The organism is Citrobacter sp. CRE-46 (assembly GCF_059615875.1).
This window is the reverse complement of the sequence record NZ_CM184341.1, coordinates 288079-344791: the sequence shown is the minus strand read 5'-3', so window position 1 is coordinate 344791 and position 56713 is coordinate 288079. Positions and strand designations below refer to the sequence as shown.

Below are 56713 nucleotides of genomic sequence, written 5' to 3'. Positions count from 1 at the left end.
TGCAGGAAAATACCGCTTTGCGGATCGCGCTCGCCGCGCAACCACACGTAGCCCATCAGCGCATATACCACGCCAGACAGCCCGCCAAACCACGGGCCGCTAAATTTCTGCTGAACATAACCGCTCAGCAAGGCGCTGATCACAGTAATGACAATCAGCTTTCCGCTGCCCAGGCGCTTTTCAACCGCGCCGCCGAGATACCACCACCACAGCAGGTTGAACAAAATGTGCATGAGCGAGAAATGCATAAACGCGTGGGTGAAATAACGCCAAAACTCAAATTTCAGCGAAGGATCGAACGGCCAGGCCAGCCAGAGCATTACCGCCTGGTCGCCCAGCACATTCATCGCGATAAACACCAACACACACGCCGCCATTACCGCCCAGGTCACCGGGCCGGCACGTTCGCGCAATGTGGCCAGAAACGGATAACGTTGATAGCGCAGACCGCTGTCGGTATGACCTGACTGCCAACTGGCCGCGAGGTAACGCGGATCGCCCGGGTTATCGAGAAATCGCGCCAGTTCAGCACGCACGCGTTCAGCCTGGGAGTCATCCGCCAGCCAGACATCCGTTTGCTGATGTTGTTGAATCGTCAGGATAACGCCCTGCGTCGCCATATAATCAACAAATGCCTGCGCCACGCGGGGGTTAGCAAAAGAGGTAATCATCAACATTATTGCTGTCGCTTATTCCACACAAAAGAGGACAGTATATATATCCTGTCCGTTTCAGGCTGCATCTTTGTTAGCTTACGAACCGTATGTCACTTCTGCAGGAAAATGTCGATGCCAGGCGTCGAAGCCGCCGTCAACGCTGTAAACCGCATCATAGCCCTGCTGAAGAAGATACTGCGCCGCGCCTTTACTGCTGTTGCCGTGGTAACACATCACCATCACGGCAGTATCAAAATCATGCTCACGCATAAACGTCCCCAACGTGTCGTTCGTCAAATGAAAGGCCTGCGGCGCGTGGCCCATCGCATAGCTTTGCGGATCGCGGATGTCCACCAGCACCGCCATTCCGTGCAGGAGTTTCTGATGGGCTTCTTCGACATTAATACACTCAAACTGATCCATGGCGTTCTCTTGTTAAGTTCTACTTATATTCTGGCAGGTAACCAATATTACCCTCCAGTGTACGTTGCCTGCGCAGGTAAACGCCATAATGTTATATGTATCACTGTAAATTGTTTATCCAATGTTACCAATGGCGCAATTCTTTGCTATTATGCTCGATAACGAACATTAATGAGCTATAACGAAAGTGCGAGAGGCCAGCATGGAAACCAAAGATCTGATTGTGATAGGTGGAGGCATCAACGGTGCCGGTATCGCGGCAGATGCCGCTGGACGCGGTTTATCCGTGCTGATGCTGGAGGCACAGGATTTAGCCTGCGCCACCTCCTCCGCCAGCTCCAAACTCATCCACGGTGGCCTGCGCTACCTGGAACACTACGAATTCCGCCTGGTGAGCGAGGCGCTGGCAGAACGTGAAGTGCTGTTGAAAATGGCGCCGCATATCGCCTTCCCGATGCGCTTTCGTCTGCCCCATCGCCCGCATCTGCGTCCGGCATGGATGATCCGTATTGGTTTGTTTATGTACGATCATCTGGGCAAACGCACCAGTTTGCCGGGTTCTACTGGTTTGCGTTTTGGCGCGGATTCCGTGATGAAACCTGAGATTGTGCGCGGTTTCGAATATTCTGACTGCTGGGTAGACGATGCGCGTCTGGTTTTGGCAAACGCCCAAATGGTCGTGCGCAAAGGCGGAGAAGTATTAACCCGCACCCGCGCCACCTCCGCTCGCCGTGAAAACGGCCTGTGGATCGTTGAAGCCGAAGATATCGATACCGGCAAAAAACACACCTGGCAGGCGCGCGGTCTGGTCAATGCCACCGGTCCGTGGGTGAAAGAGTTCTTTGATGACGGCATGCATCTGCCTTCGCCGTACGGTATTCGTCTGATTAAAGGTAGCCACATCGTGGTGCCGCGCGTACATACCCAGAAGCAAGCGTATATTCTGCAAAATGAAGATAAACGTATTGTGTTTGTTATCCCATGGATGGACGAATTCTCGATCATCGGGACGACTGACGTCGAATACAAAGGCGACCCGAAAGCAGTGAAAATTGATGAAAGCGAAATCAATTACCTGCTGAAGGTCTACAACGCGCACTTTAAGAAACAGCTTAGCCGTGACGATATCGTCTGGACTTACTCGGGCGTGCGTCCGCTATGCGATGACGAGTCCGACTCGCCGCAGGCTATTACCCGTGATTACACGCTGGATATCCACGACGAAAACGGCAAAGCGCCGCTGCTGTCGGTCTTTGGCGGTAAGCTGACAACCTACCGTAAGCTGGCCGAGCACGCGATGGAAAAACTGTCGTCATACTATCAGGGCATTGGCCCCGCATGGACCAAAGAGTGCATCCTGCCTGGCGGTGATATTGGCGGCGATCGCGAAGATTACGCGGCAAAACTGCGCCGTCGCTATCCATTCCTGACCGAATCGCTGGCACGCCATTATTCGCGTACCTATGGCAGCAATACTGAATGGATTATCGGCGACGCCACGTCAATCGCCGAGTTAGGCGAAGACTTCGGCCATGAGTTCTATGAGGCCGAGCTGAAGTATCTGGTTGAGCATGAGTGGGTGCGTCGCGCAGAAGATGCGCTGTGGCGTCGTACGAAAGAAGGCATGTGGCTGAATGCCGAACAGCAGTCCCGCATGACCCAATGGCTGACGGAGTATATCGAGAAGCACCAGCTGTCGCTGGCCTCCTGATAAAAATGCCGGATGGCGGCTAACGCCTTATCCGGCCTACAAGAGTGCATAAACATAGGCCGGGCAAGCGAAACGCCCCCGGCCTCGGATGTTACAACCGCACCGAATCAATATGCCAGATGTTCTCGGCATACTCTTTGATCGTCCTGTCCGAAGAGAAGTACCCCATATTGGCGATGTTTATCATCGACTTCGTGGTCCACTCTTCCGGATGGCGATACAGCTCATCAACCTTATCCTGGCAATCGACATAGCTGCGATAATCCGCCAGCACCTGATAGTGGTCGCCAAAGTTAATCAGCGAATCGACCAGATCACGATAACGTCCAGGCTCCTCAGGGCTGAATACGCCGCTGCCGATCTGCGTCAGCACCTGATGCAACTCTTCATCTTTCTCGTAATACTCACGCGGCTTGTAGCCCTGAACGCGTAAAGCCTCAACCTCTTCCGCCGTATTACCAAAGATAAAGATATTCTCCGCACCCACATGTTCCAGCATCTCAACGTTGGCGCCATCCAGCGTCCCGATGGTCAGCGCGCCGTTGAGCGCAAATTTCATATTACTGGTCCCGGAGGCTTCGGTCCCGGCCAGCGAAATCTGCTCAGACAAGTCGGCAGCAGGAATAATCACCTGCGCCAGACTGACGCTGTAGTTGGGGATAAACACGACCTTCAATTTATCGCCAATCTGCGGATCGTTGTTGATCACCTTCGCGACATCGTTGATCAAATGAATGATGTGCTTCGCCATGTAATAGGCTGAAGCCGCTTTACCCGCGAAGATATTCACGCGCGGCACCCACTCGGCGTCTGGATCGGCCTTGATGCGGTTGTAGCGGGTGATCACATGCAGCACATTCATTAGCTGACGTTTGTACTCGTGAATACGCTTGATCTGCACATCAAACAGCGATTTCGGGTTCACTACCACGTTCAACTGCTGGGCGATGAGCGTTGCCAGTCGCTTTTTGTTCTCCAGCTTCGCACGACGCACAGCCTGATTCACTAACGGGAAATCACAGTGCTGCTCAAGCTCGCTGAGCTGGCTGAGATCGGTACGCCAGGTGCGGCCAATGTTCTCATCCAGTACGTCAGAAAGCGATGGGTTCGCCAGCGCCAGCCAGCGACGCGGCGTCACACCGTTGGTCACGTTGCAGAAGCGGGTCGGGAAAATCTTCGCAAAGTCAGCAAACAGCGACTGCACCATCAGGTTGGAGTGCAGTTCAGACACACCATTCACCTTGTGGCTCACCACCACCGCCAGCCATGCCATACGCACACGACGACCGTTAGATTCATCGATAATCGACGTCCGTCCCAGCAGAGCGGTATCGTTCGGATACTGCTCCTGCAGCGTCTTCAGGAAGTAGTCGTTAATCTCAAAAATGATTTGCAAATGGCGCGGCAGGATTTTGCCCAGCATATCCACCGGCCAGGTCTCCAGCGCTTCGCTCATCAAGGTGTGGTTGGTATACGAGAAGACCTGACAGCACACCTCAAACGCGTCGTCCCAACTGAACTTGTGTTCATCGATCAGCAGACGCATCAGCTCAGGGATCGACAGCACCGGGTGGGTGTCGTTAAGGTGAATGGCGATTTTATCGGCCAGGTTGTCGTAGGTTTTATGCAGTTGATAATGGCGGTTCAGGATGTCCTGCACCGTTGAGGAGACGAGGAAATACTCCTGGCGCAACCGCAGCTCGCGTCCCGAATAGGTAGAGTCATCCGGATACAGTACGCGGGAGACGTTCTCGGAGTGGTTTTTATCTTCCACCGCCGCAAAGTAGTCGCCCTGGTTAAATTTACCGAGGTTGATTTCGCTACTGGCCTGGGCATTCCACAGGCGCAGCGTGTTGGTGGCGTCAGTGTCATAACCGGGGATAATCTGGTCGTAGGCCACTGCGAGGATCTCTTCGGTCTCAATCCAACGCGTTTTCTTGCCTTCCATCTGCACGCGGCCGCCGAAGCGCACTTTGTAGCGCGTGTTGTGGCGTTTGAATTCCCACGGGTTACCGTATTCCAGCCAATAGTCCGGGGACTCTTTTTGTCGACCATCGACAATGTTCTGTTTAAACATGCCATAGTCATAACGGATACCGTAGCCACGTCCGGGCAGACCCAGCGTTGCCAGTGAGTCGAGGAAGCAGGCTGCCAGGCGTCCGAGGCCACCGTTACCGAGACCGGGGTCATTCTCTTCGTCGATCAGATCTTCCAGATCTAATCCCATACCTTCCAGCGCACTTTTAACATCGTCGTAAATCCCCAACGATAACAGCGCATTGGAAAGCGTGCGCCCAATCAGAAACTCCATTGACAGATAATAAACCTGACGGGTTTCCTGGGATAATTGCGCACGGTTAGAACGCAGCCAGCGCTCCACGAGACGATCGCGCACCGCGAATAACGTGGCGTTCAGCCACTCATGTTTGTTGGCAATGACCGGGTCCTTACCAATCGTGAACATCAGTTTGTAGGCAATAGAATGCTTAAGTGCCTCGACGCTGAGTGTGGGCGATGCATAAGTAAATGGAGCGTTCATATAGGTGATTCCTGGATATCTATTTCAAGCGGTAGTAAAGCTCGCGGTAAGACTTCGCCGCGACTTGCCAGCTAAAATCCATGGTCATGGCCTGGCGTTGTACAAACCGCCAAAGCGAAGGCCGGGACCACAATACGAAAGCACGCCGGATCGCGCGTAGCAGCGACCAGGCATTACTGTCTTCAAAGACAAACCCACTGGCGATACCGTCCGCCAAGTTTTCCAGCGAACTGTCAGAGACCGTATCCGCCAGCCCACCGGTACGCCGCACCAGCGGCAGCGTGCCATACTTCAGCCCATACAACTGCGTTAAGCCGCACGGTTCAAAACGGCTGGGTACCAGAATGACGTCGGCCCCGCCCATGATGCGGTGCGAGAAGGCTTCGTGATAACCAATTTGCACCCCTACCTGTCCGGGATGTTCCGCCGCAGCGGCCAGGAAGCCTTCCTGTAATACTGGATCGCCCGCGCCAAGCAGCGCCAGTTGCCCCCCCTGCTCTAACAGACCCGGCAGAGCCTCCAACACCAGATCCAGCCCTTTCTGACTGGTCAGACGGCTCACGACAGCAAACAGCGGCACTTTATCGTTAACCTTAAGTCCCATCGCAATTTGTAGCTGACGTTTGTTCTCCGCCTTCTCATCCAGCGTGTCGCGTGTATAACGCGAGGCCAGTAGCAGATCGGTTTCCGGGCTCCATATTTTTTCATCCACGCCGTTCAGCACGCCGGAAAGTCGCCCTTCCCGATGACGCTGTTGCAACAGACCTTCCATGCCGTAGGCAAACTGCGGCTCGGTAATCTCCCGCGCGTAGGTCGGACTCACCGCCGTGATGTGGTCGGCGTAGTACAACCCGGCCTTCAGGAACGAAATCTGCCCGTTAAACTCCAGCCCGTGCACATTAAAGAACGACCATGGCAATTGGATGTCATCCATATGCTTTGCATAAAACATGCCTTGATACGCCAGGTTGTGTACGGTGAACACCGATTTCGCCGGATGGCCGCGGGCCGCCAGATACGCCGGGGCCAGACCGGCATGCCAGTCGTGCGCATGCACCACATCCGGGCGCCAGAATGGGTCAAGCCCGCAGGCCATTTCACATCCGGCCCAGCCGAGCAACGCAAAACGCAGGACGTTATCGGTATAAGCGAACAGGTTGGTGTCGTGATACGGACTACCCGGACGGTCATAGAGATGCGGCGCGTCCACGAGGTAAATGCCGACGCCGTTGTAATGCCCGAACAGCAGCGTAATTCTGCCTGCAAAAGTATCGCGACGCGTCACCACCTGAGCATCAGGAATGCCGCGACGGATATCCGGAAACGCCGGGAGCAGCACGCGGGCATCTACACCGTCCGCAATTTGCGCGGCCGGTAACGCCCCAAGAACATCCGCCAGTCCCCCGGTTTTTAGCAGGGGGAACATCTCTGAACATACGTGTAAAACCTGCATTATCGCTCCTGTTTGATTTGCAGTTTGCGCAGCATTTCACGCGTGACCAGCACAATGCCTTCTTCTGAGCGGTAGAAGCGACGAGCATCCTCTTCCGCATTTTCACCAATCACCATGCCTTCAGGGATAACGCAGGCACGGTCAATGATGCAACGACGTAACCGGCATGAACGTCCTACCCATACTTCAGGCAACAACACTGCCGAATCAATGTTACAGAATGAATTCACCCGCACTCGCGGGAACAGAACGGACTGCACCACCACCGAACCAGAAATAATACAGCCGCCGGAGACCAGCGAGTTCAGCGTCATTCCGTGGCTACCGGAACGATCCTGCACAAATTTCGCCGGCGGCAGAGATTCCATATGCGTACGGATTGGCCAGTCCTGGTCGTACATATCCAGTTCAGGCGTCACCGAGGCCAGATCGAGGTTGGCCTTCCAGTAAGCTTCCAGCGTTCCCACATCGCGCCAGTACGGCTCGGATTCCGGGTCAGACTGTACGCAGGACAACGGGAAGGGATGTGCATACGCCATGCCAGCTTCGGTGATTTTTGGGATGATGTCTTTACCGAAATCGTGACTGGAGTTTTCATCGAGGTCATCTTCCGCCAGTAACTCATACAGGTAATCGGCGTTAAAAACGTAGATCCCCATGCTGGCAAGAGATTTGGTCGGGTCACCCGGCATGGCTGGCGGGTTGGCAGGTTTTTCAACGAACTCGATAATTTTGTCGCTGTCGTCCACGTCCATCACACCAAACGCGCTGGCCTCTTCGATAGGCACCGGCATACAGGCCACGGTGCAACGCGCCCCCTTCTCGACGTGGTCGATCAGCATACGCGAGTAGTCCTGCTTATAAATATGATCGCCTGCAAGGATCACTACATATTCCGCTTTGTAGCGGCGAATGATGTCCAGGTTTTGGGTTACCGCATCCGCCGTGCCGCGATACCAGTTTTCACCCTGCATTCTCTGCTGCGCAGGCAGCAGATCGACAAACTCGTTCATCTCTTCGCTAAAGAACGACCAGCCGCGCTGAATATGCTGTACCAGCGTGTGCGACTGGTATTGCGTGATCACGCCGATACGGCGGATGCCGGAGTTAATACAGTTGGATAAAGCAAAATCGATAATGCGGAATTTACCGCCAAAGTGCACGGCCGGCTTGGCACGTTTATTGGTCAAATCTTTCAGGCGGGTACCGCGGCCACCGGCCAGGATCAGGGCAACAGATTTTAATGGCAGCTGGCGCGCCAACATAACACGATCGTTCTTCTCTAAACTCACCATGACTAACTCCTTTTTTATCCTCTATGGAACACACACAGTCCGTGCGCAGGTCCCTGCCAGACAGCCGTAAGCACCGGATTGTCCTCTCCGGCAAATGGGGGAATAGCTCGCCATTCCCCTTCAGGTAAAACGATATCTGTCACCTCAAGCGTGGCGTTTATTGCAATCAGGAAACGGTCGGAAAGCAGGATTTGCATCTGCCTCGGGCCGTTTTGCCACTCATCCGCACTTAAGGGTTGTGCGTACTTATTCAGCCAATGAACATTGCCATCGCCCTCTTCCCACCAGCAATCGCCCGTTAATGCGGGGATTTGCTGGCGAAGATGAATCAACGCGGCGGTAAAGGTGGTTAGCCCACCGTTTGCCTGCTGCCAGTCCAGCCAGGTTAAGGCGTTATCCTGACAGTAAGCGTTATTGTTGCCGTGCTGGCTATGGCCATGCTCGTCACCGGCCAGCAGCATCGGCGTCCCTTGAGAAAGCAACAGCGTGCTCAACAGCGCATGAATGCTGTCGCGCCGCCGTTCAATCAGGTCCAGCGTGCCGCCTAACCCTTCTTTACCATGATTATCACTGTAGTTATTGCTAGTGCCGTCGCGATTTTCCTCACCATTCGCTTCATTGTGCTTATTTGTGAAGCACACACAGTCACGTAGGGTAAAACCATCGTGCGCGGTCACCAGATTGACCGTGGCGCTGGGTTTGCGGCCATTGCGTTTAAACACGTCGCTGGAGGCGGCAAAACGCCCGGCGAATTCTCCCAAAGAGAGATTACGCTGGAGCCAGAAACGTCGCGTCGCATCGCGAAAATGGTCATTCCACTCGGCAAACGGCGGTGGAAAGTTCCCCACCTGATACCCGCCTTCACCGATATCCCACGGTTCCGCAATCAGTTTGACGCGTGAGAGCAGCGGACAGTTTTGGATTGCAGTGAACAACGGCGCATCCTGACGAAACGTAGGCGTACGTCCCATAACCGACGCTAAATCAAAACGAAAACCATCCACGTGGCAAGTTTCAACCCAGTAACGCAGGCATTCACACGCATACTCGACGACGCCGGGATGGCTCAGATTGAGGGTGTTCCCACAACCGGTCCAGTTGTAGTAATCGCCATCATCCCTGATCCAATAATAGCTACGGTTATCGATTCCGCGCAGTGAGAAGACGGGCCCTTCGAGATCCAGCTCGGCGCTGTGGTTCAAAACGATGTCGAGAATGACCTCAATCCCCGCTTTGTGCAGCGCTTTTACCGCATCACGGAACTCATCCAACGCGCTCTCCGGCGAGCAGGCGTAAGCCGGATGCAACGCGAACATAGCGACCGGGTTGTAGCCCCAGTAGTTCGACAAGCCCAGCCGCTGCAGACGCGGTTCGCTGGCGAAATGCGCCACCGGTAGCAGCTCAAGCGCAGTAATGCCCAGGCGTTTGAAATAGTTGATCATCACCGGATGACCCAGCGCTTTATAGGTTCCGCTAAGCTCTTCCGGCAGCTCAGGATGCAGATACGTCAGTCCTTTCACATGCGCTTCGTAAATCACGGTATTGCCCCACGGCGTGCGCGGCGGGGCATCGTCTTCCCAGTCATAATGGTCGGACACCACCACGCCCTTCAGCGCGATGGCGGCATTATCATGATGATCAGGTTCATTTAGCCCGCCGTGCAGCAGCGGGTTATCTTTTAACTCGCCATCCACCCGGCGCGCATAAGGATCGAGCAACAGTTTCGCCGGGTTAAACCGGTGGCCTTGCTCTGGTTGCCACGGACCATGTACGCGATAGCCATAGCGCAGGCCCGGACGGGCGTTGGCCAGATAACCGTGCCAAATATCGCCGCTACGCCCCGGCAGGTCATAGCGGAGTTCACAGCCTTGCTCATCGAAAACGCATAATTCAACGCGTTCGGCGTGGGCCGAGAAAAGCGTGAAATTGACGCCATGGCCGTCATACGTTGCACCATGCGGGGTGGCGTTGCCGGTTGCCAGATGCGTCATTCCCCCTCCCGAACCAGCCAGATCGTCGCCAACGGCGGCAACGTCAGGCTCAGTGAGTGCTGGCGGCCATGACTGGCGATTTCATCGCTATGCACCGCGCCGCCGTTACCGGTATTGCTACCGTGGTAATGCATCGAATCGGTATTGAGGATTTCACGCCATTTGCCCGGCTGATTGATACCGAAGCGATAGCCGTGGCGAGGTACTGGCGTAAAATTGCTGATAACGATAATTTCGTTGCCGGCCTTGTCACGACGAACAAAAATCAGCACCGAACGTTCTTTATCGTCAACCACCAGCCATTCAAAACCATAGCTGTCAAAGTCGAGTTCATGCAGCGCCTTGTGATGGCGATAAGTATGGTTCAGGTCACGCACCAGACGTTGCACCCCGTGGTGCCAGTTATCGCCGCCTTCCAGTAAGTGCCAGTCCAGACTGACGTCGTGATTCCATTCACGTCCCTGAGCAAACTCGTTGCCCATAAACAGCAGTTTCTTACCCGGGAAGGCCCACATCCAGCCGTAGTAAGCGCGCAGGTTGGCAAACTTCTGCCATGCGTCTCCCGGCATGCGGTCGAGAATGGATTTTTTACCGTGCACCACTTCATCGTGCGACAGCGGCAGAACAAAGTTTTCGGTGTAGTTGTACAGCATGCCGAAGGTCAGCTTGTCGTGATGATACTGACGATAAACCGGATCCAGTTTCATGTAGTCCAGCGTGTCGTGCATCCAGCCGAGGTTCCACTTATACCAGAACCCTAAACCGCCCATGTCCTGCGGTCTTGATACGCCGGCAAAGTCGGTTGACTCTTCCGCCATGCTTACGGCGCCGGGCACCTGCTCGCCAAGAATACGGTTGGTATTGCGTAAAAATTCAATCGCTTCGAGGTTCTCACGACCACCAAATTCATTCGGGACCCATTCCCCTTCTTTGCGGCTGTAGTCGCGATAAATCATCGATGCCACGGCATCCACGCGCAGCGCGTCAATCCCAAAACGTTCAATCCAGTACAGGGCGTTACCCACCAGATAGTTGCTGACCTCACGGCGGCCGTAGTTGTAGATCAGCGTATTCCAGTCCTGGTGATACCCTTCACGCGGGTCACTGTGCTCATACAACCTGGTGCCATCAAACTCTGCCAGACCAAAATCATCCGACGGGAAATGGCCCGGAACCCAGTCCAGAATGACGTTCAGCCCCGCCTGATGCGCGGCATTCACAAAATAGCGGAAATCATCACGCGTCCCGAAACGACGGGTCGGCGCATACATGCCGGTTGGCTGGTAGCCCCAACTGCCGTCGAACGGATGCTCGTTAATCGGCAACAGCTCGAGATGAGTAAAGCCCATCCACTTGGCGTAAGGAATCAGTTGATCCGCCAGTTCGCGGTAGCTCAGCCAGAAGTTGTTATCAGTATGACGACGCCATGACCCCAGATGCACCTCGTAGATAGAGATCGGCGCATCAAACTGGTTGGCTTTTTTGCGCTCCTCGCTTTGCACCACTTTTTCGGGCAGGCCGCAGATAAGCGACGCGGTCTCCGGGCGCATCTGCGCTTCGAAGGCGTAAGGGTCAGCTTTAATGCGCAACTTACCGTTAGCATCGATCATCTCGTACTTATACAGCTGACCATGCTGTGCGCCGGGGATAAACAGCTCCCAGATACCGCTCTCTTTACGCAGACGCATCGGGTGGCGACGGCCATCCCAGTAGTTGAACTGCCCGACCACCGAAACACGTTGGGCGTTGGGCGCCCAGACTGAGAAACGCGTGCCGGTTACGCCATCCATGGTATCCGCATGCGCGCCCAGCGTTTCGTAAGGACGCAGGTGCGTACCTTCAGATAGCAGCCAGGCATCCATATCCTGGATTAGCGGACCAAAACGATAAGGGTCATCAATAAGATTCTGCTGGCCATGCCAGACAACGGCTAACTGATAACGAAAGAAATTTTTACGGCGGGGAAGTACAGCACAGAAAAAACCGCGAGAGTCGAGGCAGTCCAGCTTGCCGACTTTACGTCCGGTTTTGGGTTCGATCACCCACACTTCTGTGGCGTCTGGAAGTAAGGCGCGGACTTCAAGTCCCGCGTCAGTTTGATGCATACCGAGTACGGAAAAAGGATCCGCAAAATGGCCTGCAATTAGCGCATTAATCACGTCTCTATCGATACGAACGGACATGGTTGTCATCCTGTTTTATGGTGTCACGCCTTCCAACTGATTTTCGACATCAGGTAGTGACACTTTTTTTGACCTGAACGGCGCAGCACAATTGTGCATCCTCTCTGCGTCGTCCCACCTTCAGGCAACAACTTAATACCTCCGGTACTAAGTCCCCCTTAAAGAATAGCCAATGCTTTATCTTACTCCTGGTAAAAAATGAAACATCTGCGCTTACTCCTGTATTACGCAAAAAAAGGGGTGATTCCTCACCCCTTGATCGTTAACAAATTATTACGCCAACTGGCGCAGCATACGGCGCAATGGCTCCGCAGCACCCCACAGCAACTGATCGCCCACGGTAAAGGCTGACAGGAACTCCGGTCCCATATTCAGCTTACGCAGACGGCCTACTGGCGTGGTCAGCGTACCGGTAACGGCCGCCGGGGTTAACTCACGCATGGTGATCTCCCGATCGTTTGGCACTACTTTGGCCCACGGATTGTGCGCCGCCAGCAGCTCTTCCACGGTCGGAATAGACACATCTTTTTTCAGTTTAATGGTGAACGCCTGGCTGTGGCAGCGCAGTGCGCCGACGCGCACACACAGACCATCAACCGGGATCACGGCAGAGGTGTTGAGAATTTTGTTGGTTTCCGCCTGTCCCTTCCACTCTTCACGGCTCTGACCGTTATCGAGCTGTTTGTCGATCCACGGAATCAGGCTCCCGGCCAGCGGTACGCCAAAGTTATCAACCGGCAGTTCGCCGCTGCGGGACAGGGTCGTCACTTTACGTTCGATATCGAGAATAGCAGAAGAAGGGGTCGCCAGTTCATCGGCCACATGGCCATACAGATGGCCCATCTGGGACAGCAGTTCACGCATGTGGCGCGCGCCGCCGCCGGAAGCCGCCTGATAGGTCGCCACGGAAACCCAGTCGACCAGGTCATTGGCAAACAGGCCGCCGAGGGACATCAGCATCAGGCTAACGGTACAGTTACCGCCGACAAAAGTCTTAATACCTTTGTTCAGACCGTCGGTAATCACATCCTGGTTAACCGGATCGAGAATGATGATGGCATCGTCTTTCATGCGCAGCGAGGAGGCCGCGTCAATCCAGTAACCCTGCCAACCGCTTTCACGAAGCTTTGGATAGATTTCGTTGGTATAATCGCCGCCCTGACAGGTCACGATGATATCGAGCGCCTTCAGCGCGTCCAGATCAAAAGCGTCCTGAAGCGTGCCGGTCGCGGTTCCACCGAACGTCGGTGCCGCCTGCCCGAGCTGGGAAGTAGAAAAGAAAACAGGGCGAATGGCGTCGAAGTCACGCTCCTCAACCATGCGTTGCATGAGAACAGAGCCGACCATACCGCGCCAGCCGATAAAACCAACATTTTTCATAGCGTTTTTTTCCTGCGAAGATGTGTGCTGTGTATGTATGCCAGTGTCCTGGTGGCATATCCTTCACCATACAAAATGCAGCCAAAGTCGCAAGTGAAATTAATCAATGATAGCGAAGCCATCAGTAATGCGACTTATCCCGCTGCGCAAGCAAGCAGAAAGTCCGCGGTAATTATCAGGGAATTTGAGTTATGAATGAAATCATTTCAGCGGCAGTTTTATTGATCCTGATTATGGATCCGCTCGGAAATCTGCCCATTTTCATGTCCGTATTGAAACATACCGAACCAAAACGCCGCCGCGCGATTATGATTCGCGAGCTGTTTATTGCGCTGTTGGTGATGCTGATATTCCTGTTTGCGGGCGAGAAAATTCTGGCATTTCTTAACCTGCGTGCAGAAACCGTCTCGATCTCCGGGGGCATCATTTTGTTCCTGATCGCCATTAAGATGATTTTCCCCAGCGCCACCGGGAACAGCACCGGCCTTCCGGCAGGCGAAGAGCCATTTATCGTACCGCTGGCAATCCCGCTGGTGGCCGGGCCGACAATCCTGGCCTCGTTGATGCTGTTATCACATCAGTACCCAAATCAGATGGGGCATCTGGTGATTGCGCTGCTGATCGCCTGGGGCGGGACATTTGTGATTTTGCTGCAGTCGTCGCTGTTTTTACGCCTGCTGGGCGAGAAAGGGGTGAATGCGCTGGAGCGTCTGATGGGATTGATTCTGGTGATGATGGCGACCCAGATGTTCCTCGATGGCGTACGGATGTGGATGAAGGGGTGACCGTTTTGAAGCTGGAGAGCATGGCATTTCAGAGAACGATTCCGTTCACGTTATGTTCATTGCTTCTCTGTGATCTCGTCACCAGTGAACGTGTTAAGGGGGCTACGCAGCCCCCTTAACAATCCCGGCTCCCGGCAGGAAAATTGCCACTTCGTGGTTCCCTCCACTTATTCCTCCAGGCTTCCGGGCCGGGCGCGAGGCAGCGTCCATGCAAAACGCGCCCTGAACCCGCATCCCTGCGGGTTCTCCCGGCCTTACGGAAACGCGTCGGCAATTTTCAGCCGGACCAGCCCACACCTGACCACCTGAGCTTTTACTTGAATACCTCTGAACAGCAAAACGGATATAGCTGAAAGCCAGAGCGCTGAAGCGACACCCTGGTCCGGCTGAAAATCGATGAGGTGTTGACGGCTGACCGGGTCTGCCCGCAGGGATGCGGGCAGAGGGGACGGCCTGCATGAATGCAGGCTCGGCCCCGACCCGACAGGCAGACGGAATAAGACGAATAACTCGCGCAGCGACGGTTTTCCCGCCGGGAGCCTGGGTTGCAAGGGAGGCGGCGGTGAGCCTCCCTTGCACGTTCACGGGCATCAGCGCTTCAGAGAAATGACACCACTGAGGTGAACGGAACCCTGAGCAATAATCACATGTTCACCCTACATGCTTAACTGAACGGCATTGCACTGTAATACCAGGTATTCCTTATGCTTTTAAACCGCTGAGAAAACGTATTTTCATTTCTGCGAAGCGCCTTCCGGAATACCCTCTTGTCAGCATCGCGGATAAGCATTATCTTCTCGCTGCACCTGCAAAATCAGGTGCCAGGATTGGTCCCCTGATTACCTCATTCGCGATAAAATTCACTTTTGTCGTGCGACCAGCTACACCTCAATGGTGGGCTGGACGGTGGCGTCACAAGACGCACCGGTATCCAATGAGGCCGGTAGGACCAACTCCGTTCAGCCCGCCACCCAAAGGTTGGTCCCTTCGGTGGTGGTAAATTTCACTCATTGGAGGCTGCCCTATGGCGACTACCCCTCTCTTTTCACACTCTTTATTTACCCTGCCCTTTAGCCATGCCACGGACTTCACCGAACTGGCGGATAACTGCGAGCGTTTTGTCGAAGGGCTGGTTGAATGTCATGACCCGGTTGAAAAACTGGCGATTTGTGCACGTCTGTCGGCCTGTCTCGCGTTATTGCAACCGACCTTAACGGAGCCTGTACCGCAGCATCTACAGGCCAGTCTGACGGTAGAAACATTCCCGACCCGTTTTCCCCTTTTCGAGCCTGAGCCAGATCAGATGGGGCGTTACTGCCAGCTTTTAACGCATTTGCTGATGAGCAAAACGCTTTCTGATGATATGGAGCGGGTGGCGGGTGATTTGCTGCAGGATTTGGTGGGGTATTTCGCCGACACACTGAAAGCGCCGCGTTGGTTGAAAACCGAGGATGGTGTGATGGTGCTGTAAAAAAGCCGGGTGGCGGCTTCGCCTGACCCGGCCTACGATGTGGATATGTGCTCGTTTCCAGGCCCGGTAAGCGCAGCGCCACCGGGCAACAAGACTCAGCTCAACAGCTGGAAGGCAATCATACCAACAATCGCGCCGACCGTACCGAGGATGGTTTCCATCATCGTCCAGGTCTTCAGCGTTTGCGCTTCGGTCGCGCCGGTGAATTTCCCGAACAGCCAGAAACCAGCGTCGTTAACGTGGCTGACGACGATTGAGCCGCCTGCGATACAGATAGACAGCGCCGCCATCTGCGCGCCGGAGTAGTTCAGTTGCTCAATCACCGGCATGACCAGACCGACCGCCGTTAAGCAGGCCACGGTCGCGGACCCCTGAATGATACGTACCGCCGCCGCCAGCACGAAGCAGGTAATGGCAATAGGCAGCCCCATACCGGTTAACGCTTCACCCAGGGCCGGGCCAACGCCGGAATCAACCAGCACCTGCTTGAACACGCCGCCCGCACCAATCACCAGCAGAATAATCCCCGCCGGTTGCAGCGCGTGACCACAAATCTCCATCACCCGATCTTTTGCCATGCCCTGGCGCACTGCCAGGCCGTAAATCGCCACCAGACAGGCAACCAGAATCGCGGTAAACGGGTGACCGATAAACTCGAACCATTCATAGGTTGAAGAACCGACCGGCACAAAGCGCGCGGCGATGGTTTTCAGGCCAACCAGTACTAACGGCAGCAGGATCAGCGCCAGACTGAAGCCAAAGGAGGGCATTTTGCCTTCGCCCAGATGCGGCTCGGTAATGTCTTCTGGCACATGCAGTTCAACGTAACGGCTGATGAAATTGCCCCACAGCGGCCCGGCAATAATCATGCCCGGAATGGCTGCGCACAGGCCAATCAGGATCATCCAGCCAAAGTCAGCGTGCATTTGGGATGCCAGCAGCATCGGCGCAGGTCCCGGCAGCAGGAACGCCGCAGCGGCCGCCACCCCCGCAAACAGCGGAATAACCAGCTTCACCAGGTTCGTTCCGGTGTGACGCGCCATTGAGAACGCCACGCTTATCAGCAGCACAATCGCCACTTCAAAGAACAGCGGTAGCGCGCAAATCAGGCCGGCCAGGCCAATCGCATAATGCGCGCGGCTGTGACCGAAAGATTTCAGCATCTTGACGGCAATCTGATCGACCGCGCCGGTCTCGTGCAAAATCTTGCCAAACATCGCTCCCAGCGCCACCACAATCGCCAGGAAGCCGAGCGTGCCTCCCATCCCTTTTTCCATGGTCGCCGCGATTTTATCAAGCGGCATACCGGAAAAGAGACCTGCACCAATAGACACCACCATCAAAGCAACAAAGGCATGCATACGCGCCTTCATCACCAAAAACAGCAGTAATAAAACAGACCCTACTGCTGTTAAAACAAGCGTTAATGTAGTCACTACTTACTGCCCTGGTTAATCACTTCAATGGTGCTAGCTACCACACCGTCCAGCGGCTGATCGATATCAACCACCAGAACATCTTTTTCATTCGCATCCGGTTCTTCCAGCGCTTCGAACTGGGTTACCAGCATTTGCGTTTTGAAGAAGTGCCCTTTACGTGCCTTCAGGCGACTTTCGATTACGTCAAAATCGCCCTTCAGGTAAATGAATGAGAGGCTCGGGTTACCGTCACGCAGCTGATCGCGATAGACTTTTTTTAGCGCAGAACAGACGATCAGCGACACCTTATTGGTACGCTGCATCGCAAAAGCGGCGTCATTCAGCGCCTGTAACCACGGTTTACGGTCGTCATCGTTGAGTGGCTCACCGGAAGCCATTTTCATGATGTTGCTGCGCGGATGGAGAAAATCGCCATCAAGAAACGCGGCCTGCAGTTGATGCGCCACTTCACTTGCGACAGCAGATTTACCGCTGCCTGATACGCCCATCAGAACGTAAACGTGGTGATCATGATTAGTCGTGCTCAAAGCGTTGCCCCCACTGGTACAAGAATCAGGAAATTGTTACGGGTAACTGTTATCGGTAACATTGTCCAGCCGGATAAATAGAGAAGCAATATCCATTCGTGCCCGAAGTGAATAAGTGTGAGCTACTTCAAAGTTGTTGGCTTAAATAGATCCACCCGGTGACAAGGTGAAACCTAAATCTAACATTTTAGGTGTGACTGCTTCACCTCGGATGCGCGCCAGCAGGCGTTCTGCGCCAATGCTGCCCATTCGTTCACGCGGCGTGAGCACACTCGCCAGACGCGGCTCCATTACCTGACCGATATCATGGCCGTGGAAACCGGCAATCGCCATATCGTCAGGGATTCTCAGCCCTAAACGCTGACATTCAAAGGCCGCCCCTACCGCCAGGTCATCGTTGGTACAGAACACACCATCCAGTTGCGGATATTCACGCCGCGCCTGACGGATAAGTTCAATACCGGATGAGTAAGATGAAGACTGCTCCACCATCACGCTGTACGGCACCAGATTGGCATCGCGCATAGCCTGTTCGTAGCCCCTCTGTTTGATGATAGTACGTTCATCAAGACGCGCGCCAAGATAAGCAACATGACGGTGCCCACGGGCGATGATAGCGGCGGTCATCTGACGTGCGGCCTCGAAGTTATCAAAACCGACGGCGATATCCAGACACGGGGACTGACTGTCCATCAGCTCGACGACCGGGATACCCGCGACTTCGATCATTTTCAGCGTACGGGGTGTATGGCTACGTTCAGTGAGGATCAGACCATCGATATTCCACGACAGCATCGACTCCAGACGCTCTTGCTCCATTTCGGGCTTATAGCCGTAGTGCGCCAGCATGGTTTGATAACCATGCGCGTCGGTGACGGCCTCAATGCCGCGTAACACTTCTGCAAAAACCTGGTTGGTGAGAGAAGGTAACAGCACGCCGATAGCGCGACTGGTGGCGTTAGACAGGATATCAGGTGCGCGATTGGGAATATAACCCAGCTCATCAAGTGCAGCGGCAATTTTGCCCCGCAGCGCCACGGAGACCTGCTCCGGGTTACGCAAAAAGCGACTGACCGTCATTTTGGTCACGCCCACGCGGTCGGCTACATCCTGAAGTACGGGTCTTTTCTTTTTCATCGTCCTGAAGCGTTAAAAAGGGATAGATTTGCCCAGTTTACCACGGACGCACGGAATTAATGACAAACGATGAAAAGCCGGATGGCAACGCTTTCGCGTCTTATCCGGCCTACATCAGGTTACAGCACGTTATACCGGTGGCAGGTCAAACAGTAACACTTCGCTGTCGCTATCGGCATGAATCGAAATTGCCTGCTCATCCCAGATTGCCAGACCATCGCTGGTGGTGGCTTTAGTTCCGTTAATGGTGACATTGCCTTTTACCACCTGGATCCAGACGCGGCGCTCGGCGGCAATCTGATGCACCGACTGCTCATCTTTGAGCAGCGCCCAGCGGTACAACTCCATATCCTGGTACACTTTCAGCGAACCATCGCGGGCATCCGGCGACAGCACCAGTTGTTTGCCCTGCACCGCATCGAAACGGCGCTGTTCATAGCGTGGCGTAATCCCGTTTTCCTGCGGCATGATCCAGATTTGATACAGGTGCAGTTTCTCAGTATTGCTCGGGTTGTACTCCGAGTGTCGGATCCCCGTCCCGGCGCTCATAATCTGGAATTCACCGGCCGGAACCTGCTCTTTGTTGCCCATGCTGTCCTGATGCTCCACCACGCCTTCCAGTACGTAGGTCAGGATTTCCATGTCTTTATGGGGGTGAGTGCCAAAGCCCTGACCTGCGTCGATCACGTCATCGTTAATCACGCGCAGTGCCGAGAACCCCATAAAGTTCGGGTCATAGTAGTTAGCAAAAGAAAAGGTATGCCAGGAATCGAGCCAGCCATGATTCGCATGACCACGGTCGTTCGCTTTGCGTAAATAGATCATTATGTTCACCCCCAGATGTTTTCGATGGAGTAAGTGTGGACCCAATCCGTCTGGGATCATAGAGGGTGAAAATTGACTCCTCTGTTCAAAAAATATGAACAACCTCAGAGGAGTCGGTAAGGGCTATTTGGCGAGGGTTATCGTCGCGGGAGACGCCTGTTCAAAGGCCCGTTCGAGGATTTCCAGGTTGGTAAGAACTTCAGATTCCTTGACGTAATTAGGCGTACCGACGGTCAGCGTCTGGTACAGCGCATCATAGACGCGACCGTAGTCCCCCACTTCCGGTTTCACCTCTTCTTTCACCGTAACGCCATCATCATTGACATACTCCAGCACACCAACAGAATCGTCAGCGGCGAAACCGGGTTCGCCGGGCATAATATTGGCCTTCAGGCTGGTTTCCTGCTGGTCGATACCGTACTTCACAAACGAGCCTTTGGTGCCGTGAACAATAAACTTCGGATAGTCGATTTTCACCAGATGGCTGGTTTTCACAATGGCTTTCAGGTCACCGTAGAACAACTGCGCTTCAAAGGTATCATCCGGGTTCGCCTTGTTGCGCAGACTGCGAATGTCATAGGCTACATGGTCGGGACGCCCGAACAGCGAGATAATCTGATCCATGGTGTGTACGCCCAAACCATAGAATGCGCCGTCCTGCGGCAGGCCCGGTTTGGTTTCTGCCACGGGTCGGTAGTAGTCAAAATGGCTTTCAACTTCCACTATTTCGCCCAGTTTGCCGCTCTCGATCGCTTTTTTAGCAGTGAGAAAACAGGAGTCAAAACGACGATTCTGATACGGCGTGACGGTCAGTCCTTTGCTTCGCGCCAGTTCGAACAACACTTTTGCTTCCGCCAGCGTCGGCGTGAACGGTTTCTCAACCAGCACGTTTTTACCCGCTTCCAGCGCGCGTTTGGCGTATTCAAAATGGCTATCAGCATGTGTACAGACGATCACCAGTTTTACCTGCGGATCGCCCAGCACCTCATCCAGATCGCTGGTGAAGTGAATGTGGGAATAGATCGGCGCCTGCTCTTCCGGTTTAGCGTGACGACGGAAAATATGCGCGACATGCCAGGTATCTTTACGATTCAGAACGTAAGGGAGATGGTAACGGGTGGTGCTTTTACCGAATCCAATAAATGCGCAGTGTAAGGTCATGAGACGATCCTTTTGAAGGTGATTGTTTACACCATAGCGCAAAGCGTGAGGAGACTGAATGTTGGATTCTTTGCCGGGGACAAAATGGCAAGTAAGCCAGGCTGAAACAAAACCCAAAAAAAAAGCCAGCAAAAGCTGGCTAAAATAATACTGGAAGCAATGTGAGCAATGTCGTGCTTTCAGGTTCTCCGTAGGGGTTCCCCTGAATGCAGAGCAATAATAATCATTCTCATTCGCACTTGTCTACTTCTTTTTGCAAAAAAATGCAGTTGACGGAATTTTCTTTCTCAGCGAGTGTAAATGCTCAATTAACCCTGCAGGAGATAAGGAATGAGTGAGATAGTGATACGCCACGCTGAACCGAAAGATTACGACGCCATTCGTCAGATTCACGCCCAGCCGGAGGTGTACCACAACACGCTACAGGTTCCTCATCCTTCCATGGAGATGTGGCAAACGCGACTCGCCGATCAACCGGGGATCAAACAGTTGGTGGCCTGCATCGATGATATCGTCGTGGGACATCTTTCCATTGCAGTTGCCCAGCGCCCGCGCCGCAGCCACGTCGCTGATTTCGGTATTTGCGTTGACGCTCGTTGGCAAAACCGCGGCGTCGCCAGCGCGCTGATCCGCACCATGATCGATATGTGCGACAACTGGCTGCGCGTTGACCGCATTGAGCTAACGGTATTTGTTGATAATGAGCCCGCCGTGGCGGTCTATAAGAAGTACGGCTTTGAAATCGAAGGCACCGGTAAGAGATACGGCCTGCGCAACGGTGAGTATGTTGATGCGTACTTTATGGCGCGCGTGAAATAAATTTAAGGGCGAGCCTTATCGCCCTGCTTATTGAAAGGACGCAATAGTGAAAAAGTACCTTCCCCTGGTGTTGCTGGCTACACTCCCACCAGCCTTCGCCGCTACCGTACAAAATCTCGATTCCGTACCCAGTGCCATTCAACATTCGGAAGGTAAACAGATTTTTGCTGAACAAATGGCGGGAGCAACACCTGCGAAAGGATTTGGCGAACTTCCGCAGGGATTATCCGAGAACCAGTGGATTGCCTGGGTTGCACCGAATGAGGATCCTGACAACCTGATCCTCACGGGTGCCAAAGCCTGGGGCAAGGACGGCAAATATATTGGCGTGGCCTGTTTCGCTGACAATCAGGCCGATGCCGGGCAGGCAAGGAAATATGCGGATAACAACTGTCCGGAAAACTATAGTAACGGGCGCGCCAATAAATTATATCTCGGTGTTTTTTCCTGGCAGAACCAACGGCTAGTGCCGATTGCCCGCTCGGAAAAACCGTTAAATCAACTCTCAGAGTGGAATAAAGCCGCCGAAAAAGAGAGCGATGATGAGTCCATCAGACCGCTGGCTTATTATACAAAATTGGACCTGGCACCGTACCGGATCGCACCCGAGACTCTGGCGTTCGGGGTTCGCGGCGGATACTCTGACGCATATTCCGGCGGTGGCGCATTTTATGAAGTGCTGGAGCTTTATGCGATCAAAGACAACAGAATGATCAACGTGTATTCCGACCTTGTTTATCAATATACGGACATCGCCGGAGACTGGAATAAAGACAGCACAAGGCAGCACGACATCAGCGAAAGCAAGTACATTCTCAAAATGCGCTCGGTAAAGACGCACGGATTTTATGATTTAGAGCGCGTTAACCTGCAGGATAAAAGCAGCCAAATATTCCGCTGGTCTGAATCACTGCAGCGATATGCGCCATAATTACCCCATCAGGCCTACACCGTTCAGAACGCTGTAGGCTATTGATATGGATAAAAAATATCGACCAATACTCCATCTATAACTCCAAATTATTGAATATATAAATTCTCATCTTACACATTATTTATATTCAGATTCCCCACAAAAAAACTCACTTAAAGTGAAAACTACCCGACAAGCCCTCTTCCATCGAAGAGGGCCGATCTGCTTAGTATCCCGCCGTTAAGTCATCCACGGAACGCGGGTCGGACGCGCCATACAGGGCGCCATCCGGCCCAACCATAATACTTTGCGTGCTGCCCATCGCCTCTTTCAGCGCCACTTTCTGTCCTTTTTGCTCCAGCAACTTGAGCGTGTCCGGGCTGAAGCCCTTCTCGACGCGAAGCTCATCCGGCAACCACTGATGATGGAAGCGCGGCGCGTTGGTCGCTTCGGCGACGTTCATTCCGAAATCAATGCTGTTCACTACCATTTGCAGCACAGTAGTGATGATTCGACTCCCGCCAGGGCTGCCGGTCACCAGCCAGGTTTTCCCGTCTTTTACCACGATAGTCGGCGACATCGACGACAGCGGACGCTTCTTCGGCCCGACCGCGTTGGCATCGCCGCCCACCAGTCCGTATACGTTCGGCACGCCCGGCTTGGCAGAGAAATCGTCCATTTCATTATTGAGCAGAATACCGGTATTACCCGCCACAATCCCGGTGCCGAAGGTTGTATTCAAGGTATAGGTCACCGCCACGGCATTGCCGTCTTTATCCACCACCGAGAAGTGGGTGGTCTGGTTGCTTTCATACGGGGCGAGCTTGCCCGGTTTTATCTGGCTGGAAGGTTTGGCCTTGTTGATATCAATTTGATCGGCCAGCGTTTTCGCATAGGCTTTGTTGGTCAGCGCCTGCCACGGCACTTTCACAAAGTCCGGGTCACCCAGATACTCTGAACGGTCGGCATAGGCGTATTTTTCCGCTTCCGCCATGATTTGCATGGCATCGGCGCTGCCAAAGCCGTACTTCTTCATGTCGAAGTTTTCAAGAATATTGAGAATTTGCACGATGTGAATACCGCCCGAGGATGGCGGCGGCATGGAGAAGACCTGATACCCGCGATAGTCACCACTGATGGGCGTACGCTCAACGGCTTTATAGCTGGCTAAATCCTCTTTGGTCATCAGACCGCCGTTCTTCTGCATTTCGCCGGCAATCTGGTCGGCAATCGCCCCATTATAAAACGCATCCGGGCCGTTTTCGGCAATCATTTCCAGGCTTTTCGCCAGATTCTTCTGGACCAGCTTATCGCCCTTCTTCAGCGGCTCGCCGTCTTTCCAGAAAATGGCTTTGCTGTTCTCATGATTAGGGATCACTTCGCTGCCGTAAGTTTTTAAGTCGTCGGCCAGCGCATCGTTAACCACAAAACCCTCTTCCGCCAGCTTCATCGCCGGACGCACTACTTTATTCAGCGGCATCGTGCCGTATTTCTCCAGCGCCAGCGAGAAACCCGCCACGGTACCCGGCGTACCGGATGCCAGATGCGACGTCAGCGACTTTTTCGCATCGGCGTTACCCTGATCGTCGAGGAACATATCACGGGTCGCGGCAGCAGGCGCCATTTCACGAAAATCAATCGCCGTAGTGTTACCATCTTTGGTGCGCAGCAGCATAAAACCACCGCCGCCCAGGTTCCCCGCCTGCGGATGCGTCACCGCCAGCGCGTAACCAACGGCGACTGCGGCATCAACGGCATTGCCCCCCTGTTTGAGGATATCCACCCCGACCTGGGTGGCTAACGCATCCACCGAGGCCACCATTCCCTGCTGCGCACGCACGGGATGGAACACATCTTCCTCGACACCGTAGGATACCGGCGGTGGTGCTGCCGGCGCGGCAGCAACGCTAAAACAACTTCCTGAGAGCAGAGCAGCAATGGCTACCCGGCGTAAAAACGTCGGTTTTATCATCGTTATTCTCCAGATGTATGGGGTCGGCCCCCACTAAGCCTGGTGCATAACTCTGAAATAATCATCGTAACGGCGAGAAAGGAGTAAACTTAAGCGATCCCCGAGAGGAGAAAAGCGATGAAACGACTCTTACTTTTAGCCATGCTATTGCCGTTTGCAGGCTTTGCACAGCCCATCAACACCATGAATAACCCGAATCAACCGGGTTACCAGATCCCGAGCCAGCAGCGTATGCAAACCCAAATGCAAACGCAGCAAATTCAGCAAAAAGGGATGCTCAACCAGCAGTTGCAAACGCAAACCCGCATGCAGCAACAGCATATGGAAAACCAAATCAACACCAATTCCCAGCGAGTCCTTCAGTCCCAGCCTGGAGAGTTGAATTCGGGTCAACAGCAGATGCTGCCCAACAGCAACGGTGGCATGTTGAACGGAACCCGCAACCCGGACAGTTCGCTGAATAAACAGCAACATATGCTGTCGGAGAAAAAGAACGGCGACATGCTGAAGCCCTCCAGCACGCCGCAGCCTAACGTTCCGTTAAAAACGATTGGGCCTTAATAGGGTTGAAAATCCGGTCCTATCGTATCAATAGCATCGGTACAGATGCAGTCCACTCCCCAGCGCAGCAGCTCTGCCGCGCGCTGGGGTCGGTTGACGGTATAAACCAAAATACGTAGCCCCGCGTCGCGCAACGCATCCACGCGCGCTTCATCCAGCAGCTTATGATTAAGATGAATCGAGACGCAGCCGAGCCGGGTAGTGAGTTCGCGCCAGTCGTCACGCCATTCATCAAGCAGTAAACCGCGCGGCAGTTCTGGAACCGCCTGCTGCGCCGCTTCAAGCGCGTCAATTTCAAAAGACGACAACAGCGGCGGCGTCATCCCCGCCCACAGTTCACGCGCGGCCAGCGCCACGACTTTGCCGGTTAGCGTTCCGGTGCCGGTTGTGGGTTTAATTTCAATATTCGCCATCATGCCGTGCTGACGGCAGCGCGCGGCCACTTGCGAGAGCAGCGGCAGCGGTTCGCCTTTAAACTCGACGCTAAACCAACCGCCTGCGTCCACGCGTAATAGATCCTGCCAGTTCTGTTCACCCGCCACGCCCCAGCCGTTACTGGTCCGTTCGAGATTGTCGTCGTGCAGCAAAAAGATCTCGCCGTCTTTCGACAACTTAGCGTCAAACTCAATCATGGTATGCCCGTATCGCGCCCCCACGTCGATCGCCGCCAGGGTGTTTTCCGGAGCCAGCTTACCGCCGCCGCGATGGGCGACAATGTGGGGATAATGCCAATTACTCATACGCGTTGTCCTGTTTCGCCATCAAAAAGATGCAAATGATTTTCTGGCAGATGCAGCCACAGCGTGCTGCCTGCCGTCGGGCGATGCTGATGCGCCAGTCGCACCACCAGCTTTTGCTCGCCCCAGCGCCCGTGCGCCAGGTTATCCGCGCCCAGCATTTCCAGCGTGTCGACAACCAACGGCACACCGCCATCGGCCTGCGAGCTTAACGCAATATGCTCCGGGCGGATACCCAGCGTCATGTTACGCCCAATACACTCCCGGACGCTCCTGGCGATGGGCAAAGTCATGCCGTCATCCAGTTCAAAATGCGTACCCGAAGCGCTAATACGCCCATCCAGCAGGTTCATCGCCGGGCTGCCGATAAAGCTCGCCACAAAGCGGCTGGCAGGTTTCTCGTACACTTCAACCGGCGTACCGATCTGCTCGGCAATGCCTTTGTTCATCACCATCACCCGCTGGGCGAGGGTCATCGCTTCAACCTGATCGTGCGTCACATACAGCGAGGTGGTTTTCAGTCGGCGATGCAGATGTTGTAACTCCAGACGCATCTGGACGCGCAGCTTGGCATCGAGGTTAGAAAGCGGCTCATCGAACAGGAATACCGCCGGATCGCGAACAATCGCCCGTCCCATCGCCACGCGCTGACGCTGGCCGCCGGAAAGTTCGCGTGGGCGACGTTTGAGCAGTTCACCCAGTTCGAGAATACGTGCCGCCTCTTTCACCCGCTCGGCAATATGCTCCTTACCCATTCCACGGATCTTCAGCCCCCAGGCCATGTTTTCTTCTACGCTCATATGCGGGTAGAGGGCATAGTTCTGGAACACCATCGCAATGCCGCGATCTTTCGGCTCCATCTCGGTGACGCGCTTATTATCGATCCAGATATCGCCGCCGCTGACCCGCTCCAGCCCAGCCACCATCCGCAGCAGCGTAGACTTGCCGCAGCCGGATGGCCCGACCATCACGATAAACTCACCGTCCGCAACGTCCAGCGTCAGCGGTTTAATCACCTGGGTTTTGCCATCCCAGCTTTTGGTTACTGCCTGTAGTTTTAAACCAGCCATTTTATTTCTCACTGTCCACTAAACCACGCACGAAGGCACGCTGCATGGCTAACACGATGATTACCGGAGGGATGAGCGTCAGCAGCATGGCTGCCATCACCTGATTCCATTGGGTGGTACCTTCGCCGGTGGCGATCATGCCTTTGATGCCCGCTACCGCAGTGCCCAGGTTGACATCGGTAATAATTAACAACGGCCACAAATACTGGTTCCAGCCGTAAATAAAGGTGATCACGAACAGCGCCGCCAGATTGGTTTTTGACAGCGGTAGCACGATATCGCGGAAAAAACGCATCGGTGACGCGCCGTCAATACGCGCCGCTTCAACCAGCTCATCCGGCAGGGTCATAAAGAACTGACGGAACAGGAAGGTCGCGGTAGCCGACGCCATCAGCGGCAGCGTCAGGCCCGCGTAGCTGTCGAGCATTTTCAGGTTGGCGATCACTTCTACCGTCGGGAAAATACGCACCTCAACCGGCAGCATCAGGGTGATGAAAATCATCCAGAAGAACAGATTGCGCAGCGGAAAGCGAAACCAGACGATGGCGAACGCGGAGAGCATAGAGACGGTGATTTTCCCCACCGTAATACTGAACGCCATGATGAAACTGTTGAGCATCATCAGCCAGAACGGCGCGCTGTTGACGCCCACGCCGTTGACCCAGATGTATTTCATGTTTTCCAGCAACTGCGTGCCGGGAATCAGCGTCATCGGCGTTTCAAATACCGCTTTGTTGTCCAGCGTCGCCGCGACAAACGCGACGTACAACGGGAACAGGATCACCATGATTCCCAGCATCAGCATGGTATGGCTGAATATTGTCAGCCCACGACGGTTCTCAATCATTGGTAACGCACCTTACTTTCCACATAGCGGAACTGCACCACCGTCAAAATAATGACCAGGAACATCAGCACCACCGACTGCGCGGCTGACGCAGAGAGATCCAGGCCGACAAAGCCTTCACGATAGATCTTATAAATCAACGTCGTGGTCGCCTGTACCGGCCCACCTGCCGTGGCGGCGTCGATCACCGGGAAGGTGTCAAAGAAGGCATACACCAGATTCACCACCAGCAAAAAGAAACTGACCGGCGCAATCAGCGGTAGCGCCAGTTTAAAGAAACGGCGAATCGGCCCTGCGCCATCAATCGCGGCGGCTTCGATCAACGACCGGGGAATAGATTGCAGTGCGGCAAAAAAGAACAGGAAGTTGTAACTAATCTGCTTCCAGACCGACGCGAACACCACCAGAAACATGGCCTGACCGCTGTTTTGCGCGTGATTCCAGTCATAGCCAAACTCAGCGAGCAAATGGGTGATCAGCCCGCGACCCGGGTTAAACAGGAAGATCCACAGTACGGCGGCAACGGCGGGCGCAACGGCGTAGGGCAACAGCATCAACGTCTGGTAAAAACGGCTACCGCGCACGACATAATTCACCAGCGCAGCAAAAAACAGCGACACCAGCAGGCCGCTTACCGTAACCAGCGTACTGAACTTTATCGTCGTCCAGAACGAATCAAGGTAGTACGGGTCATGGAACAGCGCGACAAAGTTTTCCAGTCCGACAAACTGGCTGGAAAGGCCAAAAGGATCAACGCTTTGTAGCGAGTACCACAGCGCTTCACCGGCGGGCCAGATAAAGAAAATAACGGTGATAACCAACTGCGGGGCCACCAGTAAATAGGGAAGCCAGCGCGAGCGAAACACCGGACGGGATGAGGACATTGAGGTTTGATTCCTGAACAGCGCCAGATGGCGCTACGCTTATCCGACCTACGCGCATTTGTAGGCCGGGTAAGGCGCAGCCGCCACCCGGCATTTCACATTACGATTTGGTCGATTGCTCAAAGCGGCGCAGTAACTGATTGCCACGCTCAACCGCGGCATCCAACGCCTGCTGTGGGGTTTTCTTTCCGGTCCACACGCTTTCCAGCTCTTCATCCACGATGGTACGGATCTGCGGCATGTTGCCCAGACGCAGCCCTTTAGTGAACGGTAACGGCGGTTTGTTCAGCATCTGACGGGTGGCGATATCGGCCCCGGGGTTCTTATCATAGAAGCCCTGCTCGCGAGTCAGATCGTACGCGGCGGTGGTGATCGGCAGATAGCCGGTTTTCTGGTGCCATTCGGCAGCAATCTCTGGTTTCGCGAGGAAGTTAAGGAATTGCGCCACGCCTTCGTAGGTGGCTTTGTCTTTGCCCTGCATCACCCACAGACTGGCTCCACCGATAATCGCGTTCTGCGGTGCGCCCTTCACATCGGCATCGTACGGCATCATGCCGACGCCATAGTTGAATTTGGCGTAGTGGCGGATGTCGGCCAGAGAACCTGAAGAAGCGGTGGTAATGGCGCAATCCCCGTTGTAGAACTTCTCGGTGGATTCATCTTTACGTCCAAAGTAGCTGAAGTCGCCCTTTTTATTCAGCTCTTCCAGTAGTGCAATGTGTTTCACCTGCTCCGGCTTATTGAACTCCAGCACCGCATCAGTGCCGTCAAAACCGTTGTTTTTGGTGGCGACCGGCAGGCCGTTCCAGGCGCTGAAGTTTTCAATCTGGATCCAGCCCTGCCAACCGCTGGCATAGCCACACTTCATACCTGCGGCTTTCAGCTTCGCGGTGTATTCCGCCAGATCCTGCCAGGTTTTTGGCGGTTGCTCAGGGTCTAAACCGGCTTTTTTGAAGGCGTCTTTGTTGTAATACAGCACCGGCGTGGAGCTGTTAAACGGCTGGGAGAGTAAATGTCCGCTTTTCGAGTCAGTGTAATAACCGGAAACCGTCGGCACGAACTGAGATTCATCAAAGTTAATACCGGCCTCTTTGAATACTTCATAGACCGGTTTAATGGCTTTCGAGGCCATCATCGTTGCCGTCCCCACTTCATAAACCTGCAGCAGCGCAGGCGCGTTTCCGGTACGGAAGGCGGCAATACCTGCGCTCAGGCTTTGCTCATAGTTGCCTTTATACTGTGGAACAATTTTGTAGTCGGGATTGGCGGCATTAAAACGTTGCGCCAGTGAATCAACTTCTTTACCCAGTTCGCCTTCCATTGAGTGCCAGAACGGGATGGTGGTGACTGCCAGCGCCTGACCTGCAAATGCCAGGCTAAGTGCCAGTCCTAAAGCTGTATGTCGTAACGATATCATCGGTTATCTCTCTTGTTGTGCCGGATGCGCGATATCACGCGTTTTATGCTCGCGGGGGTAACATGACATGCTCGAATGACAGAAAAATAACTTTTTTATTACAAAAAAAAGATAGTAAGGCGACAAACAGATGGCAAGGCGGTGAAAGCGGAGTGACAGGAAAATGCGGGGTGGAGCACAACAAAGCCGGGGAGGTGCCTTACCCGGCCCATAAAAAGATTTGCCGTACAGATGAGATCACTCAGGCTGTGCGAACGTAAACTCCAGCGCCAGTCCCAGGACCTGCATACCGTGGATATTATCTTCCGGCGATATCGCCGCCAGACTTTCCAGAAACTTGAGCCGTCGCGACTGGGCGTTAATGATGAGCTTTCCTCGTAACGCAGGAAGCTTCAGCGAAGTGATGGGATAAACCACACGGCCAACGACTTCAACCGGCAGCTTGCGTAAGTCGACCTGCTGCAGCACACCAACAGAAGAGTACAGCAATGCAACAGGCGTAACGGCAAGCAACGGCGCGCTACTGATACTCACGAAATCCAGAAGTAGCTCGGGGCGCAGATAGTGCAGTCCATTAAAAGAGACCGTGACACCGTCTATTGCGGGCATGGGCAGCACGTCAGTTTGACGCGGTAAATCATTCATTCAATTACCATTGACTCAAGATATACATCAAGCCGTTGATTATGCAGCAAATAACCAATACTTGCTGGGACAAGGCTCGCAATACCTGCAGATTTAGCTAGCGACGTTACCTGACACGCTGCCCATTGACTCCGGTAACGTTAATCCCGACGCCAGCGTCGCTCAAATTCATTCTGTAAACGCTGCTGTTCCCGCCGCTCACGTTCACGTTGGATATCTGATTTTTCATCTTCCCAGCCAGGGCATACCGAGCTGGTGAATACTTCGCAGGGCGAGCTGGATTGTGCCAACGGGTTGGCCGGTTTCTCTTCCCAGATAGATGGATCGCGCGGGTCGAACGTTTGCGGTTCCAGTGCCTGAACACCAGATGCAAACGCCAATAACAGAGTTCCAATCATCATGCAGGTACCTGAACGTATCATCCTTTCTCCATGTTCATGTTATTATTGATAACCATTCTCAATAATAACATAACGCGATAATAAAGGGGCCATCAGGCCCCTTAGCTCTTAAGAGAAATCTTAACCGCCCAGATAAGCGCTACGCACCGCTTCATTCGCCAGTAGCGCATCGCCGGTGTCTTCCAGTACCACATGACCGTTTTCCAGCACGTAGCCGCGGTCGGCGAGTTTCAGCGCCTGGTTGGCGTTCTGCTCGACGAGGAAGATGGTCATCCCCTGCTCGCGCAACTGCTCGATGGTATTAAAGATCTGCTGGATGATAATCGGCGCCAGACCCAGCGACGGCTCATCAAGTAACAATAGCCGGGGCTGGCTCATCAGCGCACGACCTATCGCCAGCATCTGCTGTTCACCGCCGGACATGGTACCCGCACGCTGAATGCGACGCTCATGCAGGCGCGGAAACAGGTCATACACCCATTTGATACGTTCCTGAAACTGGTCCTTCTCGGCAAAGAAACCGCCCATCGCCAGGTTCTCTTCCACCGTCATGCGCGAAAACACACGACGCCCTTCCGGGACGATCGCCACCGCTTCACGCATGATTTTAGCCGTTTGCCAGTCGGTAATGTCTTTACCATCAAAGACAATGCGTCCGCTGGTCGCGCGTGGGTCGCCGCATAACGTACCGAGCAGGGTGGTTTTCCCCGCGCCGTTGGCACCGATAAGCGTTACGATTTCACCCTGATTGATATACAGGCTCACCTCGTGCAGCGCCTGAATTTTGCCGTAGTGGGCACTGACTTTATCGAACGATAACATCGCCTTATCCATAGTATGCCTCGCCACCATTATGCTTCACCTAAATAGGCGCGGATCACGTCCGGGTTATTACGAATCTGTTCCGGCGTCCCGTTCGCCAGCGGCGTGCCCTGGTTTACCACGTAAATACGGTCGGAAATGCCCATCACCAGTTTCATATCGTGCTCAATCAACAGAATGGTGGTGTTGTGATGATTGCGCAGCTCGGCAATCAGCTCGTCCAGCTCTTTGGTCTCTTTCGGGTTGAGGCCAGCGGCAGGCTCGTCAAGCATCAGGATCTCCGGTTGCGTCACCATGCAGCGGGCGATCTCCAGACGACGCTGGTCACCGTAGGCGAGGTTACTGGCCTGGCGGTTGGCATGCTCCAGCAAACCAATACGCGCAAGCCAGGTAGCGGCGCGATCCAGGGCTTCACTTTGCGCGCGACGAAACGACGGCGTTTTTAACAGACCGGAAAAGACACCGGTTTTCAATTGCTGATGTTGCGCCACCAGCAAGTTTTCAATCACCGTCATTTCGCGAAACAGGCGTACGTGCTGGAAAGTACGCACCACGCCCATACGCGCAATTTGCTGACCCGGCAGCCCTTCCAGATGCTGGTCACGCAGCTTAATCGTCCCACCCGTCGGTTTATAAAAACCGGTCAGGCAGTTAAAGACCGTGGTTTTTCCCGCGCCGTTCGGCCCGATTAACGAGACGATTTCCTGCGGTCTCAGTTCCAGCTCAACGTTGTTCACCGCCAGCAGACCGCCGAAGCGCATCATCAGGCCGTTAACGGATAATAATGGCTGACTCATGCCTGCTCTCCTTTTGCGTCCCCGTTTTTCAGCTTCAACTGCGGACGGGTCATCGGTAACAAGCCCTGCGGACGCCAGATCATCATCAGTACCATCAAACCACCCAGCATTAACATGCTGTATTCATTGAAATCACGCATCAGTTCGCGTGACACCACCAGCAGGATAGCTGCGAGAATGACCGCAAACTGCGAGCCCATTCCACCCAGTACCACAATCGCCAATACAAAGGCCGACTCGGCAAAGGTGAACGATTCCGGGCTGACAAAACCCTGCCGCGCGGCAAACAGCGTGCCGGCAAAACCCGCGAACGCGGCGCTGATGGTAAAGGCGGTCAGCTTGATGCGTGTAGGATTTAAGCCCAGCGAACGGCAGGCGATTTCATCTTCACGCAGCGCTTCCCACGCACGTCCCAGCGGCATGCGCAGCAGACGGTTGATGACAAACAGCGAGAACACCACCAGCAGCAGCGCCACCAGATAGAGGAAAATCACGCGATCGGACGGGTCATACTTCACGTTAAAGAAGTTGCTGAAGGTATCCCAGCCGCCTTCACGCGCGCTGCGGCTGAACTCAAGACCGAAAAAGGTGGGTTTCGGGATCTGGCTAATACCGTTCGGGCCGCCGGTGATTTCGGTGTTGTTGAGCAGCAGGATACGGACGATTTCGCCGAAGCCTAAGGTCACAATCGCCAGATAATCACCGCGCAGGCGCAGAACCGGGAAGCCGAGCAGGAATCCCGCAGCGGCAGAAACCAGCCCCGCCAGCGGCAGACAGGTCCAGAAACCGAGGCCGTAATAGTGGTTCAGCAGCGCAAAGGTGTAAGCGCCGATGGCATAGAAGCCGCCGTAGCCCAGCACCAGCAGACCGGAAAGCCCCACCACCACGTTTAAGCCGAGGCCGAGGATGATATAAATCATCGTCAGCGTGGCGATATCGACCGTACCGCGCGAGACCATAAACGGCCATGCCACGGCAATCACCAGCAGCGCCACCAGAAACAGTTTCTGTTTAACAGTGGAGCCGTCAATCGCTGGCAGAATAAACTTCGGCCCGGAGACGCTCTTCAGACCTTTCTGGAACGCCGGACGCAACAGTTGGAAAAGAAACACGACGCCAGTGCCGATAAACACCCACTGCCAGCGGATATCCGCAGCGGTGTCCACCACCAGTTTGGTGCCGTCCAGCTCTAACTGGACGCCCATGAAGACGCCCGCCAGGATGAAGAACATGGCGGCAGAGAGCAGCGCCATTGCAAAATGCATCGGTTTCATACTTTCTCTACCTCCGGACGACCCAGAATACCGGTCGGCATCACCAGCAGTACCAGAATCAGCAACGCGAACGACACCACGTCTTTGTATTCCGTACTCAGATAAGCAGAGGAAAGCGCTTCGGCAACGCCCAAAATCAGGCCGCCAATCATCGCGCCAGGAATACTGCCAATGCCGCCCAGTACCGCCGCGGTAAAGGCTTTCATCCCGGCCATAAAGCCGATGTAAGGGTTAATTACGCCATAGAACTGACCGAGCAGCACGCCCGCAACCGCCGCCATTGCCGCACCGATCACAAAGGTCAGCGCAATCACACGGTCGGTGTTAATGCCGAGCAGGCTGGCCATTTTCAGATCTTCCGCACAGGCGCGGCAGGCACGTCCCATACGCGAATAGCGGATAAACAGCGTCAGTGCCAGCATCGCGAGGAAGGTTACAATCCAGATAACCAACTGCATAGTGGTGATAGATGCAGAGAAGTTATCACTACTGCCGACAGTCCACTGGCCGTTAAACAGGCTGGGCAGCGCCACGTCGCGTGAACCTTCCGTCAGGCTGACGTAGTTTTGCAGGAAGATGGACATCCCGATAGCGGAAATCAGCGCGATCAAGCGCTTGGAGCTGCGCACGGGCCGATACGCCACCCGTTCAATACTCCAGCCGTAGGCGCTGGCAATCACAATCGCGCCGACGAAACCCGCCGCGACCAGTAGCCAACTGGAATCAATCCCCATCATCATTAGCGCAGCGATGATCATGAAGGAGACATAGCTGCCGATCATATACACTTCGCCATGGGCGAAGTTGATCATGCCAATAATGCCGTACACCATCGTATAACCGATGGCGATCAGCGCGTAGGTGCTTCCCAGCGTGACGCCGTTAAACATCTGCTGCAAGAAATAGAGGAACTGCTCGGACATAAGGTAACCTTTCTTAACCCGCCCGTTTTGCACGGGCGGTGGGATAACTCGTCTTCAGGTATTACTTCGCAACGGTTGATGAACCATCTGCGTGCCACTGGAAGACACCAAACTCAAATCCCTTCAAATCGCCTTTTTCGTCCCATTTCAGCGGCCCAATCACGGTATCAGCCCCGTGTGCTTTCAGATCTTTCACCAGATCCAGCGGCTCTTTGCTTCCGCTGCGATCCATTGCGCTCGCCAGTGACTGGACGGCTGCATACGTGATCCACACGTATGGTCCACTTGGATCTTTCTTGTCAGCTTTAAGCGCATCGACAATCGCTTTATTCGCCGGATCCTGGTCATAGCGTTTTGGCATCGTCACCAGCATGCCTTCTGCGGCATCACCGGCGATGTTAGACAGAGAGGCATTACCCACACCCTCTGGCCCCATAAACTGCGTTTTCAGGCCAACGGATCGCGCCTGGCGCAGCATTTGCCCCATTTCCGGGTAGTAGCCGCCGTAATAGACGAAGTCGATATTTTCTTTCTTCAGACGGGCAATCAGCGCAGAGAAATCTTTTTCCCCGGCGGTGATGCCATCAAAGAAGACGATGTTGGCTTTGCCCGCTTTCAGGCTGTCCTGTACCGAACGCGCCAGGCCTTCGCCGTATTGCTGTTTATCATGGATGATGGCGATGCGCTGCGGCTTCACCTTCTCCAGAATGTATTTCGCAGCGGTTGGTCCCTGAGAGGAGTCCAGACCCGCAGTACGCATAATGTGTGCGTAACCGCGCTGGGTCAGTTCCGGGTTAGTGGCGCCCGGGGAAATCATCAGGATCCCTTCGTCTTCATAGATGTCTGACGCTGGCTGAGTCGAAGATGAGCACAGGTGGCCAATAACATACTGAATACCGTCGTTGACGATTTTGTTTGCTACGGCAACGGCCTGTTTTGGATCGCAAGCATCGTCATATTCCACGGCCACCAGCTTGTCGCCTTTGATCCCGCCTTTGGCATTGATATCTTTAATGGCCTGACGTGCGCCATTAAATTCCATATCACCCCACTGCGCGACCGGACCCGACATCGCCCCGACAACAGCCACCTTGATATCTTCTGCCATGACAGCATGCGACATTGCCAGTGCTATCACCCCTGCGATGATTGTTTTCGCATTCCGTTTCATTAACTGAATCCCCATTCGTGACGTAATTAATATTTTGTATTTATGTGGTTAAAAAGCAGACTGTGCTTTTTTTGAACTGCACTATTTTTACCAGTCTCATTAATGGGTTAGCGCAGTTTTTTAAGCAAAATCAGACTAAAATCTCTATATTTCAGTCGATTAAGAAAAGATAATATTCTGCTTTTCACTATAGATAAACAAAAAAAAGCACGTTTGTCAGCATAAAATAACGGTACAAAGAGCGGAATAAAATGCTGCATTCCAGGGTATTATCCTGCCTGTTTTTCAATCTCTAATGTTTCAAACTGTCATTACCGTTGTCGCAAAACTATTAACCTGGTTAATCGCATAAAAAAGAGAAAGCATCCGGGCGAATTATTTCGGTACACTGATCTCATCTTTTGTGATTTGGACATGCTGCTAATGAAGCTGACCATCGTTCGTTTAAACAACTTTAGCGCCCAGGATCTGATTGATCTGGGCAAAATCTGGCCGGAATATTCCGCCTCATCATTAAGCGTAGATGAAACGCACCGGATCTACGCCGCGCGTTTTAACGAGCGTCTGTTAGGCGCAGTACGTGTCACCCTGAGCGGCACACAAGGTGCTCTGGATTCGTTGCGCGTACGTGAAATCACCCGTCGTCGCGGCGTCGGGCAGTATTTGATCGAAGAGGTGATCCGTGAAAACCCAAGTGTGAGTTCATGGTGGATGGCAGATGTAGGCGTTGAAGACCGCAGCGTGATGGCCGCGTTTATGCAGGCGTTAGGCTTTACAGCCCAGGCAGATGGCTGGGAAAAAAGATAAAAAAGCCGGATGGCGCTGACGCTTATCCGGCCTACATGCTGGGAGCAAAAAATAAAAAACCACCTCGCAATTTTCCAGGTATGTAGGCCGGGTAAGGCGAAGCCGCCACCCGGCACTCAATTACTTGGCGTCGGTCGCCGTCCCGTTTGCATGCCAGTCAAACACGCCGAATTCGAAGCCTTTCAGATCGCCCTTCTCGTCCCAGGACAGCGGCCCCATTACGGTTTCTACTGAGTTTGCTTTCAGGTACTTGGCAATTTCAGCCGGATCGTCAGACTGGTTCAGACCGGCCTGCAAGGATTGCAGCGCGGCGTAAGTGGTCCACACGAATGCGCCACTCGGATCCTGTTTCTTGGCCTTGATAGCATCCACAATCGGCTTGTTCGCTGGCACCTGGTCGTAGTTCTTCGGCTTGGTTACCAGTAAGCCTTCCGCAGACTCACCCGCGATGTTAGACAGCGACACGTTCGCTACCCCTTCCGGACCCATAAACTGGGTTTTCAGACCTGCGGCACGAGACTGACGCAGGATCTGCCCCATTTCCGGGTGATAACCACCGTAGTAAACGAAATCGATATTCTCTTTCTTCAGGCGCGCTACCAGCGTCGAGAAGTCTTTTTCACCGGCGGTAATCCCGTCAAAGAACACCACGTTAGCATTGCCTTTCTTCAGGCCGTCCTGCACCGCACGCGCCAGACCTTCACCGTACTGCTGCTTATCGTGAATGATGGCAATGCGTTGCGGCTTCACTTTTTCCAGAATGTATTTGGCGGCAGTTGGCCCCTGATCGGAATCCAGGCCGGTGGTACGCATCACCAGCTTATAACCACGCGCGGTCAGCTCCGGCGCCGTCGCTGCCGGGGTAATCATCAGAATGCCTTCATCTTCATAGATATCTGACGCGGGCTGGGTAGAAGATGAGCACAGATGGCCGATAACGTATTTAATCCCGTCGTTAACCACTTTGTTCGCGACCGCTACCGCTTGTTTCGGGTCACAGGCATCGTCATATTTCACCACGACCAGTTTGTCACCTTTCACCCCGCCCTTGGCGTTGATATCCGCAATCGCCTGCTCTGCGCCAGTAAACTCCTGATCGCCATACTGCGCTACCGGACCGGACATTGCGCCGACAACGGCCACTTTAATATCCTTAGCAAACGCCATGTTGCTCAAAGACAGGGCGATACATCCTGCCAATAACGCTTTACCCTTCATATTCATCCTGACAATCCCCATTATTGTGGTTATTACGTGTGTTGTGATGTTGTTGTTCAGCACTTTATTTCGATTATTGGATAGCCACCCGTGCTTTAGCAGCATACTCTGCTAAAACATACCCGATTTTTATTATTTTGGAATAGCTAAATTTACATCCAGATAACAAATTCGTGTCTGGGGAGAGGAGGAAAGGTCGTAGGCCCGATAAGCAAAGCGCCATCGGGCAAAGGTGTTGCCGGATGGCAGCGTAAACGCCTTATCCGGCCTACAAAAAACAAAACCCCCGAATTCACATTCGAGGGTTCATTGGCAATGCGCGAAGATTACGCTTCGATTGCCGCGCGCAGTTTTTTCATGGCGTTCTTTTCAAGCTGACGAACACGTTCAGCGGAAACGCCGTAGCGATCGGCCAGTTCCTGCAACGTTGACTTGTTGTCTTCGTCCAGCCAACGGGCGCGGATGATATCCTGGCTACGTTCGTCCAGACCTTCCATTGCGTGAGTCAGTTTGTTCGCGGCCTGATCTTCCCAGTTATCTTCTTCAATGCCATCGGCAAAGTTAGAGGATTTATCCTGCAGATACAGAACCGGCGCCATCGGCTGGCTGTCAGACTCGTCGTCTGAGGACATATCAAACGTCATGTCCTGCGCCGCCATACGGGATTCCATTTCGCGCACGTCTTTGCTGGAAACACCCAGCTCACGAGCCACCATTTCAACTTCGTCCTGGTTGAACCAACCCAGACGCTGCTTGGTCTTACGCAGGTTAAAGAACAGCTTACGCTGTGCTTTAGTGGTCGCGACTTTCACGATACGCCAGTTACGCAGAACGTATTCATGGATCTCAGCTTTGATCCAGTGCACGGCGAAAGAAACCAGGCGCACACCCACTTCCGGGTTGAAGCGGCGCACGGCTTTCATCAGGCCGATATTACCTTCCTGAATCAGATCCGCCTGCGGCAGGCCATAGCCCGCGTAGTTACGAGCAATATGAACAACAAAGCGCAGGTGAGACAGGATCAGCGTTTTAGCTGCTTCCAGATCGCCCTGGTAATGCAGCTTTTCAGCCAGCGCCCGCTCCTCGTCAGCCGACAACATCGGCCACGCGTTCGCAGCCCGGATGTAAGACTCCAGGTTACCAACAGGGGCTAAAGCTAAATTTTGCATTTCTTTGGTCATTCAAATCCTCTCAATCTTTTCATCTGGCGCGTTGGCAAAAACTAATTAACAAAAACCAGTAGCAACAACCATGCCAGAGCTTATGAGCAACGAGAATATCATTCAATCTTTTATCAGACAGTGATTTTATCCACAAGTTCCATGTCGTAATGTGTATAGATTACGCACAAAATGTGACATCACAATGAATACGCCGGGAAGAGATAACAGGGACTCTTTCCCTGCAGAGCGAACTACTCAGTGCAGGGAAAGATTATACCAGAGATTTTTTAATCGGGGGTAAAGTGGCGTAAATGTTGAACCGTGGCAAGCCAGGCTGCCACCCAGCCGATCATTGAGCACACCAGCAGTAACAACAGGCACTCGTCGAATGATAAGCCATTGATATCAAACTTAGTTCCAAAGACCTGCGCCACTTCAGTCACCGCTGACGACAGACGCATCACCAAAATTTCTGACAAAATCAGTGAAAGAAATGCGCCGGAAAAACCGAGCAGCGCGCCGCCGTAAAGGAATGGGCGCAGGATAAATCCGTCGGTTGCGCCAATCAGCTTCTGCACGTTAATGGTATCGCGACGCGCAAAAATACTCAGGCGCACGCTGTTACCAATGACGAGGAAGACCGCCGCCACCATCAGCACGCCAATCATCGCGGATACGCGCCCCACGAGTCCCGTCAGCGCCGCCAGACGAGCAAACCAGCTGTCATCCATTCGCACTTCATCAATACCGTTGATTTGTGCAATACGGTCGCGCAGGGTGTTCAGCGACTCCGTACCCTGGAAGTCCAGTTTCGGGATAACCACCGCTACGGCAGGAAGCGGGTTCTCTTCCAGCATGTCCAGCGCGCCGCCAAAACCGGACCAGTTACGGAATTCGCCCAGCGCATCTTCGCGGGAAAGATAATTTACTTTCTCAACGCCCTGTTCGGCCTGCAACTGACCAACCACCCGCGCCGCCGCGTCATCATCCAGCGTTTTTTGCAGATAGACGGTGATTTGCGGCGAAGGGTAATACTGGCTTGCCGCCTGGTTTACGTTTTTATAAACCATGTAGCACACGCTGGGCAGCGTCAGGGAGATGGCGATCACCATTACCGTGAGGAACGTCGCCAACGGCTTACTTTTCAAGTCCTGCAACGCGCCATGGAACGCATAGCGCACCTGCTCGTTAAAAACGTTGGTTTTACGTGAGTTCGGTTTTGGCGCGGCTTTCGCTCGTTTTGGCGCATTGCGACCACCGTCACCCGGCGCGCCGCCTGATTTACGAAAACGATCCAGTCGGCCACCGAACTGTTTGATTTGATTGATAGCGTCACGTCTATTCATGCGCCAGGCCTCCATGCAGGTGTCCATCACTCAGGACCAGCTGGCGGTAGGAGCGACGGGAGATCAGTCCAATGTCATGCGTGGCCATTAATACCGTGACCCCGACGCGGTTAAACTCTTCGAACAGGCGAAGGATCCCTTCCGACAGCGCGTCATCCAGGTTCCCCGTCGGTTCATCCGCCAGCAGTACCGCAGGTTTATTCACCACCGCGCGGGCGATACCCACGCGCTGTTGTTCACCGCCAGAGAGCTGAATCGGGAAGTTTTTCGCTTTGTCCAACAGCCCGACCTTATCCAGTGCCGCTGACACGCGACGACGAATATCGTCCCCGCTGGCGCCCGCGATGATCAGCGGGATTGCCACGTTGTCAAATACGGTTCTGTCCATCAACAGGTGGTGATCCTGAAAAATCATGCCAATCTGACGACGCAGAAACGGCACTTCACGGTTTTTCAAACGGCTGATGTCATGCCCGCTGAAGTAGATTTTCCCGGCGCTGGGCCGTTCAATTCCACAGATCAGCTTTAGCAGGGTACTTTTACCCGCACCAGAGTGGCCGGTCAGAAACGCCATCTCGCCAGGCTGCATATGGAAGGTCACTCCCTGCAGCGCTTGTCTCCCACCGAGATAGGCCTTGCTGACATGTTCAAAGCGAATCATTGTTAATCCTCTCGGGCAAAAAGTGCCTCTATAAAATCGTCCGCTTTAAACGGACGTAAATCCTCGATACGTTCGCCCACACCAATATAGCGGATAGGGATGCCAAACTGATCGGCAACCGAGAAGATGACCCCACCCTTCGCCGTACCGTCCAGCTTGGTCAGGGTGATACCGGTTAAGCCCACCGCTTCATGGAACAGTTTGGCCTGGCTTATCGCATTCTGCCCGGTACTGGCGTCGATAGTCAGCATAACTTCATGCGGTGCCTCTTCGTCGAGCTTCTTCATGACGCGAACGATTTTTTTCAGTTCTTCCATCAGGTGCGATTTGTTCTGCAAACGGCCTGCGGTATCAGCGATCAGCACGTCTACGTTACGTGCCTTCGCGGCCTGGATGGCATCAAAGATAACGGAGGCGGAATCCGCACCGGTATGCTGCGCAATCACCGGAATATTGTTACGCTGACCCCAGACCTGCAACTGCTCTACCGCTGCCGCACGGAAGGTATCGCCCGCCGCCAGCATCACCGTTTTACCCTGCTGCTCAAACTGACGCGCCAGCTTACCAATGGTAGTCGTTTTACCCACGCCGTTTACGCCAACCATTAAGATAACAAATGGCGTTTTACCCTCGACGTTCAGCGGCTCATCAACCTTCGCCAGGATCTCGCCCATCTCATCTTTCAGCAGGCCATACAGCGCTTCTGCATCTTTGAGTTGCTTGCGGCTGGCGCCTTCCGTCAGATTCGCAATAATCTTACGGGTCGTTTCTACGCCCACATCCGCAATCAGCAACTGCTCTTCCAGCTCTTCAAACAGATCATCGTCGATCTTTTTACCGCGGAACAGACTGATAAATCCGGAACCAAGGTTTTCTTTTGTTTTCAGCAGACTGCGTTTCAGACGCGCAAAGAAACCTTCTTTAGTTGGTTTTTCCTGCTCCTGGACCGCCTCTTCTTCTACCGGTTTTTCAACGACAGGTTCTTCAACCGGCACCACCATGACGGCTTCTTCCGCCGCTTCGGCAGCCAGGGCCTGCGCTTCCAGCTCTTCGTCAGTCAGTTGCGGTTCGTTTTCGGCTTCTTCTTCAACCGCCTCGACGATTTCGACAGTTTCCGCTTCAGCCTGCCACTCTTCGGCAGAAACATCTGCGGTTTTCACCTCTTCCGGCAGCGGCAATTCTTCGCGTTCGATAACCGCCGCCGCAGGGGTTTCCACTTCAGGTTCAACAGTGGATTCAGCAACCGCCTCAGCCTCCGGCTGCAGTTGCCCGGCAACAGGCGCTGCTTCCGGCTGCAGTTTTTCGATTTCAGCAACTTGTTCCGTGACTTCAACAACTTCAGCAGCAAAGGCTTGTGTTTGTGCCTCGCTACGGGTTTCCTCGGCGCGCGGCTGTTCGTCAACGACGGTAGTTTCTTCAGCAACCGGTTGTTGTTCTTCGTTTTTTAGTTCTGTCTCGTTTTCCGGTGCCTGCTCTTTTTGACCAAAGCCCAGCCAGGAAAAAAAGCCACGTTTTTTCTCTTTCGCCATTTGCGACTACACTCCCCCGCTGTTGCTTCATGGCACAGCGTCAACGCTATGTACATAGCAGCTAAAAAAATGATGAAATAGTCTATCACTTATACCCAATGAATTTCGAGTTACGTCAAGGCGGCAAGCGCACGAATCCCGATGAGCTTACTTTTAGTAAGTGATTCGGGTGAGTAAGTGCAGCCAACGAAGAGGTAACTTGAAAGGCGAAGGGTTAACTTAACTCACATCACCGCCTGGCATGACATGCTATAGGCGGATTGAGCAATAATAGAAATGAAAAAACCGAATCACTCTGGTAGCGGCCAGATCCGCATTATTGGCGGGCAATGGCGTGGCCGTAAACTCCCGGTTCCGGACAGCCCCGGCCTGCGCCCGACCACTGACCGCGTACGCGAAACCTTATTTAACTGGTTGGCCCCGGTAATGGTCGATGCACATTGCCTGGACTGCTTCGCCGGCAGCGGCGCGTTGGGGCTGGAAGCGCTCTCTCGCTATGCGGCAAATGCGACGCTTCTGGAGATGGATCGCGCGGTATCGCAGCAGTTGCAAAAGAATCTTGCTACGCTGAAGGCAAATCATGCCCGCGTCGTCAACACCAATACGCTGGCGTTTCTGGCCCAACCCGGTACGCCGCATAACGTGGTGTTCGTTGATCCGCCGTTTCGCAAAGGATTACTGGAAGAAACTTTAACGCTTCTGGAAGCCCATGGTTGGCTGGCAGATGAAGCGTATATTTACGTTGAGAGCGAAGTCGAAAACGGCCTGCCGCCGGTTCCGGTAAACTGGTCGCTATACCGTGAAAAAGTGGCAGGACAGGTCGCCTACCGCCTGTATCAACGTGAAGCACAAGGAGAGCACGATGCTAATTAATCTGGGACGTCTGTTGATGCTGTGCGTCTGGGCATTTTTATTACTGAATATTTTCCAACCCTTCCCACGCCCGCTTAACATCTTCGTTAACGTCGCGCTGATCTTTATGGTGCTGATGCACGGCATGCAATTGGCGCTGCTAAAAAGCACCATGCCAAAAGATGGCCCGCAGATGACCAGCGGGGAGAAAATCCGCATTTTCCTGTTCGGCGTCTTTGAGCTGCTGGTCTGGCAGAAGAAGATTAAGGACCAGTTGAAGAAGTAACTGGGATGTTTTCGCCCGGCGGCGCGTTGCGAGCCGGGGCGACAAAATTTGTAGGCCGGATAAGGCGTAAGCCGCCATCCGGCATCAGTGAGATGAAACCTTAGCGTTCAGCCGTAAAATCAATAAAACGCGAACCTTTGTAACTCAGCGTGCCTTTGTCCCCGACCGTTAGCGCATGGTACTGCCGGGCATCCAGACGAAACGTCTGCTCCAGACCGCCGCTTTGCGGCTTAAAGCTGGCTTCATAGCGCATGCTGGTTCCTGCCGGGCTCACTTCCTGTTGACGGGATCGCCGATCGTTAAGTGGTTTTTCCCGCTTATTACTCACTACCACCTGCTTTTGCACCAGCGGTGCTGCATCGTTATCCGCTTTTTCACGCCGCTGCTGGACAAAGCGAAACGACGCGGCGACAACAATTAAGACGATGATAACAATGAAAAAAAGCGGCGGTTTGCTCATAGTATTAACCCATCAGAAAATGCGGAAATAAGCATACATTGCCTGTTATGGTGTTGTCATCTGGCAGTGTCGACCTCTACACTGAACAATAGAGCCGTAAGCACCCCGCTTACGAAAAAATAACGAATTCAAGGAACTAAGATGCTTTGGTCGTTTATCGCTGTCTGCCTTTCCGCATGGTTGTTCGTGGATGCTTCCTATCGTGGGCCCGCCTGGCAACGCTGGGTCTTTAAACCCCTCACTTTACTCCTGCTGGCGCTGCTGGCCTGGCAGGCGCCAATGTTTAACGCCATCAGCTATCTGGTGCTGGCAGGGCTGCTTGCCTCACTGCTGGGCGATGCGCTGACGCTGTTGCCGCGCCAACGTCTGCTCTACGCCGTGGGGGCGTTTTTCCTCTCGCACCTGCTGTATACCATCTACTTCGCCAGCCAAATGACGCTGTCGTTCTTCTGGCCTTTGCCATTGGTATTGGTAGTGCTGGGGGCGTTGCTGATCGCCATCATCTGGACACGGCTGGAAGAGCTGCGTTTAGCGATCTGTACTTTTATCGGCATCACGCTGATGATGGTCTGGATGGCGGGCGAACTGTGGTTCTTCCGTCCCACTGGCCCCGCGCTGTCGGCATTCCTCGGTGCCTCATTATTGTTCATCGGCAATTTTGTCTGGCTGGGTAGCCATTATCGCCGCCGCTTCCGCGCCGATAACGCCATTGCCGCCGCCTGCTACTTCGCCGGACATTTCCTGATTGTTCGTTCGTTGTATCTCTAATATCGCTTGACTCTGGAGTCGACTCCAGAGTGTATCCTTCGGTTAATACGAAATGATTATTAACCGGAGGATGCCATGTCGACGCCCGATGCCCCTGGCAAAAAAGCCCCACAATTTTCTTCTTTCAAGCCAGTGCCAGCCCCACAAAAGGCGGACGACTGCTGCTGCGAAGGAAGTTGCTCCACCCCAACCACCGTATCCGAAAGCGTAATGGGCATCCGTTATTCCTGGAAAGTGGCAGGAATGGACTGTGCCGCCTGCGCCCGAAAAGTGGAAAATGCGGTCCGCCAGGTGAGCGGCGTCAACCAGGTCCAGGTGCTGTTCGCCACCGAAAAACTGGTCGTCGACGCGGGTTATGAGATCCGTCAGCAAGTTGAAAGCGCGGTACAAAAGGCAGGTTATACCCTGCGCGATGAACAAGCGCCGGAAGCCGCCCCTGAATCACGTCTGAAAGAGAACCTGCCGCTGATTTCGCTGATAATCATGATGGCGATTAGCTGGGGGCTGGAGCAGTTCAATCATCCTTTCGGCCAGATAGCGTTTATCGCCACCACGCTGGTCGGCCTGTATCCCATTGCCCGCCAGGCCCTGCGTCTGATGAAAACCGGCAGCTACTTCGCCATTGAAACGTTGATGAGCGTGGCTGCGATTGGCGCACTGTTTATCGGCGCGACGGCGGAAGCCGCCATGGTGCTACTGCTGTTTTTAATTGGTGAGCGCCTGGAAGGGTGGGCCGCCAGCCGCGCCCGCAAAGGTGTTAGCGCATTGATGGCACTCAAGCCAGAAACCGCCACGCGCCTACGTAATGGCGAACGCGAAGAGGTCGCAATCAATACGCTCCGGCCTGGCGATGTTATTGAAGTTGCCGCCGGTGGACGTTTACCCGCCGACGGTAAGCTGGTCTCCGGTTTTGCCAGCTTTGATGAAAGCGCCCTGACCGGCGAATCGATCCCGGTTGAACGCGCCACCGGCGAGAAAGTCCCGGCGGGCGCCACCAGCGTAGATCGTCTGGTTACGCTGGAAGTGCTTTCCGAGCCGGGCGCCAGCGCTATCGATCGCATTCTGAAGCTGATTGAAGAAGCGGAAGAACGCCGCGCCCCCATTGAGCGCTTTATTGACCGTTTCAGCCGAATTTATACCCCCGCTATTATGGCGGTTGCGCTGCTGGTTACCCTCGTCCCGCCGCTGCTGTTTGCCGGCTCCTGGCAGGAGTGGATTTATAAAGGACTGACGCTGTTGCTGATTGGCTGCCCGTGCGCGCTGGTTATCTCAACTCCCGCAGCGATTACCTCTGGTCTTGCCGCCGCGGCGCGTCGTGGCGCATTAATCAAAGGCGGCGCCGCGCTGGAACAGTTGGGCAGAGTCACGCAGGTGGCGTTTGATAAAACCGGCACCCTGACCATCGGTAAACCGCGCGTGACGGCGATTCATCCGGCAAGCGGTATAAATGAGGCTGAACTGCTGGCGCTGGCAGCGGCGGTAGAGCAAGGCGCGACGCACCCACTGGCGCAGGCGATTGTTCGGGAAGCGCAAACGCGCGAGCTGACTATTCCTGTCGCGAAAGAACAGCGGGCGCTGGTTGGCTCCGGAATAGAAGCACTGGTCAACGGCGAGCGCGTGCTGATTTGCGCCGCCGGTAAGCAGCCTGCCGATGCCTTTGCCGGACAGATAAGCGAGCTGGAAAGCGCGGGCCAGACGGTGGTGCTGGTGCTGCGTAACGATACCGTTCTCGGCGTACTGGCCCTACAGGATACGTTGCGCGACGACGCCCGCACTGCCATCAGCGAGCTCAATCAGATCGGCGTGAAAGGGGTGATCCTGACCGGTGATAACCCACGCGCGGCAGCAGCCATTGCCGGGGAGCTGGGTCTGGAATTCAAAGCGGGGTTATTGCCGGAGGATAAGGTGCGAGCCGTTACCTCTCTCAACCAACAGTCGCCGCTGGCAATGGTCGGCGACGGCATCAACGACGCCCCGGCGATGAAAGCGGCGACCATCGGCATTGCCATGGGTAGCGGAACCGACGTCGCGCTGGAAACCGCTGATGCCGCCCTGACCCACAACCGTCTGCGTGGCCTGGTGCAAATGATTCAGCTGGCGCGCGCCACCCATGCCAATATTCGCCAGAACATTGCGATTGCGCTGGGTTTGAAGGGGATTTTCCTCGTCACCACGCTGCTCGGGATAACCGGACTGTGGCTGGCGGTGCTGGCTGATACGGGGGCGACGGTGCTGGTGACCGCGAACGCGTTGCGGTTGTTGCGTAAAGGATAATGAGTGTGTCGGATGCGGCGTTGCCTTATCCGGCCTACAGGTTACACCGTCTTTGTAGGCCGGATGGCGCTTCGCTTAATGACCTTTGCGCACTAAATAGCGGTACGGCAGCGAGTCGGTCTCTTTGGCTACCAGTTCATGCTCCATAAAGGTACAGAAGCCGGGAATGTCGCGGGTTGTCGCCGGATCGTCGGCGACAATCAGCAGCGTTTCACCCGCCTGCATACCGCGCACGGTTTTACGCACCATCATTACAGGTTCCGGGCAGCGTAGTCCCTGGGCATCAAGCGTATGGTCGGGAGAGGTAAACAGATCGCTCATCGTAGTCTCATTCATGCAAAAACGGCGTTATTTTACGCTCTGTTGTGGCGTAAGCCAATCAGGTTAACGATTGCGTGAAAAACAACCATTGCAATGTGCTCTTAAAGCAGTATCATGCGACGGTTTTTTATTGGGTTCCCTCACCCCATCCAACAAAAAGGTCACAATATGACTCCGTTTACACAATCTCAGCGCGTAAAAGCGTTGTTTTGGCTATCGCTATTTCATCTGCTGGTGATCACCTCCAGCAACTATCTGGTACAGCTACCGATCTCCATTTTTGGTTTCCATACCACATGGGGCGCTTTTAGCTTTCCGTTTATTTTCCTCGCGACCGACCTGACCGTGCGTATTTTTGGCGCGCCGTTGGCACGACGTATCATCTTTGCGGTGATGATCCCCGCGCTGCTGATCTCCTATGTTGTTTCATCACTGTTCTATATGGGATCGTGGCAGGGATTCGGCGCGCTGCTGCACTTTAACCTGTTTGTCGCCCGTATCGCCGCCGCCAGCTTTATGGCTTACGCGCTGGGACAAATTCTGGATGTGCATGTCTTTAACCGCCTGCGTCAGAGCCGTCGCTGGTGGCTGGCGCCGACGGCTTCCACGCTGTTTGGCAACATCAGCGATACGTTGGCCTTTTTCTTTATCGCTTTCTGGCGCAGCCCGGATGCCTTTATGGCCGAGCACTGGATGGAAATCGCGCTGGTCGACTACTGCTTCAAGGTACTGATCAGCATTATTTTCTTCCTGCCGATGTACGGCGTGCTGCTGAATATGTTACTGAAAAGGTTGGCAGATAAATCTGAAATATCTGCATTGCAGACGAGTTAAAGGTTCATTTTCCGAGTTGTGATAAGATGGTCGAATGAGCCGTTATGGCCGTTTATCGAAAGGAAGAAGTCAATGCGCAATCTGGTTAAATATGTCGGTATTGGCCTGCTGGTTATGGGGCTTGCAGCCTGTGATAATAGCGATACAAAAGCGCCAGCAGAAGGTGCTGCCGCAGAGAGTAGCGCCACCGGACAACCGGTCAGCCTGCTGGACGGCAAACTCAGTTTTTCCCTGCCAGCGGATATGACCGATCAGAGCGGCAAGCTGGGCACCCAGGCAAACAATATGCACGTATATTCTGACGCAACCGGCCAGAAAGCGGTGATTGTGATTGTCGGCGACAATACCAACGAAGATCTTGCCGTACTGGCAAAACGTCTGGAAGATCAGCAGCGTAGCCGCGACCCGCAGTTGCAGGTCGTCACCAATAAATCTATTGAGCTGAAAGGCCACACGCTGCAACAGTTAGACAGCATCATCTCGGCCAAAGGCCAGACCGCTTACTCTTCCGTGGTGCTGGGTAAAGTGGACAACCAACTGCTGACGCTGCAAATTACGCTGCCGGCTGACGATCAGCAAAAAGCGCAAACGACCGCAGAAAACATCATTAACACGCTGGTTATCCAGTAACGGTTAAGACGATGACTCGGCCTCCGGTGACGCCACCTGAGGCCGTTTTTTTAGCCGCCAGGTCAGCAATAACGCCACCGCCACCAGCCCGGCCGCCGCCAGGTAGATAACCGGTACACCCGCCCACGTCATGACCAGCCCGGCCAGCGGCCCGGTAACGCCCAGCGATAAATCCATAAACACCGTATAGGTCGCCAGCGCGGCACCCTGATTTTGCTGCGGGACGGCTTTTACCGCCACCACGCCCAGCGCCGGGAAGACCAACGAGAACCCGGCACCTGCCAGCAGAACGCCGATTTTAGCCATCCACGGCATGGAGGCCATGCCGACCAGCAGCAGTCCAACAATCTCGACGCTAAAGCAGATCATCGCGACATTGAGCCCACCTAACCGGTTGATACCATTTGGGAATAACAAGCGAGTGCCCACAAATGTACAGCTAAAAAGCGTCAGCGCAAAAGCTGCGCCGTCCCAGCCTTTAGCATCATAAAACAGCGTGATAAAGGTGGCGATCACGCCAAATCCGGCGGAGGCCAGCGCCAGCGCCATCCCGTACAACCAAACGCGCCCAAGCACAGCGCGAAACGGTAACGGCTTGCCTTTGCTGGCCTTCACCGCCGGTCGAGGGAGCGCCAAAAGTATCGCCAGCAGCGCCACGCCCATCACGGTCAGCGCCAGTCCCTGTAAGCCACCCCAGGCGTAACACAATACGCCCAGCGGAGCGCCTATCGCCATCGCGCCATAGGTCACGATGCCGTTCCACGAAATCACCCGTCCGATATGCATTGAGCCAACAACCCCTACGCCCCATAGCGTAGAGCCGGTCCCCGCAAAGCTTTGCCCGATGCCCAGAATCACCCGCCCGATGCATAACAGCAACAAACTTACCAGCGGCCAACCTTGGGTTGATCCTGCCAGCAGGTAACCCAGGCCACTTAAAAAGCAGCCGCACAGTCCGAAGACCACGATTTTTTTCGGCCCCAGCAGATCGGCATAGCGACCGGCATGAGGGCGGCTCAGCAGCGTGGCGAAATACTGCAGGCTGATGACCAGTCCCGCCCAGAAGGCGCTAAATCCCATCACATCATGGACATAGCCGGGCAATACCGCGAGCGGCAGGCCGATGGTCAGATAGCTGGCGAAGTTAAACATCACCACCGAAACAATGCGCAGATTAAGGCGCAAACCGCTTAACGTCGGTTCAGCGACGGGTTCGGGCATGGAAGGTCACCACATTTTCACAACAGTGTTTCATTTCTACCATGTTGCAGACCATAAATCAGCAGCCAGTTTAGGAATAACAGACGCAAGCCAACCGCTACACTTAATGCAAAAACGCAAACAGGAAGAAAACATGACAACCGCTCAGCCCGATAAAACGGGTATGCATATTCTGCTCAAACTGGCCGCTTTGGTGGTGATCCTCGCGGGCATCCATGCCGCGGCGGATATCATTGTGCAACTGTTGCTGGCGCTCTTTTTTGCCATCGTATTGAACCCGCTGGTCACCTGGTTTATTCGCCGGGGTGTGCGTCGCCCGGTAGCCATTACGTTAGTGGTCGTGGTAATGCTGATTGTTCTTACGGCGCTGGTTGGCGTGCTGGCATCGTCGATCACTGAGTTCATGGCCATGCTGCCAAAGTACAATAAGGAGCTGACGCGCAAAGTTCTGTATCTGCAAGAAATGGTCCCCTTTCTGAACCTGCATATGTCCCCGGAGCGCATGTTGCAGCGTATGGACTCCGACAAACTGATGACCTTCACCACCACGCTAATGACGAGTCTTTCCGGCGCCATGGCCAGCGTCGTCCTGCTGGTAATGACGGTCGTCTTTATGCTGTTTGAAGTGCGCCACGTTCCTTATAAGCTGCGCTTCGCGTTAAACAATCCGCAGATTCATATTGCGGGGCTGCATCGGGCGCTGAAGGGCGTTTCACACTATCTGGCGCTGAAAACGTTGCTCAGCTTATGGACCGGCGCCATTGTCTGGCTGGGGCTGGCGTTGATGGGGATTCAGTTTGCTCTGATGTGGGGCGTGCTGGCATTCCTGCTAAACTACGTGCCCAACATTGGCTCGGTCATTTCCGCCGTCCCGCCCATGATTCAGGCGCTGCTGTTCAACGGCATTTACGAATGCGTGCTGGTTGGCGCGCTGTTTCTGGTCGTGCATATGGTGATTGGTAATATTCTCGAACCCCGTATGATGGGGCACCGCCTGGGATTATCGACGCTGATCGTCTTTCTCTCCCTGTTGGTATGGGGATGGCTGCTCGGCCCGGTCGGCATGTTACTCTCCGTGCCATTAACCAGCGTGTGTAAAATCTGGATGGAAACCACCAAAGGCGGCAGCAAACTGGCAATTTTGCTGGGTCCAGGCAGGCCCAAAAGTCGATTACCGGGATAAACTTGCAAATGGCACGTGAAGAATGATACACAACCCCATTATTACTAAAGGTTAGTCCTGATATGTATCAGCTCGTTCTTGGGAAAGTTTCTGTTTTAAGCGCTGGCGAACTGCCTGCCGCGATGAAAGAGCAAGCGCCGCAAGGTGCTCGCCGGGCGCGCTGGCTGGCAGGCCGTGTGCTGCTTTCCCATGCCCTTTCGCCATTGCCGGACATTGTCTACGGCGAGCAAGGAAAACCCGCCTTTCCCGCTGACACGCCGCTGTGGTTCAATCTCAGCCATAGCGGCGATGACATCGTCCTGCTGCTCAGCGACGAAGGGGAAGTCGGCTGCGATATTGAAGTTATTCGCCCCCGCGATAACTGGCAGTCGCTGGCAAATACGGTATTCAGTCTTGGGGAACATGCTGAAGTTGAAGCCGAACGCCCGGAGCAACAGCTGGCGGCGTTCTGGCGCATCTGGACGCGCAAAGAAGCCATAGTAAAACAGCGTGGCGGCAGCGCCTGGCAAATCGTCAGCGTTGATAGCACCGCGCTGACCTCCTCACTCTCCGTCAGCCAGTGCCAGATCGATACCCTGAGCCTGGCGGTGTGCACCCCCACGCCATTTACCCTGACCGCCGACGCCGTGCAGCGTCTGGAAGCCTTAGCGTAAATTTTCCGGGAAGTTTTTCGGCAACTCACTCGCCGCGCAGGCAATCACGTCGTCATTATCTGCCCCGCAGTCGCACACGAAGGTGATGGTCGCGAACTCATCAATCACCTCGGTTGGATACGCCGGACCCGCATCGCGATACGACATCATCAGCGGAATATGATCATTCTGGAAGCACACCGTTTTTTCCGGATTGTTGATCACCCAGCGCGGGAAAAAGATGGTGCCGTGAAAGAGTTTGTCGCCCAGGTTTACGATCAGGCTGACGTCGGTCCCGGTCGGTTCGGTCCAGGAAATTTTATAAACACTCGCCCCTACCCGCACAATATACGCCCGCTGATCTTTCACCCAACGATTACCCACAATACCGCTGTGGATGCGGTAATCCAGCGTGGTCTCATTTTTTACGTAAATCTCGTAATTCCAGCCATTATCGTAGGTATAGACCAGATGTTTGCCGACAAATCCGCTCAAATCATGTTTATCAAAAGCGCTCATATTCGTTCTCCTCTTACTTGATGCGAGGATCTTAACGCTTCAAAAATTGGATGAATAACGCTATGTTTACATCATATTCATTCAATTTTTAGATAAGTTATGCACAAAACAACCCTTGAGCAATGGGCCCTGTTGGAGAAAGTGGTGGAACTGGGCAGCTTTGCGAAAGCCGCGGAAGAGACCAACCGTAGCCAGTCATCGGTAAGCTACAATCTGGCGCTATTGCAGGAGCGACTCGGCGTGACGCTACTGACGCCGGAAGGCCGCAGGGCGGTGTTGACCCCGGCGGGCGAGCTGTTGCTAGCTCAGGTCAAACCGTTACTGAAGGCCTTTTTATGGGTGGAGGCCCGGGCAGCAACGCTGCAAAACGGCACACGAACACGGCTGGATTTGCTGGTCGATAGCATCTTCCCACGCAGACGCCTGTTCGCAATCCTCAAACAGTTTCAGCAGGCGTGGCCGCAAACGCAGGTGCGGCTGACCGAGGTACTGGAAAATGCAGACGACAGGCTGGCAGCGCATGCCGATGCGGACGTAATGGTCCTGACCCGGCGTCAGGATGTGACCGGGCGTGGTGAATGGCTGATGAACATTGACTTCGTGGCCGTTGCCCATCGCGATCACCCACTCTGCACGCTGAATGCGCCGCTGGATGAAGACGCATTACGCGCGTGGCCACTGATTCGCATTGCCGATCGCGACAACCCGCAGCAACCGGTTCGCGATGCCTGGACCTTCTCTACCATTGATGCCGCGATTGATGCAGTGATGTATCAAGTCGGTTACGGCTGGCTGCCTGAGGAGCGTATTCAGACGCAACTGGCCCAGGGGCTTTTACGTCCGCTGCCGTTAAGCCATGGCGCTCGCCGCGCCACGCCGCTGCATCTGATCGTTAAAGATACTCTCGCGCCGCTGGATGAGCAGGTGAGCACGCTACTGCGTTTATTGCGGGAGCATTAACCTTTTCCCCAGAGGCCGAACGTGTGTTACAAAATACGCTAATTCCCGCATTCTCTGTGCGTCAACGCGCCACATGAAAGGTTAATTGCAGATGCAACGAGTCACCATTACCCTCGATGACGATTTACTGGAAACGCTCGACGGCCTGAGCCAGCGCCGTGGCTACAACAACCGTTCCGAAGCGATTCGCGATATTCTGCGCGGGGCGCTGGCGCAAGAAACCACCCAGGAGCACGGCACCCAGGGCTTCGCGGTACTCTCGTATGTTTATGAGCATGAGAAGCGCGACCTGGCGAGCCGTATTGTTTCCACCCAGCATCACCACCATGATTTATCGGTCGCCACATTACATGTGCATATCAACCATGACGACTGCCTGGAAATCGCCGTGCTGAAAGGCGACATGGGCGATGTACAGCATTTTGCCGATGACGTCATTTCCCAGCGCGGCGTGCGCCACGGTCATTTGCAGTGCCTGCCGAAAGAAGAGTGATTGCCTGTTTCGTTGCCGGATGGCGGCTGCGCCTTATCCGGCAATAATCGTTGAATCAGCCAGCAGCTATGCCTGTTTCAGGCTTTTACTAAGCGTTTCGATAATCCAGGTATTCACTGATACCTGTTCTTCCGCTGCCGCAAAACTTAAACGTTCTCCGAATGACTCTGGGTAGCGTAGCGTAAATGTCTTCAGCTTTTCCGGGTGAGCATAGGGCTCTATCCCTGCGGCAGAGCAATCATCCAGATACTCGCGTAAGGAAATCTCCCCCTCTTTTTGCAGCCCCTGAATGCTGTCAGCAACAAAATCACAATAGCCTGATAAACCCAGGAACTTACCGCGGAACGCATTAAGCTCAGGGACATAATTAATCACCGCAGGTTGCCCAGCGATTTCCATTGAGTTTGGCGTTTTGGGTTTGATCATGGTTTTACCCCTATACTTGTTAACCAGTCACGTACGTTTTCGACCGCGCCTTTATCTGTATCCGGAGAAGGATGTGGTCGATGAAAACTCGCAATGCTCTTATTTAAAAGAAATTTACATCGCGAACCTCGCCCTTCTTTGATTTCACCACCTAATGCCTTAATCAGTGACTCGATTTCCGACCACTTGATTCCCTGCGGCGTAGGCGCTTTAAAAAGCTGATCCAGCGTGTTCTTTTGCTTTTTGCGTAAAGACAACACCTTTTCCTTCATCGCATGTCCTTATGACTTCATCCTTTGAAGTCATATTATAACAGTACACAATGCAGTCAAGAAATGAAGTCAACCGTTTACGCCATTGTGCCAATCGTCTTACGAAAACGCAGCAGCGCTATCAGGAAGAACGCACCGCCAATCGCCAGCAGCGTCAGGAACTGCGGCCAGACGATGCTAAACCCCGCCCCGCGATAAAGTATCGCCTGCGCGAGGCTGACAAAGTGGGTGGTCGGCATGGTCAGCATAATATCCTGCACCGCCTGCGGCATGCTTTCACGCGGCGTGGATCCGCCGGAGAGCATCTGTAACGGCAGTAGCACCAGAATCATCAGCAGCCCCAGTTGCGGCATGGAACGCGCCAGCGTACCCATAAAAATGCCGATCGAGGTGGTGGCGAACAGGCTCAGCGCCACGCCCAGCATAAACAGCGGTATCGAGCCTTCAATTGGCACCCCGAGCACGCCTTTTACCATCAGCATCAGCGACAGACCGGAAACCACCAGCACCACCAGTCCCATCGACCAGATTTTCGCCATCATTATCTCAAACGGTGTCACCGGCATCACCAGCAGGTGCTCAATGGTCCCATGTTCGCGCTCGCGGATCAGCGCCGACCCGGTAAGCACAATCGCCAGCATAGTGATGTTGTTGATGATCGCCATTACCGCGCCAAAGCGGGCTGGCTCCAGATTGGGGTTAAAGCGCATGCGCATTTCCAGCGCCACCGGCGGCTCATTATTGTCGCGGTAACGCGCCACAAAACTATTCACTTCACCGCTAATGATATTCTGGATATAGCTGTTGCCGGTGAAGGCCTGGCTCATCCGCGTGGCATCGACGTTGACCTGGATATCCGGCTGTCGCCCGGCCAGCACATCACGCTGAAAATCAGGCGGAATGTTCACGGCGAAGGTGTAGCGACCGGCATCCAGCCCGGCATCCATCTCATCGGCGGTGATCATCTCCGGCGGCAAAAACCACGGGCGATAAAAGCTGTTCACAATCCGGTTCGACAACTGCGACTGGTCCATATCCGCGATGGCAATCGGCGCCAGATGCAGCGACCCCGGCAGGACAGTTGCGGAGGAGTAAACCGAAATCGTGAAGGCGAAAACGATCAGCGTCAGCATCGCTTTGTCACCCAGCAGACTGCGTAACTCTTTGATGCCAAGGTTATAAATATTGCGTAATCGGCGCATCACCCCTCCTGTTTTTTCAGCAGTAATACGCTCAGACCAACCACTACCGGAATAGCGATTGCCAGCGGGATAAATAGCTGCCAAAGATCCGCCAGATCCAGCGCTTTAGAGAACGTCCCGCGCGCAATGGTCAGAAAATGGCTGGTCGGATAAATTTCACCAATCCAGCGTCCCGGCCCTTCCAACGAGGCCACCGGATCGATCATCCCGGAAAACTGCGTCGCCGGGATCAGCGTAATAATCGCCGTACCAAAAATGGCGGCGATCTGGCTTTTCATAAACGTAGAGATTAACAAGCCCAGTCCGGTAGCAATGGTGACGTACAACAGCGCGGCCAGCGTCAGCGTTAAAAAGCTGCCCTTATGCGGGACGCCGAAGACAAACACCGACAGCGCACATAACAGCAGGAAGTTCAGCATTCCCAGCA

At 54.2% G+C, this 56713-nt stretch carries 56 protein-coding genes and 2 pseudogenes (2 of these 58 running past the window's edge); 19 read left to right on the top strand and 39 right to left on the bottom strand.

Features of this window, described 5'->3' with window-relative positions:
- Together glpG and glpE are read right to left on the bottom strand one after the other, a co-directional pair.
- Positions 1 to 677: the 5' portion of a rhomboid family intramembrane serine protease GlpG gene (gene glpG, locus AC534G_RS01625; protein WP_110496625.1), read on the bottom strand. Its footprint begins 154 nt before the window's first position; only the first 677 of its 831 coding nucleotides appear in the window; its start codon is at positions 675 to 677; the stop codon falls past the left edge of the window.
- A gap of 75 nt (positions 678 to 752) precedes the next feature.
- Entirely contained in the window at positions 753 to 1079 is a 327-nt protein-coding gene (gene glpE / locus AC534G_RS01620) for a thiosulfate sulfurtransferase GlpE (RefSeq protein WP_038634917.1), read from the bottom strand.
- A 202-nt stretch (positions 1080 to 1281) separates the two neighbouring features.
- Here glpE and glpD point away from each other — a divergent pair, with 202 nt between their 5' ends.
- Positions 1282 to 2790: a glycerol-3-phosphate dehydrogenase gene (gene glpD / locus AC534G_RS01615; RefSeq protein WP_199981058.1), complete on the top strand. Its 1509-nt coding sequence runs from the start codon at positions 1282 to 1284 to the stop codon at positions 2788 to 2790.
- Positions 2791 to 2881: 91 nt separating this feature from the next.
- Here glpD and glgP read toward each other — a convergent pair whose 3' ends face one another.
- From glgP to asd, 6 genes are all read right to left on the bottom strand, one after another.
- Positions 2882 to 5329 (bottom strand): glycogen phosphorylase, encoded by a 2448-nt coding sequence (glgP, locus tag AC534G_RS01610; RefSeq protein ID WP_087856281.1) that lies wholly within the window; start codon positions 5327 to 5329, stop codon positions 2882 to 2884.
- Between the two features lie 19 nt (positions 5330 to 5348).
- Positions 5349 to 6782: a glycogen synthase GlgA gene (glgA, locus tag AC534G_RS01605; RefSeq protein ID WP_038634926.1), complete on the bottom strand. Its 1434-nt coding sequence runs from the start codon at positions 6780 to 6782 to the stop codon at positions 5349 to 5351.
- Positions 6782 to 8077, bottom strand: a complete 1296-nt coding sequence (glgC, locus tag AC534G_RS01600; protein WP_006687433.1) for a glucose-1-phosphate adenylyltransferase — start codon at positions 8075 to 8077, stop codon at positions 6782 to 6784. Before glgC ends, glgA begins: the two co-directional genes overlap by 1 nt.
- 14 nt (positions 8078 to 8091) lie before the next feature.
- Positions 8092 to 10068, bottom strand: coding sequence for a glycogen debranching protein GlgX (glgX, locus tag AC534G_RS01595; protein WP_199981060.1), 1977 nt, complete (start codon positions 10066 to 10068; stop codon positions 8092 to 8094).
- Positions 10065 to 12251, bottom strand: a complete 2187-nt coding sequence (gene glgB / locus AC534G_RS01590; protein ID WP_038634934.1) for a 1,4-alpha-glucan branching enzyme — start codon at positions 12249 to 12251, stop codon at positions 10065 to 10067. The genes glgX and glgB overlap by 4 nt, the downstream gene beginning before the upstream one ends.
- 273 nt (positions 12252 to 12524) lie before the next feature.
- On the bottom strand, positions 12525 to 13631 hold the full coding sequence (gene asd / locus AC534G_RS01585) for an aspartate-semialdehyde dehydrogenase (RefSeq protein WP_069323790.1): 1107 nt from the start codon (positions 13629 to 13631) through the stop codon (positions 12525 to 12527).
- 191 nt (positions 13632 to 13822) lie between these two features.
- On the opposite strand from asd, the gene yhgN reads away from it, so the two are divergent.
- The 3 genes and pseudogenes from yhgN to AC534G_RS01570 all read left to right on the top strand — a co-directional run.
- A complete protein-coding gene (yhgN, locus tag AC534G_RS01580) occupies positions 13823 to 14416 on the top strand; it encodes an NAAT family transporter YhgN (RefSeq protein ID WP_003023480.1) in 594 nt (197 codons plus the stop codon).
- Between the two features lie 1024 nt (positions 14417 to 15440).
- The gene (locus tag AC534G_RS01575) at positions 15441 to 15887 is read left to right on the top strand and encodes a hypothetical protein (RefSeq protein ID WP_038634939.1); all 447 of its coding nucleotides are present in this window, start codon (positions 15441 to 15443) and stop codon (positions 15885 to 15887) included.
- A pseudogene (locus tag AC534G_RS01570) lies at positions 15881 to 16060 on the top strand (MarC family protein); the annotation flags it as partial. The gene AC534G_RS01575 and the pseudogene AC534G_RS01570, both read left to right, overlap by 7 nt.
- Here the strand turns inward: AC534G_RS01570 and gntU are convergent.
- From gntU to AC534G_RS01545, 5 genes are all read right to left on the bottom strand, one after another.
- On the bottom strand, positions 15983 to 17323 hold the full coding sequence (gene gntU, locus AC534G_RS01565) for a gluconate transporter (protein WP_032940610.1): 1341 nt from the start codon (positions 17321 to 17323) through the stop codon (positions 15983 to 15985). The pseudogene AC534G_RS01570 and the gene gntU overlap by 78 nt on opposite strands.
- Entirely contained in the window at positions 17323 to 17853 is a 531-nt protein-coding gene (gntK, locus tag AC534G_RS01560) for a gluconokinase (RefSeq protein WP_110496616.1), read from the bottom strand. Before gntK ends, gntU begins: the two co-directional genes overlap by 1 nt.
- Before the next feature lie 141 nt (positions 17854 to 17994).
- On the bottom strand, positions 17995 to 18990 hold the full coding sequence (gene gntR / locus AC534G_RS01555) for a gluconate operon transcriptional repressor GntR (RefSeq protein WP_038634949.1): 996 nt from the start codon (positions 18988 to 18990) through the stop codon (positions 17995 to 17997).
- A gap of 129 nt (positions 18991 to 19119) precedes the next feature.
- Positions 19120 to 19815 carry a quercetin 2,3-dioxygenase gene (gene yhhW / locus AC534G_RS01550; RefSeq protein WP_085049023.1) on the bottom strand — a complete coding sequence of 232 codons (696 nt, stop codon included), beginning with the start codon at positions 19813 to 19815 and terminating at the stop codon, positions 19120 to 19122.
- Between the two features lie 123 nt (positions 19816 to 19938).
- Positions 19939 to 20976 carry an oxidoreductase gene (locus AC534G_RS01545; protein ID WP_110496613.1) on the bottom strand — a complete coding sequence of 346 codons (1038 nt, stop codon included), beginning with the start codon at positions 20974 to 20976 and terminating at the stop codon, positions 19939 to 19941.
- A gap of 330 nt (positions 20977 to 21306) precedes the next feature.
- On the opposite strand from AC534G_RS01545, the gene yhhY reads away from it, so the two are divergent.
- Together yhhY and AC534G_RS01535 are read left to right on the top strand one after the other, a co-directional pair.
- The gene (gene yhhY, locus AC534G_RS01540) at positions 21307 to 21795 is read left to right on the top strand and encodes an N-acetyltransferase (RefSeq protein WP_069323786.1); all 489 of its coding nucleotides are present in this window, start codon (positions 21307 to 21309) and stop codon (positions 21793 to 21795) included.
- A 46-nt stretch (positions 21796 to 21841) separates the two neighbouring features.
- Positions 21842 to 22726, top strand: a complete 885-nt coding sequence (locus AC534G_RS01535; protein ID WP_110496611.1) for a hypothetical protein — start codon at positions 21842 to 21844, stop codon at positions 22724 to 22726.
- A 208-nt stretch (positions 22727 to 22934) separates the two neighbouring features.
- Here AC534G_RS01535 and ggt read toward each other — a convergent pair whose 3' ends face one another.
- The gene (ggt, locus tag AC534G_RS01530) at positions 22935 to 24680 is read right to left on the bottom strand and encodes a gamma-glutamyltransferase (RefSeq protein ID WP_110496609.1); all 1746 of its coding nucleotides are present in this window, start codon (positions 24678 to 24680) and stop codon (positions 22935 to 22937) included.
- A 117-nt stretch (positions 24681 to 24797) separates the two neighbouring features.
- On the opposite strand from ggt, the gene AC534G_RS01525 reads away from it, so the two are divergent.
- Positions 24798 to 25241, top strand: a complete 444-nt coding sequence (locus AC534G_RS01525; protein WP_038634965.1) for a DUF2756 family protein — start codon at positions 24798 to 24800, stop codon at positions 25239 to 25241.
- Here the strand turns inward: AC534G_RS01525 and ugpQ are convergent.
- From ugpQ to livK, 12 genes are all read right to left on the bottom strand, one after another.
- Positions 25238 to 25981, bottom strand: a complete 744-nt coding sequence (gene ugpQ / locus AC534G_RS01520; protein ID WP_496594477.1) for a glycerophosphodiester phosphodiesterase — start codon at positions 25979 to 25981, stop codon at positions 25238 to 25240. The genes AC534G_RS01525 and ugpQ overlap by 4 nt on opposite strands.
- Positions 25978 to 27048: a sn-glycerol-3-phosphate import ATP-binding protein UgpC gene (locus tag AC534G_RS01515; RefSeq protein ID WP_085049028.1), complete on the bottom strand. Its 1071-nt coding sequence runs from the start codon at positions 27046 to 27048 to the stop codon at positions 25978 to 25980. Before AC534G_RS01515 ends, ugpQ begins: the two co-directional genes overlap by 4 nt.
- A gap of 1 nt (position 27049) precedes the next feature.
- Positions 27050 to 27895: a sn-glycerol-3-phosphate ABC transporter permease UgpE gene (gene ugpE / locus AC534G_RS01510; RefSeq protein ID WP_006687455.1), complete on the bottom strand. Its 846-nt coding sequence runs from the start codon at positions 27893 to 27895 to the stop codon at positions 27050 to 27052.
- Complete coding sequence (gene ugpA / locus AC534G_RS01505; protein WP_069323777.1) at positions 27892 to 28779, bottom strand: sn-glycerol-3-phosphate ABC transporter permease UgpA; 888 nt, start codon at positions 28777 to 28779, stop codon at positions 27892 to 27894. The genes ugpE and ugpA overlap by 4 nt, the downstream gene beginning before the upstream one ends.
- Positions 28780 to 28879: 100 nt before the next feature.
- Entirely contained in the window at positions 28880 to 30196 is a 1317-nt protein-coding gene (gene ugpB, locus AC534G_RS01500) for a sn-glycerol-3-phosphate ABC transporter substrate-binding protein UgpB (protein ID WP_016154831.1), read from the bottom strand.
- 237 nt (positions 30197 to 30433) lie between these two features.
- Positions 30434 to 30841 (bottom strand): dTDP-glucose pyrophosphorylase, encoded by a 408-nt coding sequence (locus AC534G_RS01495; protein WP_085049030.1) that lies wholly within the window; start codon positions 30839 to 30841, stop codon positions 30434 to 30436.
- Positions 30842 to 30981: 140 nt separating this feature from the next.
- On the bottom strand, positions 30982 to 31263 hold the full coding sequence (locus AC534G_RS01490) for a hypothetical protein (RefSeq protein WP_069323776.1): 282 nt from the start codon (positions 31261 to 31263) through the stop codon (positions 30982 to 30984).
- Positions 31264 to 31362: 99 nt separating this feature from the next.
- Positions 31363 to 32076, bottom strand: coding sequence for a high-affinity branched-chain amino acid ABC transporter ATP-binding protein LivF (gene livF / locus AC534G_RS01485; RefSeq protein WP_087856271.1), 714 nt, complete (start codon positions 32074 to 32076; stop codon positions 31363 to 31365).
- Between the two features lie 17 nt (positions 32077 to 32093).
- Positions 32094 to 32861, bottom strand: coding sequence for a high-affinity branched-chain amino acid ABC transporter ATP-binding protein LivG (gene livG / locus AC534G_RS01480; RefSeq protein ID WP_003827578.1), 768 nt, complete (start codon positions 32859 to 32861; stop codon positions 32094 to 32096).
- Positions 32858 to 34135 (bottom strand): branched chain amino acid ABC transporter permease LivM, encoded by a 1278-nt coding sequence (gene livM / locus AC534G_RS01475; protein WP_087856270.1) that lies wholly within the window; start codon positions 34133 to 34135, stop codon positions 32858 to 32860. The genes livG and livM overlap by 4 nt, the downstream gene beginning before the upstream one ends.
- The gene (livH, locus tag AC534G_RS01470) at positions 34132 to 35058 is read right to left on the bottom strand and encodes a high-affinity branched-chain amino acid ABC transporter permease LivH (RefSeq protein ID WP_003827575.1); all 927 of its coding nucleotides are present in this window, start codon (positions 35056 to 35058) and stop codon (positions 34132 to 34134) included. Before livH ends, livM begins: the two co-directional genes overlap by 4 nt.
- Before the next feature lie 61 nt (positions 35059 to 35119).
- A complete protein-coding gene (gene livK / locus AC534G_RS01465; RefSeq protein ID WP_085049032.1) occupies positions 35120 to 36229 on the bottom strand; it encodes a high-affinity branched-chain amino acid ABC transporter substrate-binding protein LivK in 1110 nt (369 codons plus the stop codon).
- A 423-nt stretch (positions 36230 to 36652) separates the two neighbouring features.
- Between livK and panM the strand changes: the two genes are divergently transcribed.
- Positions 36653 to 37036 carry an aspartate 1-decarboxylase autocleavage activator PanM gene (panM, locus tag AC534G_RS01460; RefSeq protein WP_038634992.1) on the top strand — a complete coding sequence of 128 codons (384 nt, stop codon included), beginning with the start codon at positions 36653 to 36655 and terminating at the stop codon, positions 37034 to 37036.
- A pseudogene (locus AC534G_RS01455) lies at positions 37021 to 37115 on the top strand (hypothetical protein); the annotation flags it as partial. The gene panM and the pseudogene AC534G_RS01455, both read left to right, overlap by 16 nt.
- A 41-nt stretch (positions 37116 to 37156) precedes the next feature.
- Here AC534G_RS01455 and livJ read toward each other — a convergent pair.
- From livJ to ftsY, 5 genes are all read right to left on the bottom strand, one after another.
- Entirely contained in the window at positions 37157 to 38260 is a 1104-nt protein-coding gene (livJ, locus tag AC534G_RS01450; RefSeq protein ID WP_139815584.1) for a branched chain amino acid ABC transporter substrate-binding protein LivJ, read from the bottom strand.
- Between the two features lie 320 nt (positions 38261 to 38580).
- Positions 38581 to 39435 (bottom strand): RNA polymerase sigma factor RpoH, encoded by an 855-nt coding sequence (gene rpoH / locus AC534G_RS01445; RefSeq protein WP_038634997.1) that lies wholly within the window; start codon positions 39433 to 39435, stop codon positions 38581 to 38583.
- A gap of 269 nt (positions 39436 to 39704) precedes the next feature.
- The gene (ftsX, locus tag AC534G_RS01440) at positions 39705 to 40763 is read right to left on the bottom strand and encodes a permease-like cell division protein FtsX (RefSeq protein WP_038635001.1); all 1059 of its coding nucleotides are present in this window, start codon (positions 40761 to 40763) and stop codon (positions 39705 to 39707) included.
- Complete coding sequence (gene ftsE / locus AC534G_RS01435) at positions 40756 to 41424, bottom strand: cell division ATP-binding protein FtsE (RefSeq protein WP_006687468.1); 669 nt, start codon at positions 41422 to 41424, stop codon at positions 40756 to 40758. The genes ftsX and ftsE overlap by 8 nt, the downstream gene beginning before the upstream one ends.
- 2 nt (positions 41425 to 41426) lie before the next feature.
- Positions 41427 to 42953: a signal recognition particle-docking protein FtsY gene (gene ftsY / locus AC534G_RS01430; RefSeq protein ID WP_110496605.1), complete on the bottom strand. Its 1527-nt coding sequence runs from the start codon at positions 42951 to 42953 to the stop codon at positions 41427 to 41429.
- A gap of 276 nt (positions 42954 to 43229) precedes the next feature.
- On the opposite strand from ftsY, the gene rsmD reads away from it, so the two are divergent.
- Both rsmD and AC534G_RS01420 read left to right on the top strand, forming a co-directional pair.
- The gene (gene rsmD, locus AC534G_RS01425; RefSeq protein ID WP_110496603.1) at positions 43230 to 43826 is read left to right on the top strand and encodes a 16S rRNA (guanine(966)-N(2))-methyltransferase; all 597 of its coding nucleotides are present in this window, start codon (positions 43230 to 43232) and stop codon (positions 43824 to 43826) included.
- Positions 43816 to 44091: a DUF1145 family protein gene (locus AC534G_RS01420; RefSeq protein ID WP_042311836.1), complete on the top strand. Its 276-nt coding sequence runs from the start codon at positions 43816 to 43818 to the stop codon at positions 44089 to 44091. Before rsmD ends, AC534G_RS01420 begins: the two co-directional genes overlap by 11 nt.
- A 100-nt stretch (positions 44092 to 44191) precedes the next feature.
- On the opposite strand, the gene AC534G_RS01415 is transcribed toward AC534G_RS01420, so the two are convergent.
- Entirely contained in the window at positions 44192 to 44551 is a 360-nt protein-coding gene (locus AC534G_RS01415; protein WP_038635012.1) for a DUF2500 domain-containing protein, read from the bottom strand.
- A gap of 141 nt (positions 44552 to 44692) precedes the next feature.
- On the opposite strand from AC534G_RS01415, the gene AC534G_RS01410 reads away from it, so the two are divergent.
- Together AC534G_RS01410 and zntA are read left to right on the top strand one after the other, a co-directional pair.
- Entirely contained in the window at positions 44693 to 45319 is a 627-nt protein-coding gene (locus AC534G_RS01410; RefSeq protein ID WP_038635015.1) for a lysoplasmalogenase, read from the top strand.
- Between the two features lie 75 nt (positions 45320 to 45394).
- A complete protein-coding gene (gene zntA, locus AC534G_RS01405) occupies positions 45395 to 47593 on the top strand; it encodes a Zn(II)/Cd(II)/Pb(II) translocating P-type ATPase ZntA (RefSeq protein WP_110496601.1) in 2199 nt (732 codons plus the stop codon).
- 75 nt (positions 47594 to 47668) lie between these two features.
- Here zntA and tusA read toward each other — a convergent pair whose 3' ends face one another.
- On the bottom strand, positions 47669 to 47914 hold the full coding sequence (gene tusA, locus AC534G_RS01400) for a sulfurtransferase TusA (RefSeq protein ID WP_038635021.1): 246 nt from the start codon (positions 47912 to 47914) through the stop codon (positions 47669 to 47671).
- Between the two features lie 168 nt (positions 47915 to 48082).
- On the opposite strand from tusA, the gene AC534G_RS01395 reads away from it, so the two are divergent.
- Together AC534G_RS01395 and AC534G_RS01390 are read left to right on the top strand one after the other, a co-directional pair.
- Positions 48083 to 48748, top strand: coding sequence for a 7-cyano-7-deazaguanine/7-aminomethyl-7-deazaguanine transporter (locus AC534G_RS01395; protein ID WP_038635023.1), 666 nt, complete (start codon positions 48083 to 48085; stop codon positions 48746 to 48748).
- A gap of 72 nt (positions 48749 to 48820) precedes the next feature.
- Positions 48821 to 49378 carry a DcrB family lipoprotein gene (locus tag AC534G_RS01390; protein ID WP_016154847.1) on the top strand — a complete coding sequence of 186 codons (558 nt, stop codon included), beginning with the start codon at positions 48821 to 48823 and terminating at the stop codon, positions 49376 to 49378.
- A gap of 3 nt (positions 49379 to 49381) precedes the next feature.
- Here AC534G_RS01390 and AC534G_RS01385 read toward each other — a convergent pair whose 3' ends face one another.
- Positions 49382 to 50599 (bottom strand): MFS transporter, encoded by a 1218-nt coding sequence (locus AC534G_RS01385; protein WP_087856265.1) that lies wholly within the window; start codon positions 50597 to 50599, stop codon positions 49382 to 49384.
- 133 nt (positions 50600 to 50732) lie between these two features.
- Between AC534G_RS01385 and AC534G_RS01380 the strand changes: the two genes are divergently transcribed.
- Positions 50733 to 51782: an AI-2E family transporter gene (locus AC534G_RS01380; protein WP_032940622.1), complete on the top strand. Its 1050-nt coding sequence runs from the start codon at positions 50733 to 50735 to the stop codon at positions 51780 to 51782.
- A 62-nt stretch (positions 51783 to 51844) separates the two neighbouring features.
- Positions 51845 to 52435 (top strand): 4'-phosphopantetheinyl transferase AcpT, encoded by a 591-nt coding sequence (gene acpT, locus AC534G_RS01375; RefSeq protein ID WP_038635032.1) that lies wholly within the window; start codon positions 51845 to 51847, stop codon positions 52433 to 52435.
- Here acpT and AC534G_RS01370 read toward each other — a convergent pair.
- A complete protein-coding gene (locus AC534G_RS01370) occupies positions 52427 to 52933 on the bottom strand; it encodes a phenolic acid decarboxylase (protein WP_110496599.1) in 507 nt (168 codons plus the stop codon). The two genes, acpT and AC534G_RS01370, sit on opposite strands and share 9 nt — an antisense overlap.
- A 99-nt stretch (positions 52934 to 53032) precedes the next feature.
- Here AC534G_RS01370 and AC534G_RS01365 point away from each other — a divergent pair, with 99 nt between their 5' ends.
- Both AC534G_RS01365 and nikR read left to right on the top strand, forming a co-directional pair.
- Entirely contained in the window at positions 53033 to 53893 is an 861-nt protein-coding gene (locus AC534G_RS01365; protein ID WP_110496597.1) for a LysR family transcriptional regulator, read from the top strand.
- Positions 53894 to 53984: 91 nt separating this feature from the next.
- Positions 53985 to 54386, top strand: a complete 402-nt coding sequence (gene nikR / locus AC534G_RS01360) for a nickel-responsive transcriptional regulator NikR (RefSeq protein WP_006687486.1) — start codon at positions 53985 to 53987, stop codon at positions 54384 to 54386.
- Between the two features lie 66 nt (positions 54387 to 54452).
- On the opposite strand, the gene AC534G_RS01355 is transcribed toward nikR, so the two are convergent.
- The 4 genes from AC534G_RS01355 to rbbA all read right to left on the bottom strand — a co-directional run.
- The gene (locus AC534G_RS01355) at positions 54453 to 54812 is read right to left on the bottom strand and encodes a type II toxin-antitoxin system HicB family antitoxin (protein WP_087856264.1); all 360 of its coding nucleotides are present in this window, start codon (positions 54810 to 54812) and stop codon (positions 54453 to 54455) included.
- Positions 54809 to 55084, bottom strand: a complete 276-nt coding sequence (locus AC534G_RS01350; RefSeq protein WP_003837806.1) for a type II toxin-antitoxin system HicA family toxin — start codon at positions 55082 to 55084, stop codon at positions 54809 to 54811. Before AC534G_RS01350 ends, AC534G_RS01355 begins: the two co-directional genes overlap by 4 nt.
- 77 nt (positions 55085 to 55161) lie before the next feature.
- Complete coding sequence (locus AC534G_RS01345) at positions 55162 to 56286, bottom strand: ABC transporter permease (RefSeq protein WP_038635040.1); 1125 nt, start codon at positions 56284 to 56286, stop codon at positions 55162 to 55164.
- Positions 56286 to 56713, bottom strand: the end of a protein-coding gene (gene rbbA, locus AC534G_RS01340; RefSeq protein WP_110496593.1) for a ribosome-associated ATPase/putative transporter RbbA. Its footprint extends 2320 nt past the window's final position; only the last 428 of its 2748 coding nucleotides appear in the window; the start codon falls outside the window, past its right edge; the stop codon is at positions 56286 to 56288. The genes AC534G_RS01345 and rbbA overlap by 1 nt, the downstream gene beginning before the upstream one ends.

What these genes read in the sequence shown, in the direction of transcription:
- glpE (WP_038634917.1), bottom strand. Translation starts at nt 1,079, where the DNA reads ATGGATCAGTTTGAGTGTATTAATGTCGAAGAAGCCCATCAGAAACTC.
- glpD (WP_199981058.1), top strand. Translation starts at nt 1,282, where the DNA reads ATGGAAACCAAAGATCTGATTGTGATAGGTGGAGGCATCAACGGTGCC.
- glgP (WP_087856281.1), bottom strand. Translation starts at nt 5,329, where the DNA reads ATGAACGCTCCATTTACTTATGCATCGCCCACACTCAGCGTCGAGGCA.
- glgA (WP_038634926.1), bottom strand. Translation starts at nt 6,782, where the DNA reads ATGCAGGTTTTACACGTATGTTCAGAGATGTTCCCCCTGCTAAAAACC.
- glgC (WP_006687433.1), bottom strand. Translation starts at nt 8,077, where the DNA reads ATGGTGAGTTTAGAGAAGAACGATCGTGTTATGTTGGCGCGCCAGCTG.
- glgX (WP_199981060.1), bottom strand. Translation starts at nt 10,068, where the DNA reads ATGACGCATCTGGCAACCGGCAACGCCACCCCGCATGGTGCAACGTAT.
- glgB (WP_038634934.1), bottom strand. Translation starts at nt 12,251, where the DNA reads ATGTCCGTTCGTATCGATAGAGACGTGATTAATGCGCTAATTGCAGGC.
- asd (WP_069323790.1), bottom strand. Translation starts at nt 13,631, where the DNA reads ATGAAAAATGTTGGTTTTATCGGCTGGCGCGGTATGGTCGGCTCTGTT.
- yhgN (WP_003023480.1), top strand. Translation starts at nt 13,823, where the DNA reads ATGAATGAAATCATTTCAGCGGCAGTTTTATTGATCCTGATTATGGAT.
- AC534G_RS01575 (WP_038634939.1), top strand. Translation starts at nt 15,441, where the DNA reads ATGGCGACTACCCCTCTCTTTTCACACTCTTTATTTACCCTGCCCTTT.
- gntR (WP_038634949.1), bottom strand. Translation starts at nt 18,990, where the DNA reads ATGAAAAAGAAAAGACCCGTACTTCAGGATGTAGCCGACCGCGTGGGC.
- yhhW (WP_085049023.1), bottom strand. Translation starts at nt 19,815, where the DNA reads ATGATCTATTTACGCAAAGCGAACGACCGTGGTCATGCGAATCATGGC.
- AC534G_RS01545 (WP_110496613.1), bottom strand. Translation starts at nt 20,976, where the DNA reads ATGACCTTACACTGCGCATTTATTGGATTCGGTAAAAGCACCACCCGT.
- yhhY (WP_069323786.1), top strand. Translation starts at nt 21,307, where the DNA reads ATGAGTGAGATAGTGATACGCCACGCTGAACCGAAAGATTACGACGCC.
- ggt (WP_110496609.1), bottom strand. Translation starts at nt 24,680, where the DNA reads ATGATAAAACCGACGTTTTTACGCCGGGTAGCCATTGCTGCTCTGCTC.
- AC534G_RS01525 (WP_038634965.1), top strand. Translation starts at nt 24,798, where the DNA reads ATGAAACGACTCTTACTTTTAGCCATGCTATTGCCGTTTGCAGGCTTT.
- ugpQ (WP_496594477.1), bottom strand. Translation starts at nt 25,981, where the DNA reads ATGAGTAATTGGCATTATCCCCACATTGTCGCCCATCGCGGCGGCGGT.
- AC534G_RS01515 (WP_085049028.1), bottom strand. Translation starts at nt 27,048, where the DNA reads ATGGCTGGTTTAAAACTACAGGCAGTAACCAAAAGCTGGGATGGCAAA.
- ugpE (WP_006687455.1), bottom strand. Translation starts at nt 27,895, where the DNA reads ATGATTGAGAACCGTCGTGGGCTGACAATATTCAGCCATACCATGCTG.
- ugpA (WP_069323777.1), bottom strand. Translation starts at nt 28,779, where the DNA reads ATGTCCTCATCCCGTCCGGTGTTTCGCTCGCGCTGGCTTCCCTATTTA.
- ugpB (WP_016154831.1), bottom strand. Translation starts at nt 30,196, where the DNA reads ATGATATCGTTACGACATACAGCTTTAGGACTGGCACTTAGCCTGGCA.
- AC534G_RS01495 (WP_085049030.1), bottom strand. Translation starts at nt 30,841, where the DNA reads ATGAATGATTTACCGCGTCAAACTGACGTGCTGCCCATGCCCGCAATA.
- AC534G_RS01490 (WP_069323776.1), bottom strand. Translation starts at nt 31,263, where the DNA reads ATGATACGTTCAGGTACCTGCATGATGATTGGAACTCTGTTATTGGCG.
- livF (WP_087856271.1), bottom strand. Translation starts at nt 32,076, where the DNA reads ATGGATAAGGCGATGTTATCGTTCGATAAAGTCAGTGCCCACTACGGC.
- livG (WP_003827578.1), bottom strand. Translation starts at nt 32,861, where the DNA reads ATGAGTCAGCCATTATTATCCGTTAACGGCCTGATGATGCGCTTCGGC.
- livM (WP_087856270.1), bottom strand. Translation starts at nt 34,135, where the DNA reads ATGAAACCGATGCATTTTGCAATGGCGCTGCTCTCTGCCGCCATGTTC.
- livH (WP_003827575.1), bottom strand. Translation starts at nt 35,058, where the DNA reads ATGTCCGAGCAGTTCCTCTATTTCTTGCAGCAGATGTTTAACGGCGTC.
- livK (WP_085049032.1), bottom strand. Translation starts at nt 36,229, where the DNA reads ATGAAACGGAATGCGAAAACAATCATCGCAGGGGTGATAGCACTGGCA.
- panM (WP_038634992.1), top strand. Translation starts at nt 36,653, where the DNA reads ATGAAGCTGACCATCGTTCGTTTAAACAACTTTAGCGCCCAGGATCTG.
- livJ (WP_139815584.1), bottom strand. Translation starts at nt 38,260, where the DNA reads ATGAATATGAAGGGTAAAGCGTTATTGGCAGGATGTATCGCCCTGTCT.
- rpoH (WP_038634997.1), bottom strand. Translation starts at nt 39,435, where the DNA reads ATGACCAAAGAAATGCAAAATTTAGCTTTAGCCCCTGTTGGTAACCTG.
- ftsX (WP_038635001.1), bottom strand. Translation starts at nt 40,763, where the DNA reads ATGAATAGACGTGACGCTATCAATCAAATCAAACAGTTCGGTGGCCGA.
- ftsE (WP_006687468.1), bottom strand. Translation starts at nt 41,424, where the DNA reads ATGATTCGCTTTGAACATGTCAGCAAGGCCTATCTCGGTGGGAGACAA.
- ftsY (WP_110496605.1), bottom strand. Translation starts at nt 42,953, where the DNA reads ATGGCGAAAGAGAAAAAACGTGGCTTTTTTTCCTGGCTGGGCTTTGGT.
- rsmD (WP_110496603.1), top strand. Translation starts at nt 43,230, where the DNA reads ATGAAAAAACCGAATCACTCTGGTAGCGGCCAGATCCGCATTATTGGC.
- AC534G_RS01420 (WP_042311836.1), top strand. Translation starts at nt 43,816, where the DNA reads ATGCTAATTAATCTGGGACGTCTGTTGATGCTGTGCGTCTGGGCATTT.
- AC534G_RS01415 (WP_038635012.1), bottom strand. Translation starts at nt 44,551, where the DNA reads ATGAGCAAACCGCCGCTTTTTTTCATTGTTATCATCGTCTTAATTGTT.
- AC534G_RS01410 (WP_038635015.1), top strand. Translation starts at nt 44,693, where the DNA reads ATGCTTTGGTCGTTTATCGCTGTCTGCCTTTCCGCATGGTTGTTCGTG.
- zntA (WP_110496601.1), top strand. Translation starts at nt 45,395, where the DNA reads ATGTCGACGCCCGATGCCCCTGGCAAAAAAGCCCCACAATTTTCTTCT.
- tusA (WP_038635021.1), bottom strand. Translation starts at nt 47,914, where the DNA reads ATGAGCGATCTGTTTACCTCTCCCGACCATACGCTTGATGCCCAGGGA.
- AC534G_RS01395 (WP_038635023.1), top strand. Translation starts at nt 48,083, where the DNA reads ATGACTCCGTTTACACAATCTCAGCGCGTAAAAGCGTTGTTTTGGCTA.
- AC534G_RS01390 (WP_016154847.1), top strand. Translation starts at nt 48,821, where the DNA reads ATGCGCAATCTGGTTAAATATGTCGGTATTGGCCTGCTGGTTATGGGG.
- AC534G_RS01385 (WP_087856265.1), bottom strand. Translation starts at nt 50,599, where the DNA reads ATGCCCGAACCCGTCGCTGAACCGACGTTAAGCGGTTTGCGCCTTAAT.
- AC534G_RS01380 (WP_032940622.1), top strand. Translation starts at nt 50,733, where the DNA reads ATGACAACCGCTCAGCCCGATAAAACGGGTATGCATATTCTGCTCAAA.
- acpT (WP_038635032.1), top strand. Translation starts at nt 51,845, where the DNA reads ATGTATCAGCTCGTTCTTGGGAAAGTTTCTGTTTTAAGCGCTGGCGAA.
- AC534G_RS01370 (WP_110496599.1), bottom strand. Translation starts at nt 52,933, where the DNA reads ATGAGCGCTTTTGATAAACATGATTTGAGCGGATTTGTCGGCAAACAT.
- AC534G_RS01365 (WP_110496597.1), top strand. Translation starts at nt 53,033, where the DNA reads ATGCACAAAACAACCCTTGAGCAATGGGCCCTGTTGGAGAAAGTGGTG.
- nikR (WP_006687486.1), top strand. Translation starts at nt 53,985, where the DNA reads ATGCAACGAGTCACCATTACCCTCGATGACGATTTACTGGAAACGCTC.
- AC534G_RS01355 (WP_087856264.1), bottom strand. Translation starts at nt 54,812, where the DNA reads ATGATCAAACCCAAAACGCCAAACTCAATGGAAATCGCTGGGCAACCT.
- AC534G_RS01350 (WP_003837806.1), bottom strand. Translation starts at nt 55,084, where the DNA reads ATGAAGGAAAAGGTGTTGTCTTTACGCAAAAAGCAAAAGAACACGCTG.
- AC534G_RS01345 (WP_038635040.1), bottom strand. Translation starts at nt 56,286, where the DNA reads ATGCGCCGATTACGCAATATTTATAACCTTGGCATCAAAGAGTTACGC.